This window comes from Paractinoplanes globisporus DSM 43857 (genome assembly GCF_000379645.1).
Taxonomy (GTDB): domain Bacteria; phylum Actinomycetota; class Actinomycetes; order Mycobacteriales; family Micromonosporaceae; genus Actinoplanes; species Actinoplanes globisporus.
Genome location: NZ_KB903333.1, coordinates 1 through 41663, shown reverse-complemented (window position 1 = coordinate 41663; position 41663 = coordinate 1). Strand labels below are relative to the sequence as shown.

At 70.5% G+C, this 41663-nt stretch carries 47 protein-coding genes and 1 pseudogene; 37 read left to right on the top strand and 11 right to left on the bottom strand.

Annotated elements, in window-relative coordinates; translation table 11 throughout:
- Positions 1 to 367 precede the first annotated feature (367 nt).
- The 5 genes from A3CQ_RS0140680 (at position 368) to A3CQ_RS0140660 (ending at position 4152) form a co-directional block, all read left to right on the top strand.
- A complete protein-coding gene (locus A3CQ_RS0140680; RefSeq protein WP_020516723.1) occupies positions 368 to 880 on the top strand; it encodes a YlcI/YnfO family protein in 513 nt (170 codons plus the stop codon).
- Positions 881 to 964: 84 nt separating this feature from the next.
- A complete protein-coding gene (locus A3CQ_RS0140675; protein ID WP_020516722.1) occupies positions 965 to 1777 on the top strand; it encodes a DUF4097 family beta strand repeat-containing protein in 813 nt (270 codons plus the stop codon).
- A 15-nt stretch (positions 1778 to 1792) separates the two neighbouring features.
- A complete protein-coding gene (locus A3CQ_RS0140670) occupies positions 1793 to 2743 on the top strand; it encodes an ATP-binding cassette domain-containing protein (RefSeq protein ID WP_020516721.1) in 951 nt (316 codons plus the stop codon).
- The gene (locus A3CQ_RS0140665) at positions 2740 to 3561 is read left to right on the top strand and encodes an ABC transporter permease (protein WP_020516720.1); all 822 of its coding nucleotides are present in this window, start codon (positions 2740 to 2742) and stop codon (positions 3559 to 3561) included. The genes A3CQ_RS0140670 and A3CQ_RS0140665 overlap by 4 nt, the downstream gene beginning before the upstream one ends.
- 138 nt (positions 3562 to 3699) lie before the next feature.
- The gene (locus tag A3CQ_RS0140660) at positions 3700 to 4152 is read left to right on the top strand and encodes a DUF6232 family protein (protein WP_157296918.1); all 453 of its coding nucleotides are present in this window, start codon (positions 3700 to 3702) and stop codon (positions 4150 to 4152) included.
- Here A3CQ_RS0140660 and A3CQ_RS0140655 read toward each other — a convergent pair.
- The 4 genes from A3CQ_RS0140655 to A3CQ_RS0140635 form a co-directional block, all read right to left on the bottom strand.
- A complete protein-coding gene (locus A3CQ_RS0140655; protein WP_020516718.1) occupies positions 4149 to 4337 on the bottom strand; it encodes a DUF397 domain-containing protein in 189 nt (62 codons plus the stop codon). The two genes, A3CQ_RS0140660 and A3CQ_RS0140655, sit on opposite strands and share 4 nt — an antisense overlap.
- A 13-nt stretch (positions 4338 to 4350) precedes the next feature.
- The gene (locus A3CQ_RS0140650) at positions 4351 to 5187 is read right to left on the bottom strand and encodes a helix-turn-helix domain-containing protein (RefSeq protein WP_020516717.1); all 837 of its coding nucleotides are present in this window, start codon (positions 5185 to 5187) and stop codon (positions 4351 to 4353) included.
- Positions 5188 to 6089: 902 nt separating this feature from the next.
- Complete coding sequence (locus A3CQ_RS0140640; RefSeq protein WP_020516715.1) at positions 6090 to 7034, bottom strand: helix-turn-helix domain-containing protein; 945 nt, start codon at positions 7032 to 7034, stop codon at positions 6090 to 6092.
- Between the two features lie 57 nt (positions 7035 to 7091).
- A complete protein-coding gene (locus A3CQ_RS0140635; RefSeq protein ID WP_020516714.1) occupies positions 7092 to 7445 on the bottom strand; it encodes a hypothetical protein in 354 nt (117 codons plus the stop codon).
- A 108-nt stretch (positions 7446 to 7553) separates the two neighbouring features.
- Here A3CQ_RS0140635 and A3CQ_RS0140630 point away from each other — a divergent pair, with 108 nt between their 5' ends.
- The 6 genes from A3CQ_RS0140630 to A3CQ_RS0140605 all read left to right on the top strand — a co-directional run bounded on the left by A3CQ_RS0140630 (position 7554) and on the right by A3CQ_RS0140605 (position 15113).
- Complete coding sequence (locus tag A3CQ_RS0140630; protein ID WP_020516713.1) at positions 7554 to 10421, top strand: AfsR/SARP family transcriptional regulator; 2868 nt, start codon at positions 7554 to 7556, stop codon at positions 10419 to 10421.
- A 42-nt stretch (positions 10422 to 10463) separates the two neighbouring features.
- Entirely contained in the window at positions 10464 to 10775 is a 312-nt protein-coding gene (locus A3CQ_RS0140625; RefSeq protein ID WP_020516712.1) for a hypothetical protein, read from the top strand.
- Positions 10772 to 12481 carry a RiPP maturation radical SAM C-methyltransferase gene (locus A3CQ_RS0140620; RefSeq protein ID WP_020516711.1) on the top strand — a complete coding sequence of 570 codons (1710 nt, stop codon included), beginning with the start codon at positions 10772 to 10774 and terminating at the stop codon, positions 12479 to 12481. The genes A3CQ_RS0140625 and A3CQ_RS0140620 overlap by 4 nt, the downstream gene beginning before the upstream one ends.
- Positions 12482 to 12492: 11 nt before the next feature.
- The gene (locus A3CQ_RS0140615) at positions 12493 to 13569 is read left to right on the top strand and encodes a DNA glycosylase AlkZ-like family protein (RefSeq protein ID WP_020516710.1); all 1077 of its coding nucleotides are present in this window, start codon (positions 12493 to 12495) and stop codon (positions 13567 to 13569) included.
- Between the two features lie 93 nt (positions 13570 to 13662).
- Complete coding sequence (locus A3CQ_RS0140610; RefSeq protein WP_020516709.1) at positions 13663 to 14643, top strand: pectinesterase family protein; 981 nt, start codon at positions 13663 to 13665, stop codon at positions 14641 to 14643.
- Between the two features lie 35 nt (positions 14644 to 14678).
- Positions 14679 to 15113 carry a DUF4362 domain-containing protein gene (locus tag A3CQ_RS0140605; RefSeq protein ID WP_020516708.1) on the top strand — a complete coding sequence of 145 codons (435 nt, stop codon included), beginning with the start codon at positions 14679 to 14681 and terminating at the stop codon, positions 15111 to 15113.
- Positions 15114 to 15119: 6 nt separating this feature from the next.
- Here the strand turns inward: A3CQ_RS0140605 and A3CQ_RS0140600 are convergent, their stop codons facing one another.
- Entirely contained in the window at positions 15120 to 15329 is a 210-nt protein-coding gene (locus A3CQ_RS0140600) for a DUF397 domain-containing protein (RefSeq protein ID WP_020516707.1), read from the bottom strand.
- A 6-nt stretch (positions 15330 to 15335) separates the two neighbouring features.
- Positions 15336 to 15539 carry a DUF397 domain-containing protein gene (locus tag A3CQ_RS0140595; protein WP_020516706.1) on the bottom strand — a complete coding sequence of 68 codons (204 nt, stop codon included), beginning with the start codon at positions 15537 to 15539 and terminating at the stop codon, positions 15336 to 15338.
- Between the two features lie 199 nt (positions 15540 to 15738).
- Between A3CQ_RS0140595 and A3CQ_RS55795 the strand changes: the two genes are divergently transcribed.
- The 3 genes from A3CQ_RS55795 (at position 15739) to A3CQ_RS0140580 (ending at position 18617) form a co-directional block, all read left to right on the top strand.
- The gene (locus A3CQ_RS55795) at positions 15739 to 16611 is read left to right on the top strand and encodes a helix-turn-helix domain-containing protein (protein WP_020516705.1); all 873 of its coding nucleotides are present in this window, start codon (positions 15739 to 15741) and stop codon (positions 16609 to 16611) included.
- Between the two features lie 222 nt (positions 16612 to 16833).
- A complete protein-coding gene (locus tag A3CQ_RS55790) occupies positions 16834 to 17685 on the top strand; it encodes a helix-turn-helix domain-containing protein (protein WP_020516704.1) in 852 nt (283 codons plus the stop codon).
- A gap of 74 nt (positions 17686 to 17759) precedes the next feature.
- A complete protein-coding gene (locus tag A3CQ_RS0140580) occupies positions 17760 to 18617 on the top strand; it encodes a helix-turn-helix domain-containing protein (protein ID WP_020516703.1) in 858 nt (285 codons plus the stop codon).
- Here the strand turns inward: A3CQ_RS0140580 and A3CQ_RS55785 are convergent.
- Positions 18583 to 19710 (bottom strand): type III PLP-dependent enzyme, encoded by a 1128-nt coding sequence (locus tag A3CQ_RS55785; protein WP_020516702.1) that lies wholly within the window; start codon positions 19708 to 19710, stop codon positions 18583 to 18585. The two genes, A3CQ_RS0140580 and A3CQ_RS55785, sit on opposite strands and share 35 nt — an antisense overlap.
- Positions 19710 to 20231 (bottom strand): helix-turn-helix domain-containing protein, encoded by a 522-nt coding sequence (locus A3CQ_RS0140570; RefSeq protein ID WP_020516701.1) that lies wholly within the window; start codon positions 20229 to 20231, stop codon positions 19710 to 19712. Before A3CQ_RS0140570 ends, A3CQ_RS55785 begins: the two co-directional genes overlap by 1 nt.
- Before the next feature lie 133 nt (positions 20232 to 20364).
- On the opposite strand from A3CQ_RS0140570, the gene A3CQ_RS0140565 reads away from it, so the two are divergent.
- Together A3CQ_RS0140565 and A3CQ_RS0140560 are read left to right on the top strand one after the other, a co-directional pair.
- Positions 20365 to 21351 (top strand): NADH-quinone oxidoreductase subunit B family protein, encoded by a 987-nt coding sequence (locus A3CQ_RS0140565; protein ID WP_020516700.1) that lies wholly within the window; start codon positions 20365 to 20367, stop codon positions 21349 to 21351.
- Positions 21352 to 21654: 303 nt separating this feature from the next.
- Positions 21655 to 22167 (top strand): hypothetical protein, encoded by a 513-nt coding sequence (locus tag A3CQ_RS0140560; RefSeq protein ID WP_020516699.1) that lies wholly within the window; start codon positions 21655 to 21657, stop codon positions 22165 to 22167.
- Here A3CQ_RS0140560 and hypB read toward each other — a convergent pair.
- Together hypB and A3CQ_RS0140550 are read right to left on the bottom strand one after the other, a co-directional pair.
- Positions 22160 to 22846 (bottom strand): hydrogenase nickel incorporation protein HypB, encoded by a 687-nt coding sequence (hypB, locus tag A3CQ_RS0140555; RefSeq protein WP_020516698.1) that lies wholly within the window; start codon positions 22844 to 22846, stop codon positions 22160 to 22162. The genes A3CQ_RS0140560 and hypB overlap by 8 nt on opposite strands.
- Positions 22847 to 22850: 4 nt before the next feature.
- Entirely contained in the window at positions 22851 to 23180 is a 330-nt protein-coding gene (locus A3CQ_RS0140550; RefSeq protein ID WP_020516697.1) for a hydrogenase maturation nickel metallochaperone HypA/HybF, read from the bottom strand.
- Positions 23181 to 23331: 151 nt separating this feature from the next.
- On the opposite strand from A3CQ_RS0140550, the gene A3CQ_RS0140545 reads away from it, so the two are divergent.
- From A3CQ_RS0140545 to A3CQ_RS0140480, 14 genes are read left to right on the top strand one after another with little or no spacing between them, the layout of a single operon-like run.
- Positions 23332 to 24363, top strand: a complete 1032-nt coding sequence (locus A3CQ_RS0140545) for an NADH-quinone oxidoreductase subunit B family protein (protein ID WP_020516696.1) — start codon at positions 23332 to 23334, stop codon at positions 24361 to 24363.
- Entirely contained in the window at positions 24360 to 26120 is a 1761-nt protein-coding gene (locus tag A3CQ_RS0140540; RefSeq protein ID WP_020516695.1) for a nickel-dependent hydrogenase large subunit, read from the top strand. The genes A3CQ_RS0140545 and A3CQ_RS0140540 overlap by 4 nt, the downstream gene beginning before the upstream one ends.
- 3 nt (positions 26121 to 26123) lie before the next feature.
- A complete protein-coding gene (locus tag A3CQ_RS55780; RefSeq protein WP_020516694.1) occupies positions 26124 to 26579 on the top strand; it encodes a NifU-related iron-sulfur-binding protein in 456 nt (151 codons plus the stop codon).
- On the top strand, positions 26576 to 27154 hold the full coding sequence (locus tag A3CQ_RS0140530) for a DUF5947 family protein (RefSeq protein ID WP_020516693.1): 579 nt from the start codon (positions 26576 to 26578) through the stop codon (positions 27152 to 27154). Before A3CQ_RS55780 ends, A3CQ_RS0140530 begins: the two co-directional genes overlap by 4 nt.
- Entirely contained in the window at positions 27151 to 27783 is a 633-nt protein-coding gene (locus tag A3CQ_RS0140525; protein ID WP_020516692.1) for a DUF6084 family protein, read from the top strand. The genes A3CQ_RS0140530 and A3CQ_RS0140525 overlap by 4 nt, the downstream gene beginning before the upstream one ends.
- Positions 27780 to 29042, top strand: coding sequence for a hypothetical protein (locus tag A3CQ_RS0140520; RefSeq protein WP_020516691.1), 1263 nt, complete (start codon positions 27780 to 27782; stop codon positions 29040 to 29042). The genes A3CQ_RS0140525 and A3CQ_RS0140520 overlap by 4 nt, the downstream gene beginning before the upstream one ends.
- Positions 29036 to 29158, top strand: a complete 123-nt coding sequence (locus tag A3CQ_RS63825) for a DUF6893 family small protein (RefSeq protein ID WP_020516690.1) — start codon at positions 29036 to 29038, stop codon at positions 29156 to 29158. Before A3CQ_RS0140520 ends, A3CQ_RS63825 begins: the two co-directional genes overlap by 7 nt.
- 2 nt (positions 29159 to 29160) lie before the next feature.
- Positions 29161 to 29649, top strand: a complete 489-nt coding sequence (locus A3CQ_RS0140510; RefSeq protein ID WP_040433931.1) for a hydrogenase maturation protease — start codon at positions 29161 to 29163, stop codon at positions 29647 to 29649.
- A 1-nt stretch (position 29650) separates the two neighbouring features.
- Positions 29651 to 32155: a carbamoyltransferase HypF gene (gene hypF / locus A3CQ_RS0140505; RefSeq protein WP_020516688.1), complete on the top strand. Its 2505-nt coding sequence runs from the start codon at positions 29651 to 29653 to the stop codon at positions 32153 to 32155.
- An 8-nt stretch (positions 32156 to 32163) separates the two neighbouring features.
- Positions 32164 to 32418, top strand: coding sequence for a HypC/HybG/HupF family hydrogenase formation chaperone (locus tag A3CQ_RS0140500; protein ID WP_020516687.1), 255 nt, complete (start codon positions 32164 to 32166; stop codon positions 32416 to 32418).
- Complete coding sequence (gene hypD, locus A3CQ_RS0140495) at positions 32402 to 33505, top strand: hydrogenase formation protein HypD (protein WP_020516686.1); 1104 nt, start codon at positions 32402 to 32404, stop codon at positions 33503 to 33505. The genes A3CQ_RS0140500 and hypD overlap by 17 nt, the downstream gene beginning before the upstream one ends.
- Positions 33502 to 34566, top strand: coding sequence for a hydrogenase expression/formation protein HypE (gene hypE / locus A3CQ_RS0140490; protein ID WP_020516685.1), 1065 nt, complete (start codon positions 33502 to 33504; stop codon positions 34564 to 34566). The genes hypD and hypE overlap by 4 nt, the downstream gene beginning before the upstream one ends.
- Before the next feature lie 9 nt (positions 34567 to 34575).
- Positions 34576 to 35310, top strand: a complete 735-nt coding sequence (locus tag A3CQ_RS55775; protein ID WP_020516684.1) for a DUF6390 family protein — start codon at positions 34576 to 34578, stop codon at positions 35308 to 35310.
- Positions 35307 to 35861: an isochorismatase family protein gene (locus A3CQ_RS0140480; RefSeq protein ID WP_020516683.1), complete on the top strand. Its 555-nt coding sequence runs from the start codon at positions 35307 to 35309 to the stop codon at positions 35859 to 35861. The genes A3CQ_RS55775 and A3CQ_RS0140480 overlap by 4 nt, the downstream gene beginning before the upstream one ends.
- A gap of 7 nt (positions 35862 to 35868) precedes the next feature.
- On the opposite strand, the gene A3CQ_RS0140475 is transcribed toward A3CQ_RS0140480, so the two are convergent.
- Positions 35869 to 36282 carry a cupin domain-containing protein gene (locus A3CQ_RS0140475; RefSeq protein ID WP_051115501.1) on the bottom strand — a complete coding sequence of 138 codons (414 nt, stop codon included), beginning with the start codon at positions 36280 to 36282 and terminating at the stop codon, positions 35869 to 35871.
- A gap of 35 nt (positions 36283 to 36317) precedes the next feature.
- Here A3CQ_RS0140475 and A3CQ_RS58200 point away from each other — a divergent pair, with 35 nt between their 5' ends.
- The 7 genes and pseudogenes from A3CQ_RS58200 to A3CQ_RS63820 all read left to right on the top strand — a co-directional run.
- Positions 36318 to 37463 (top strand): WXG100 family type VII secretion target, encoded by a 1146-nt coding sequence (locus A3CQ_RS58200; RefSeq protein ID WP_051115500.1) that lies wholly within the window; start codon positions 36318 to 36320, stop codon positions 37461 to 37463.
- The gene (locus A3CQ_RS0140465) at positions 37463 to 37747 is read left to right on the top strand and encodes a hypothetical protein (protein WP_020516681.1); all 285 of its coding nucleotides are present in this window, start codon (positions 37463 to 37465) and stop codon (positions 37745 to 37747) included. The genes A3CQ_RS58200 and A3CQ_RS0140465 overlap by 1 nt, the downstream gene beginning before the upstream one ends.
- A 117-nt stretch (positions 37748 to 37864) precedes the next feature.
- On the top strand, positions 37865 to 38941 hold the full coding sequence (locus A3CQ_RS0140460) for an ABC transporter substrate-binding protein (protein WP_040433930.1): 1077 nt from the start codon (positions 37865 to 37867) through the stop codon (positions 38939 to 38941).
- Positions 38942 to 38961: 20 nt separating this feature from the next.
- Entirely contained in the window at positions 38962 to 39726 is a 765-nt protein-coding gene (locus A3CQ_RS0140455) for an ABC transporter ATP-binding protein (protein WP_020516679.1), read from the top strand.
- Positions 39723 to 40463, top strand: a complete 741-nt coding sequence (locus A3CQ_RS0140450; protein ID WP_020516678.1) for an ABC transporter permease — start codon at positions 39723 to 39725, stop codon at positions 40461 to 40463. Before A3CQ_RS0140455 ends, A3CQ_RS0140450 begins: the two co-directional genes overlap by 4 nt.
- Positions 40460 to 41254, top strand: coding sequence for an ABC transporter permease (locus A3CQ_RS0140445; RefSeq protein WP_020516677.1), 795 nt, complete (start codon positions 40460 to 40462; stop codon positions 41252 to 41254). The genes A3CQ_RS0140450 and A3CQ_RS0140445 overlap by 4 nt, the downstream gene beginning before the upstream one ends.
- Before the next feature lie 62 nt (positions 41255 to 41316).
- Positions 41317 to 41663: pseudogene (locus A3CQ_RS63820) on the top strand (hypothetical protein); the annotation flags it as partial.

The window sequence follows — 41663 nt, the reverse complement described above, 5'->3', positions numbered from 1 at the left end:
CCCCCCGGCTCACCCCCGACACCCCGGCTCACCCCGACCCCTCCGGCCAACGCCGACCCCTCCGGCCCCTTCCCGCCCGCCGTGAGCCTTTCTCTCTCGCCGTGAGCCGCTCCCTCCCACCGTGAGCCGCTCCCCCACCGTGGGCTGCGGCCGTGCCTGGTTGCGCATGGAAACGCCAGCCGCCATCGAACGGCGCCGCGCGACCGCCCCTTGAGCCGAGCCGGCCGCATCACCGCCACCCCGCACAACCCGGCCGGTCGGCCGCATCACCCACGAATGCGCTGGTCAGGTGGCGTGGTGCCAAAGTGGCACCACATTTGAGCCAAGAAGGCTTGCGCGTGGTGCCATCCGGTGCCATGATGGTGCCATGGACTTGACCTCGTATGTGAACAACCTCGGACGCGAGTTCGCCACCCTCGCCGAGTCCAACGGCGACGAGGCGCGTGCGCTGGTCGAGCGCCTGACCGGGTCGCTCGAGTCGGCGATCCGGATGACCCTGCTGGAGGCGCTGTCGGGCGCGGCCGACGAGATCACCTGGGAGATGGCCCCGGGCTCGGTCGAGCTGCGACTGCGGGGCCGCGATCCGAGCTTCGTGGTGACCCTGCCGACCACCGCCGAGCCTGAGGCACCGGTCGCCGACACTGCGGGCGGTGACCTGTCCTTCGCCGAGGACGGCCCGGCCGCGCGCATCAACGTTCGCCTGCCCGAGCAGCTCAAGGCCGCGATCGAGGAAGCCGCGGCCAGGGAGGGCCGCTCGGTCAACGCCTGGCTGGTCCGGGCGGCGGCCGCCGGGCTCCAGCGGCCCGCCGGCGAGCAGCGGCCCGAGGCGCCCAACGCCGTGAAACGGGCCAAGCAGGGCTTCACCGGCTGGGTGCGCTGACCGCACCCGGCCCACCGACACCGTCACCACTTCGCGTCTCCGGCCTGCGGGGACGACCCACCAACCCATGAATCGGGGACAACCATGCCTACTTTCGAGACGCCCGAGCCCATCTCCGTCACCCTCGACCTCAGCGTCGGCTTCGTGCGGATCGCCGCGAGCGACCGCACCGACACCGTCGTCGAGGTCCGCCCGAGCGACGAGGCCGACGAGGCCGATGTGCAGGAGGCGCGGCAGATCCGGGTCGACTACGCGAACGGCACGCTCCGGGTCACCGGGCCGCGACACCGGTGGGACTTCTCCCGCAAGATCCGGTCGGTCGACGTGTCGATCGAGCTGCCGACCGGTTCCCGGGTGTCCGCGGCGGTCGTCGCGGGCGACATCCGCTGCGACGGCACGCTCGGCGAGGGCAAGCTCAAGACCTCCGCGGGCGGCGTCTGGCTCGAGCGGACGGCCGCGCTGGGCCCGGGCACGCCGGGCAACGTCGAGGCCTCCACCGGCACCGGCAAGATCCAGATCGGCGAGGTCGCGGGCAGCGCGATCGTCAAGAACTCCAACGGCGACACCACGATCGACGCGGTCGGCGGCGACGTGCGGGTACGCGCGGCCAACGGCGACATCCACGTCGGACGGGCCGGTGGCGGCGTCGACGCCAAGACCGCCAACGGCGCCATCCACCTCGGCGAGGTCGTCCGCGGCTCGGTCGTGCTCGGGAGCTCCAACGGCGACCTCGAGGTCGGCATCGCCCGCGGCACGGCCGCCTGGCTCGAGGTGAACACCGGGTTCGGGCACGTGCGCAACCAGATGGAGAGCGCGCCCGGCCCCGAGGAGTCCGCCGAGCGGGTCGAGGTCCGCGCGCACACCTCCTTCGGCGACATCACCGTCCACCACGCCTGACTCCGAGAAGAGGGAATGATGACCAGCACATCCTCCCGGCCGGCGATCGCCGTCACCGGGCTGCGCAAATCGTTCGGCGACCACGTCGTGCTCGACGGGATCGACCTGAACGTCCCGGCCGGAACGGTCTTCTCGCTGCTCGGCGCGAACGGCGCCGGCAAGACCACCACGGTCAAGATCCTGTCCACGCTGAGCCGCGCCGACGCCGGGGAGGCGCGGGTCGCCGGGTACGACGTCGCCCGCGAGCCGGACGCGGTGCGCGCCTCGATCGGCGTCACCGGCCAGTTCTCCGCGGTGGACAAGCTGTTCACCGGCGAGGAGAACCTGCGGCTGATGGCCGATCTGCACCAGCTCGGCCGGGCCGAGGGCCGGCGCCGGATCGCCCGGCTGCTCGACCAGTTCGGCCTGACCGACGCGGCCCGGAAGCCGTCGTCGGCCTACTCCGGCGGCATGATGCGGCGGCTCGACCTGGCGATGACGCTGATGGGCAGCCCGGAGGTGATCTTCCTGGACGAGCCGACCACCGGGCTCGACCCGCGCAGCCGCCGGGACATGTGGCAGATCGTCCGGGACCTGGTGGCCGACGGCGTCACCATCTTCCTGACCACGCAATACCTCGACGAGGCCGACGAGCTCGCCGACCGGATCGCGGTCCTCGACGGCGGCCGGGTGGTCGCCGAGGGCACCGCGGAGGAGCTCAAGCGCCGCATCCCCGGCGGGCACGTCCGGCTGAAGTTCGCCGGCCCGGAGGGTGTCGACGCAGCCCTGGGCGTCCTGGGCCAGGCCTCGCGCGACAACGACGCGCTCTCCCTGCGGGTGCCCAGCGACGGCAGCCTGCGCTCGCTCAAGACCCTGATCGACCGGCTCGACGAGCGGGCGATCGAGGTCGACGAGCTGTCCGTGCACACCCCCGACCTCGACGACGTCTTCCTGGCCCTCACTGACGAGAAGGTGACCGTGCGATGAGCACCCAGACCCTGGCTCCGGCCGACCTCCGCTTCCACCCGCTGCGCGACTCCGCGACGATGCTGCGCCGCAACCTCAAGCGCATGCTCCGATATCCGTCGATGACGGTGCTGCTCATCGGAATGCCGGTCGTCTTCCTGCTGCTGTTCGTCTACGTCTTCGGCGGCACGCTCGGCGCCGGGCTCGGCGGGGGCGGCGGGGGCGGCGGGCGCGACACGTACGCCAACTACGTGACGCCCGCGATCATCCTGATGACCATCGCGTCCGTGGTGCAGGGCACCGCGATCTCGATCGCCATGGACATGGCCGAGGGCATCATCACCCGGTTCCGCACGATGCACATCGCCCGGGTGTCGGTGCTGACCGGGCACGTGCTGGGCAGCGTGATCCAGGGGATGATCGCCCTGGCCGCGGTGATCGGCGTGGCCCTGCTGGTCGGCTTCCGGCCCGACGCCGGGCTGGGCGGGTGGCTGCTCACGGCCGGCTTCCTGGTGATCGTGACCTTCTCGCTGGTCTGGCTGTGCGTCGCGCTCGGCCAGGTCAGCGGGACGGTCGAGACCGCGAGCAACGCGCCGATGCCGCTCATCCTGCTGCCGTTCCTCAGCAGCGGGTTCGTCCCCACCGACTCGATGCCGGCCGGTCTGCGCTGGTTCGCCGAGCACCAGCCCTTCACCCCGATCATCGAGACCCTGCGCGGCCTGCTGATGGGCACCCCGATCGGCAACGACTGGTGGATCGCGCTCCTCTGGTGCGCCGCGATGGCCCTGGGCGGCTACCTCTGGTCGAAGAAGCTGTTCAACCGCGAGTCGGCGAGCTGACCGCCCCTCCCCGTGACATGTGCGGACTGCAAATTGCAGATAGGTTTTCGCACATAGTGATTCGCTGACGGCCGAAGGCTACCTGCAAGTAGCCTTCGGCCGTCATATTGGTCTCACGGGGTCACGAGGGGGGCACTGATGTCCACTAGCAGCGCAAGCAGGAGAAAACCGGCGTTCCGCGTGCTGTACCGGGGGCCCGGCATCACGGTCACGAGCTGGCACATCCACGTCGACGGGCTACGGATTCCCGTCCCGGAGCTGCACCACATGACCCGCTGTCTCACCTACCGCTACCCGATGGTGCGGGTCGCGGCGGTGACGGCGGGCCTGGAGCTGGCGATCGCCGTGCCGATCGCGGCGATCTTCGGCTCGGCCATGATGATCGCCGCCGGTCTCGTCTCGGCCGGCGGCATGGTGATCGGCGTCTGGGGCGACTCCCGGCGCAACCCCCGCTACCAGGAGATCCAGGCGACGCTGCACGGCCGCCGCGTCGTGGTCTTCGGCACGGGCGATCATCAGCAGTTCGGCTTCGTCTGGCGCGCCCTGATCCGCGCCACCGAGGTCAACAGCGAGCTTTATCCGTACGACTAGTGGTCGAACTCGTTCCGCTTCACGCCCGCGGTGAAGGCGCTCCACTCGTTCAGCGTGAACGAGAGGACCGGGCCCGACGTGTTCTTGCTGTCGCGCACCTGGATGGTCTCGCCCATCCGACGGGCCTCGACACACTGACCGTTGCTGCCGCTGCGCGTGCTCTTGCGCCAGTTCTGGTCGAGCATCCTGACTCCTTGGCTACTGCTCCGCATCGCGGATGTTCCGGATGATCGCGGCTGACTCGGACGGCGACAATGCCGACGATCGCAGGTCGTTGAAGACGATCGTGCATCGCTCCACGTCAGCACCCTCAGCGTAAAGGTCCCCGGTAAGACCTTCGATGTAAACCACTCCTGCGTGGTCGGGAAAACTGAGGATCGCGAACGAGGAGAGCATCGATGCGTACGCGCCCTCCCGGAACGGAATCACCTGGAGTGTGACGTTCCACAGCTCGGCGGCGTCGAGCAGGGCGGTGAGCTGATCGTTCATCACCCGAGGCCCGCCGATCTGCCGGTGCAGGACCGCCTCGTCCATGACCGCGATCAGCTTCAGCCGGCCCTGGCTGATGAGCTTCTGGCGCTCCATCCGGACCAGGACGCGCTGCTCGATCGACGACGGGGTCGGCTTGAAGGCGTCCGAGTTCGTCATGGCCCGGGCGTACGCCTCGGTCTGCAGCAGGCCCGGCACCACAATGGTCTCGAAGTTCTGCATCTGGTCGGCGGCCGACTCGAGGCCGATGTACTGCCGGTAGGCCTGCGGCAGGTCGCCGAACTTCGCCCACCAGCCGCGCCGCTTGCCCTCGCGAGCCATCGACAGCAGGGTCTCGCGCAGCTCGGCGTCGGTCACCCCGTACTCGTTGAGCAGCGCGGTCAGCGCCGGGCCCTTGATGCCGACCCGGCCCGACTCGATCCGGCGCAGCGTGCTCGCGGACACCTCGATGACGTCGGCCGCCCGCTCGGTCGGCACCTTGGCCTCGTCGCGCAGCCGGCGCAGCTGGGCGCCGAGCTGGAACCTCACGAACGTGGGACTGTCCACGGCGGCATTCTGCCCGATCGATGCCACGAGGTCACTCTTTGCGGTGACGCCGTACGGCTGCGTAATTGACCGGGTAAAAATGCGCGCGCAGACTGACGGACGTGGCGTCGGACCATGTTCCCGACCGGCCCTCGTGGCGCTGCCACCGTTGCGCAGCCCCGTGGCCTTGTGCCAGCGCGCGCGACCATCTCGCGGAGCGGATGGATCGGTTCACGCTCGCGGTGCACATGTGGGGGCAGCTCGACAACGCGGTCGGCGACCTTCCGAACGGTCCGGCGGCCGAGTTGTTCGACCGTTTCATCCACTGGACGCATTGAAGGCGGTGTCCACATCGCGCCATGGCGCTTGTGCGGCACGGCTATGGGGTGTTGGCGGGAGGCCGGGCCTCCTCAAAATTTGAACCGCTGCCCCGATGCGAAGGAGATTCAGGATGCCGCCCGGCACCTTGCCGGCCGTCGCGGGGCTACCGAAGACCCCGGCCGCACCCGCCCGCGCCACCACCCCAGCAGCGCCGGCGACAACGCTTCGCACCGACGACGTCCGTCCGCACGCCCCCGCGGCCGGCGCCGGGTGTGTGGCGCCGGTGCGGCCGGGCATCCCCGTCGCCCGGACGGATTTTCGCCGGATCAGCTTGCGGCGCACCTTTCGCCGGGCGGCCTCCCGGCGAAACTTCAGGTGCGCGTTCCACCGGCTGACGCTCCGCCGAGTCACGTTCTGCCGCCGCGGCTGAAGCCGCCGCCGAATGCCGCCGCGCCCGAAGCCGCCGAACGACGCCGCACCTGAAGCCGCCGAACGCGGCCGCACCTGAAGCCGCCGAACGCGGCCGCGCCCCAAGCGGCCGAACGCGGCCGCGCCCGAAGCCGCCGAACGACGCCGCACCTGAAGCCGCCGCCGCGGCGAAGTCAGAGCCAGCCTCGTTTGGCGGCCTGGAAGGCGAGCCCCGGCCGGCTGTCGACGCCCGCCACCGACATCAGCCGGTCGAGGCGACGTTGCACCGTCCGCTTGCTCACGCCGAGATGGGTGGCGATCGATTTGTCCGGCATGCCCGCCACGACCAGCGAAAGCAGCAGCTTGTCCGGCTCCTCGGCGCCGCCGCCGTCGATCGGCGTCGCCCGCTCCCAGTAGCTCTCGAACAGCGCGATCAACGCACCGAGCAACTCGCCCGAGCGCACCAGCGCGGCGGTCGGCTCGGCGACGCCCCATTCGGCGTCGGGCACGAGCGGGCAGATGGCCAGCGAGCCGTCCGCGACCGCGAGCCGCACCGGCAGCAGCGGAAGCGTCCGCGCCTGCTCGCCCCAGCCCACCGCCTCGGCGATCCCGGCCAGCTCGCCCGGCTTGTCCAGCAGCGCGCGCTCGTAGATCGCGCGGTACCGGACGCCGCGGGTCAGCGCGCTCTTCTCCTCGGCGTTGTCCGGCCCCTGCATGGCCAGCGGGTTGGCCCGGCAGAACCAGAGGATCTCGTCGCGCGCGGAGTCCTGCAGGTCGCGCAGCCGCTCGCGCAGCGTGTCGGCGCCCACCACGATCTCGACGAGGTGATCGGCGCTACGCCGCCGGGTGCTGCTGCGGTACTCCTCGCTGAGCGCGGCCACCAGTTGCCGCGCCGACTCGAGCGCCTCCTGCTCGCGCAGCAGGGCCTCGCCGAGCGCGACGTCGGGCGGCAGCGCGTGAAACGTGGGCCCCGGCGTAACCAGGCCCTTGCGCTGCAGCGTCTCGAGCAGCATCGTCGCCTCGCCGGACCCGATCCCGGCCCGCTCGGCGAACTCCTCCGTGCCCGCCCCGGCCATCCGCACGAGCAGCCGATAGGCGTGCTCCTCGGACGCGGGCAGGAGATCAAGGCGATCGACCACGGGCCCACTGTACGAACCGGGGGCCGCGCCGGCTAACCCGGCGCGGCCCGAAAATGATCAGATCTCGTGCTGGTACATCATGACGACGTCGGAGACGGTCAGCGAGCCGTCGCCGTCGTTGCGGGTGATGGTCAGCACGTTGTCGCTCTCCTTGAGCACACCGTCGTCGATGACCTCGTGCCAGGTGCGCGTCGGGTCGGTGCTGAACGTCGTGGTCAGCACGTCCGCGTTGTTCAGCGTCACCTTGAGCTCGGCGGTGCCGTTCGGATCGACCTTGAGCAGCAGGATCGAGCGCCCCGAGCCGAGCCCGGCCGCGCCGAACTTCGGGTAGTCGTGGTCGATGTCGCCGTTGGACTTCGGCAGCGTCACGGAGCTGTCCTGGACGACGGTGTAGTCGGTTAGGTTGGGCATGGTTCCCCCTCGTCGTACCGGCTCGCCCCCTGCGGGCCGGCTCGTAGTCCGAGCGTCGCGTGCCCCGCTGGAACGACCGCTGGAACGCGGGCTGGATCGGGAGGTCGGATGGGCTCGGCCCTGCGGTTCGAGCTGCTCGGTCCGCTGCGGGCCCGGCGCGGCGACGATCTCGTCGGGCTGGGCTCGGCGCAGCGGCAGGCGGTGCTGGCCACGCTGCTGCTGCAACCCCGCCGGCCGTTCGGCCGGGACCGATTGATCAGGGCCGTCTGGGGTGAGGAGCCGCCCGCGTACGCGGTGAACCAGCTCCAGAAACACATTTCCGCCCTCCGCGCCGTCCTGGCGCCGGACCGTCCGCTGAGCTGGACCGACCTCGGATACCTGCTGGCCGTCGAGCCGGACGCGCGGGATCTCGACGCGTTCGAGAGCCTGGTCGCGGCCGGCCGCTCGGCCCGGAATGCGGGTGACCCGGCCGGGGCCGTCGCCGCGTGGCGGACGGCGCTCGACCTGTGGCGCGGCCCGTTCTGCGACGGCCTGCCCGGCCCGTTCCTGGCGGCCGAGCGGCACCGGCTCGACGACCTGCGGTTGACCGTGGCCGCCGACCGGCTCGAGGCCGCGCTGGAGCTCGGCGAGAAGGCCCGCGGCCACCCCGGCGAGCCGGCCCGCGGCCACCCCGGCGAGCCGGCCCGCGGCCACCTCGGCGAGGCGCACGGCGGCCACCTCGGCGATACGACGGTCGCCGACGAGGCTCGCCGGCTGGTGTCCGAGCACCCGATGAACGAGCGGCTGCGCGGCCTGCTGATGCTGGCGCTCTATCGCGGCGGCCGGCGCGAGGCGGCGCTCGACGAGTTCCGCGGCCTGACCCGGCTGCTGCGCGACGAGCTCGGCGTCGAGCCGACCGCCGCCCTGCAGCGCCTGCACCGCCGGATGCTCGACGCCGATCCGGCCCTCGACCCGAGCGAGACCAGCCGGGAGACCACTCGGCAGACCGGGGTCGCGCCCGCCCAGCTCCCGGCCCGGCTGCCCGAGTTCGTCAACCGGGAGGACGAGCTCGACCGGCTCGACGCCCTGGTGGACGGGCGCGACGAGGCGCGGGTCGCGGTGCTCGCCGGCACCGCCGGGGTGGGCAAGACCAGCCTGGCCGTGCGCTGGGCCCACGGCGCCCGGGCCCGTTTCCCGGACGGCCAGCTCTACGCCGATCTGCGCGGCTTCGACCCGGACGGCGAGCCGGCCGACCCGGGCGAGGTGGTGCGGGACTTCCTCATCGCGCTGGCCGTGCCGGCGCACGCGGTCCCGCCGGCGCTGGCCGGGCAGACCGCCCTGTACCGCAGCCTGCTCAACGGCCGGCGGGTGCTCGTGCTGCTCGACAACGCGCGCAGCAGCGAGCAGGTGCGCCCGCTGCTGCCCGGCACCCCCGGCTGCCTCACGGTGGTGACCAGCCGCAACGACCTGACCGGGCTGGTCGTGGCCGAGGGCGCCCGGCCGGTCACGCTCGACGTGCCCGGGTTCGCGGCGTCCCGGCAGCTGCTGCGCGCCCGGCTCGGCGCCGAGCGGGTCGCGGCCGAGCCGGCCGCGGTGACCACGCTGATCGGCGCGTGCGCCCGGCTGCCGCTGGCGCTGGCCGTGGTGGCGGCCCGCGCGGTGACCCGGCCGCGCCTCTCGCTGGCGACGGTGGCCGAGGAGGTGCGGCGGGGCTTCGACGCGCCGGCCGAGGACCGGTCGGTCGACGTGCGGGCCGCGTTCGACTGGTCCTACCGGCAGCTCAGCCCGCCGGCCGCGCGGCTGTTCCGGCTGCTCGGGCCGCACCCGGGACCGGGGTTCGGCGTCGAGGCGGCGGCCAGCCTCGCCGGCGAGCCGGTGGCGGACGCCCGGCGGGGGCTGGCCGAGCTGGCCGGGGCGCATCTGATCGGCGAGCGCGCCCACGGACGCTTCGAGCTGCACGACCTGCTCCGCGCGTACGCGATCGGGCGTCATCGCGACGAGGACCCGGCGGCGGACCGGCACGCCGCGACCACCCGCCTGCTCGATCATTATCTGCACTCCGCGCATCGCGCGGACGTGCTGCTCAAGCCGCATCGCGACGACCGGGTGACGCCGGACCCGCCGGCGGCCGGCGTGACGATGGCCGATTTCGCCGACCGGCGGGAGGCGGCGGCGTGGCTGGCCGGCGAGCGGCCGGTGCTGCTCGCGCTGACCCGGCGGGAGAAGGGCTTCGAGGCGACGGTGGTGCGGCTGGCCTGGACGATGGTGTCCTTTCTCGACTACGCCGGGCACTGGCAGGACAAGGTCGACGTGCTCGGGGCGGCGCTGGCGGCGGCGGGCCGGCTCGCCGATCCGGCGTCGCGGGCCGAGACCCATCGGATGCTCGGCTCGGCCCTGGTGCGGCTCGGGCGGTTCGCCGAGGCGGCGGCCGAGCTCGACGCGGCGCTCGCCGAGTACGCGCGGGTCGGCGATCCGGGTGGACGGGCCCGGGTGCACCGGACGGCGGCCTGGGTTCTCGAACGGCAGGGCCGCGACCGGGAGGCGCTCGACCGGGCCCGGCTCGCGCTCGCCTCGCACCTCGCCGCCGGGAACGACGCCGGGGTCGGGCGGGCGCTCAACGCGGTCGGCTGGTTCCACGCGCGGCTCGGCGACCATCGGCGGGCGCTGACCCGGTGCCAGGCGGCGCTCGACCGGCAGCGGCGGATCGGCGACCGGTTCGGCGAGGCGGAGACCCTGGACAGCCTCGGCTTCATCCACCGGAGCCTGGGCGCGTACCCGGCGGCCGAGGTGCACTACCGGCGGGCGGCCGGGCTCTACCGCGAGTTCGGCGACCGGTACAACGAGGCGGACACGCTGGTCTCGCTGGGCGACACCTGCCGCGAGGCCGGCCGGCCCGACGCCGCACGGGACTGCTGGCGGGAGGCGCTGGAGATCTTCGAGACCCTGGAACACCCGGAGACCGCGGCGGTGCGTGACCGATTGCTGACCGCGCCTTGACCACCGCGCGGGCCGCGCCCAGCATGGTTCGCGGAGGTCACCATGACGACCACGAAGATCACCCGACAGGACCTGGACTCCCTCGCCGAGAAGATCGCGACCCTGAGCCTGACCGAGCACGAGCAGACGGTGCTGCTGGCCCTCTTCGCGATCGCCGCCGACTCCCTGGGCCGCACGCTGCCCGACACCGCGGTCACCCGTAGCACCCCCGGGGTCAGCGTCACCACGAGCGGCACCCTCCCCGACCTCGCCACCATCTTCGACCAGGCGTTCGCGCCCACGCTGACCGCGTCCGGCGGCGGCGACGGGTCGGACGACGTGGTCAAGGTCCAGCTGGGGAAGATCGGGCGGTGACCGTGGCCGGCGCGCCGCCGGTGGCCCTGGTCTCGATGCCGTTCGCCGACTGCGACCGGCCCTCCCTCCAGCTCGGATTGCTCGCGCCGGCGGTGGCTTCCGCCGGTTTTCCGGTACGCGTGATGCACGCCGGCCTGGACTTCGCGGCGCTGATCGGGGTGTCGGCGTACCGCGAGCTCGCGACGCATCGGGGGCGGCAGTTCGGCGACTGGCTGTTCTCGGTGGCAGCCTTCGGGCCGGCGGCTCCCGATCCGGACGGCGCGCTCGTGACGGACTTCTGCCCGCCGGTTGACTTGCTCGCCTTGCGCGACCGGATGGTGCCCGAGTTTCTCGACGCTCTGGCCGCCGATCCGCTGTGGCGGGAAATCCGATTTGTTGGATTTACCTCGACATTTCAGCAGAACACCGCGTCGTTCGCGCTCGCCCGGCGGCTCAAGGAGCGCTATCCCGCGCTGGTCACCATCTTCGGCGGGGCGAACTTCGAGGGCGCGATGGGCGAGGAGTACGCGCGGGCCATCGACGTCGTCGACCATGTGATCTCCGGTCCCGGGGAGGAGGCTCTTCCCGCCCTGCTGTCCAAACTGTCCGGCTTCGCGGCCGAATCGGCGGGCCCTCCGTCCGGCATTCCCGACTTCGACGAGTACTTCGCCCGGGCCGAGCGGCTCGGCCTGCTCGACCGGGACACCGTGCTGCTCCCGTTCGAGTCGAGCCGAGGCTGCTGGTGGGGCGCCAAGCACCACTGCACCTTCTGCGGCCTCAACGGCGAGACGATGGCCTACCGCAGCAAGCCGCCGGCGCAGGTCCTCGCCGAGCTGGAGACCCTGTCCCGCCGCTACCGCACCTTCCGGTTCGAGGCGGTCGACAACATCCTCGACCCGCGTTACCTCACGACCGTGATCCCGGCGCTCACGACGTCCGGATACGACCTGTTCTACGAGGTCAAGGCCAACCTCTCGCGGGACGATCTACGCCTGCTCGCGCGGGCCGGGGTCCGGCGGCTGCAACCCGGGCTCGAGTCGCTCAGCTCGCGCGTGCTGGGCCTCATGGACAAGGGCGTACGCGCGGCACAGAACGTCTGCCTGTTGAAGTGGGCGCGGTACTACGACATCGACGTGGCCTGGAACCTGTTGTGGGGCTTCCCCGGCGAGACGCCCGACGATTACGCCGCGCAGGCCGCCGCCATTCCGCACCTCGTACACCTGCAGCCGCCGGACTCGGCCGACCGGATCTGGCTGGAGCGTTTCAGCCCGCTGTTCAACGCCGGTTCCTACGAGCCCGAGCCGAGCTATCGATACGTCTATCCGCCCTCGGTCGATCTGTCCCGGGCCGCGTACTTCTTCGAGTGGCCGGAGCAGCTCGACGACGCCGTCTACGCCGGGGTGCGGGACGAGGTCGAGCGGTGGAAGGCGCTCTGGTCGTCGAGCGAGCGGCCGGAGCTGACCTATCGCGCCATTCCCGGCCTGCTCCAGATCCGGGACCGCCGCCCCACCTTCGCGGCCGGGACCTACACGTTCCCCGATCCGGTCGCCGCCATCTACCTGGCCTGCGACGATCGGCCCCGCTCGGTCGCCGCTGTCGCCGGTGCGCTGGATATCGCGTACGACATGGTGGAAAAGGTCTTTGAAGAGCTCGCCGCGCGCGGCCTGATGTTCCTCGACGGCGATCGCGCCATCGGTCTGGCCCTTCCGGCCATCCCCGGGCGATAGATTTTCTTCCCATGCACAAGCTCTCCCGGGCGGAGGCGCGACGCATCGCGGTGCGGGCCCAGCTGCTCGACGCGGCGCGCCCCGACAATCTGCTCGACATGGTGCACGGGCTGACGCTGCTGCAGGCCGATCCGACCGCGGCGGTAGCACCCAGCGCGCACCTGGTCTCCTGGAGCCGCATCGGCTCGGGCTACTCCCCCGCCGATCTCACCGATGCGCTGGCCGGCCGGCAGTTGCTGGAGCTGCGCGGCATGATCCGCCCGGCCGAGGACATCGCGCTCTACCGCGCCGAGATGGCCGCCTGGCCCGGTACCGGCAAGCTCGTCCGCTGGCAAGAGCAAATCAGGGATTGGGTACGCGCCAACGACGCGTGCCGCCGAGACGTGCTGGCCCGGCTGGACGCGGACGGACCGCTGACGATCCGGGAGCTGCCGGACACGTGTGCGGTGCCGTGGCGGTCGAGCGGCTGGAACAACAACCGCAACCTCGACCGGCTGCTCGACCTGATGGTGCAGCGCGGCGAGGTGGCGCTGGCCGGCCGCCGCCGCGGCGACCGGCTCTGGGACCTGGCCGAGCGCGTCTACCCGGACGACCCGGTGGTGCCGCTCGAGGAGGCGCTGCGCCGGCGGGACGAGCGGGAGCTGACCTCGCTCGGCCTGGTGCGCGGCCGGTCCGCCCAGGTCGAGCCGTTCGTCGGGGAACCGGCGGTGGTCGAGGGCGTCCGCGGCCGGTGGCGGGTCGATCCCGCCCAGCTGGACCAGCCGTTCGAGGGCCGGGTCGCGCTGCTGTCCCCGCTCGACCGGCTCGTCTTCGATCGCAAGCGGATGACCGGCCTGTTCGGCTTCGACTACCAGCTGGAGATGTACAAGCCGGCCTCGAAGCGCAGGTGGGGGTACTGGGCGCTGCCGATCCTGGCCGGCGACGAGCTGGTCGGAAAGGTCGACGCCACCGCCGACCGGAAGGCGGGCGTGCTGCGGGTGGACGCGATCCACGAGGACGTCGCCCTCGACGAGGCCGCGGTGACGGCGGAGATCAAGGAGCTGGCGGACTGGCTCGGGCTGGAGCCGGTGGGCTCGATCGCCACCTGATTGCATCGATCTCTGTCAATGGTTATCGTGCGCTGTGAACGATAACAACGATCACCGGGGTGGCGTGGGACACGCCGGTGGAGGAGGTCCCCCATGCGTCGTCCCACGATCGCGCTGCTCGCCGCCGCGCTCATTCTCGCCTCGGCCTCGCCCGCCCGGGCCGCGACCACCTGGGTGGTGGCCGCCGACGGGTCCGGCAACTACACCACCATCCAGGCCGCGCTCGCCGTAGCCAAGTCCGGCGACACCATCTCGGTGAAGGCCGGCACGTACCGCGGCCAGGTGTCGATCCCCGCGTCGAAGTCGGGCGTCACCATCAAGGGCGCCACCGGCACCGCCACCGACATCGTGATCACCGGCAACACGCCGCAGGGGTCCGGCGGCGCGTCCGGTAGCGCCACCGTGCTCAACCTGGCCGCCAACACCACGATCACCGGCGTGACCATTGCCAACACGTACGGCTCGGGAATTCAGGCCTTGGCTCTCTATGCCGGCGGCGACCGGCAGGTCTACCGCAACGTCCGGCTGCTCGGGTACCAGGACACGTTCCTCTCCTGGGGCGGCACCGGCAGCAAGCAGGTCCGGCAGTACGTCTACAAGAGCTACATCGAGGGCGCGGTCGACTTCATCTACGGCAACGGCGCGCTGGTCATCGACAGCTCGACGATCCGCTCGCTCGACCGCGGCAGCAGCAACAACGGCTACATCACGGCCGCCGCGACCAACGCGTCCAACCCGTACGGAATCTTGATCACCCGCTCGACCCTGTCCTCGCCCGCCGCCGCCCAGACCGTCGCACTCGGCCGCTGCTGGCACGCCGGCGGCGCCACCGACGCGATCGGCCAGGTGCTGGTGCGCGACTCGGCGCTGGGCGGCCACATCCGGCAGGCCGGCGCCTGGCAGGACATGAGCGGCTTCTCCTGGAAGACGTGCCGCTTCACCGAGTACAACAACTCCGGCGCCGGCGCCACGCAGGGCACCTCCGACCGCCCCCAGATGAGCGCCTCCACCGCCGCGAACTACACCTCCCAGAAGTACCTGGCCGGCGCCGACGGCTGGAACCCGGTGCAGTAACGGAACGCGCGGACCGGGCGGCGCGTCGGATCCCCGTGCACGCCACGCGAATCCTCACCGCCGCCCTGGCCGCGTCCGCCCTGGGCATGATGGCGGCCTGCGCGAACGATGCCAGCGAAAAGACGGCCGATGCCAGAGAAACCGCCGATGCCGGACAAAAAGGCGCGCCGGGCCCCGTCGACTGCGGCACGTTCGTCCTGGGCCAGGGCGAGAAACTGCCCGCCGGCACGACCTCATGCCTGCTCGACGCCGCCCGCGCCGGGCGCCCGGCCCAGCTCCGCGTGACCCGCCCGACCACCGAGGGCGACCCGATCCCCTTCACCTACACGGTCCGCACCGACGGCAAGATCGAGCTGGTCACCGACACCCGACAGGACAAATTCGGCCCGCAGAGGATCACCCGCGACATCTGCACGGGCCCGGCCGCGACGCCCTACGGCATCGAGTTCGCGTCGTGCGTGCCGGAGTGACGCGGGTCAGAGGTCGAACTCGCCGTCCTTGGCACCGCCGACGAAGGCCTCCCACTCGCGCAGTGTGAAGACCAGGGCAGGCCCGGCGGGGTTACGGGAATCGCGGACGGCGACGATGCCGGGCAGGTTGTCGGCGACCTCGACATAGTCGTGGTCGCCGGTCGACCGGCTGCTGCGGCGCCATACCGCGCCGGACAGGTCCGTTGCTGAGGTCATCGCGAGTCAGTTACGAAGGTCGAACTCGCCGTGTGTCACGCCGTCGATGAACGCGGCGAAAACGGCGCGATCGAAGGCGAGGATCGGGCCGTGCCGGTCCTTCGAGTCGCGGACCAGGATGGTGTCGCGTTGCGGAGCCACCTCGACACAGGCACCGCCGCTGCTGCGGGTGCTCGTGCGCCAGCGTGGCGTGTCCTCACGACCGTCCACGGTCTGTTCACCACCTATCTAGACCGGCCGGAAGCGCCGTTGCACACGGCCGGGAAGCAGTATATGACCAAATTCGTCCGCTTTTTTGTGGAACTCAAGGGCCGAACCTCAGCGAGCATAGTCCCATGGCGGCAAATTCCCAACTGCACTTTGCAGGTCATGGGTTAGGGTTGTACAACGATCACCGGAGGGAGGACCCATGACCGACGGCGTCGGACCCGCGCTCGCCCGCATGCGGCTCTCCAACCAGCTGCGTGAGCTGCGCGACGAGCGGCCCGCGGCCGAGGTCGCCCGGGCCATGCACTGGTCGCTCTCCAAGCTCAACCGCATCGAGAACAACAAGGTGACCATCCAGCCGATCGAGGTCGAGGCGCTCGCCCACCACTACGGCGTGAGCGATCCGGTTGAGGTCCAGCGGCTGGTGCGGCTCTCGGTGGCCTCCCGCCGGCGCATGTGGTGGCGGGACGAGCACGAGCACCTCGACGAGGACTTCCTCAACTTCATCGCGTTCGAGAACGACGCCTCGCACCTCAACGGATATCAGGCCACCTTCGTCCCGCCCGCGCTCCAGACGCCCGAGTACGCGATCGCGCTGACCTCGTCGATCCTGCGCAAGCCGCCGCGCCACCCGGAGGTCCGCAAGATCGTGGACGTGCGGCTCAAGCGGCAGGAGACGCTGCGCGAGCGCCTCGCCGGCGACACCCCGCCACGGATCAGCCAGGTGATCGACGAGGGCGTGCTGCTCCGCCCGGTCGGAGGCGACAAGGTGATGGCGGCCCAGCTCGACCACCTCGTCGAGGTCGGCGCCCAGCCCGACATCGAGATCGTCGTGCTGCCGTTCCGACTCGGCGTCCACCCCGGACTCGGCGGCTCGTTCGAGCTGCTGACCTTCTCCGAGGACGACGACCTCGACGTGGTTTTCATCGAGACGCCGGCCATCGAGTTCCTCCTCACCGACGCGGAGGAAACGGCACCGTTCCGTGAGATCATGAAGGAGTTGCTGGCCACCGACGCGGCCGGCGACAGCCTCGATCGCGCCGTTGCCAACGCGGTCAGGGCCTTACGCCAGTGAGCGGTCCGAATTCACGGATCATGTAACCGGTCATGGTCCATTTCCGACCAGGACAGTCGCACTTCTCTTCACGATCGAAACGTTGTCGGTATCGTGGTTGTCACTCACGACCTTAACGAACGATCAGTCGCCTCAGCTCTTGTGAGAGGAGCCCCTCTCCCTCCATAACCCCACCTCAGGACGACGCCGTAGTCGGACCTCCGCACGCAGAGAGGCCTCGTCATGCCAGACATCATCGGACCGGCGATCGCCCGCGACCGGCTCCGCGCACACCTGCGCGAGCTTCGCGAATCCCGCGGCCTCTCCCACGACGAGGTGGACCAGCCGCACATCAACGAGGTGGAGTCCGGCCTGCGCCTGCTCCCGCCGCTCGAGGTGGCGGCGCTGCTGGCCCGCTACGAGGTGGACGACGCCGAGGCCGAGCGCCTGCTGCTGCTCGCCCAGATCGCCTGGTCGCGGCCGTGGTGGGCGCGGCACGGGCTGACCGACGAGTACCAGGACTACGTGGCTTACGAGGCCGAGGCGACCCGGATCAGCATCTACGAGCCGCTGCACGTGCCCGGTCCACTCCAGACGCCCCGGTACGCCCGGGCGGCGACCGCCGTCATCCTGCGGCTGCCCGAGACCGACCCGGCGGTGGTGGCCCGGGCCCAGGTGCGCGCCGAGCGGCAGGGCCGGATCGCCGCGCGGGCGGCCGCCGGGGACGCCCCCGATTTCGTCGCGATCGTCGACGAGGTCGTCCTGCGCCGCGCGATGGGTGGCGCCGAGGTGATGGCCGAGCAGCTCGACCGGCTGGCCGCGGCGGCCGAGAGCGGCCAGGTCATGCTCGTGGTCCTGCCGACGCGGCTGGGCGGGCACTCCGGGCTGGGCGGCGTGTTCGAGCTGCTCGAGTTCGGCGACGACGCGAGCCTGACGACGGTCCTGCTGGAGTCGGCGATCCGCGACCACATCGTGCGCGGCGCCCACGTGCGGGCTCTCTACCGGCCGATCGTTGACGATCTGATCGGCATCGGCCTGCGCGGGGCCGACGCCGTCGCGCTGGTGCGGGAGATCCGCCAGGAGATCGAAAGTTAACACTCGGGCTGGAAACGGCGGGGTAACGTGGAGGGAACCGGGAGCGTCGCGCGGGCGAGACGGGGGCGGGCAGTATGCCGGATCAGGTCGGCCAGGCGATCGCTCGGGAACGGCTTCGGTCACGCCTCGTCGAGCTGCGCCGGCTCAGCGGCCTTAGCCCCGACGCGGTCACCGCGCGCACCCACTGGTCACTGTCCAAGCTGAACCGGATCGAGACGGGCACCGTCACCGTTCAGCCGCTCGACGCGCAGGCGCTGCTGCAGATCTACGGCATCGACGACCCGGGCGAGGTCGCGACGATCACCGAGCTCGCGGTCACCGCGCGCCGCCGTCAGTGGTGGAGCGGATTCCAGCTGGAGCCCGAGGTCCGCGACTTCGTCGCCTACGAGAGCACCGCCGCGCGCATCACCGCTTACCAGGCGCTCCACATCCCCGATCTCGTGCAGACCGAGGCGTACGCCCGGATGGCGCTCACCGCCGCGGCCGGCAAGAAACCGGACGACCCGGGAGTGCAGAGCGCCCTTGAGTTGGTCCTGCGGCGCCAGGTCGAGTTCGACAAGCGAGGGGGGTCGGTTCAGCTGACCGCCGTGCTCGACGGTGCCGTGCTGGAGCGCCGGATCGGTGGCGGGGCGGTGATGCGGGTGCAACTCGACCGGCTGATCCAGGTGATCGCCGACCAGCGGGTACGGCTGGTCGTGGTTCCGCTCAAGCACGGCATGATGCCCGGTGCGGGCGGCGGTTTCGAGCTGCTCGAGTTCCCCGGCGCCGAGGACCCGGACGTGGTCTTCGTCGAGTCGCCGCTACGCAACCTGCTGGTCCGCGACAAGGACGCGATCGCCGGTTACCACGACGCCGCCGACGCGCTGATCGATTCCGGCCTCACCCGGGACGCGGCGATCAAGGAGATTCGCCGGGTGCTGGCCGATCTGTGAACGGCAGCACGACCGTGCGGAGCGGGGGAAAACCGTTGAAACCGACCGAGGCGTACGTGGCGGTGTAGGCGCCGGTGCCGTGGATCCGCACGAGGTCGCCGGGGCGCAGCGCCATCGGCAGCTCGTACGTCGTGTGCTGGTAGAGGATGTCGACGCTGTCGCAGGTCGGGCCGGCGAGGATCACCGGGGCGGTGCGGGCGCCGTCGTGCGGGGTGGTCAGGCGGTACAGGATCGCCTCGTCCTCGGTCTCGGCGAGCCCGCCGAAGCGGCCGACGTCCAGGTAGACCCAGCGCGGTTCGTCGGCATAGGACTTGCGGGAGACCAGGACGACCTCGGTGTGCAGGACCCCGCAGGGCGCCGCGATGTACCGGCCGGGCTCGATCATCAGGCGGGGACGGTGCGTGGGGAAGTGCCGGTCGACGGCGGTGGCGATCACCGAGGCGTACGTCTCGATGGACAGCGCCGCCGCGAGATAGTCCACCGGAAAGCCGCCGCCGCAGTTGAGCAGTCGCAGGGCGATGCCCTCGGCCCGGAGCAGCGAGTAGAGCGCGGCCGCCTCGGCGATGCTCGGCTCCCACCGGCCCGGATCGAGCTGTTGCGAGCCGACGTGGAAGCACACCCCGGCCGGGTCGAGCCCGTTCCGCGCCGCCCACCGGATGAGGTCGGCGGCCATCTCGGGTGCGCAGCCGAACTTGCGGCTCAGCGGCCAGCGGGCGCCCTTGCTCGACGCGAGCACCCGGCAGATCACGGTGGATCCGGGGGCGTGCTCGGCGAGCTTCTGCACTTCGCCGAGACTGTCGAAGGCAAAAGTCCGCACACCCTTCCCGTACGCGTACGCGATGTCCTCGGCCTTTTTGATGGTGTTGCCGAACGACAGCACGGAGGGATCGGCGCCCGCCGACAGACAGAGATCCACCTCGTTGCGGCTGGCCACGTCGAAGTGACACCCGGCCGCGACCAGCTCGCGCACCAGCAGCGGCTCGGGGTTGGCCTTGACCGCGTAGTAGACGGGCACCTCGGGGAAGGCGGCGGAGATGCGGCGGTACTGCTCGACCGCGACCCCGATGTCGATCAGCAGGTAGGGGGTGTCCATCAGGGCAGGGGCTCGCCGAAGGTCTCCCGGATGCGGTACAGATCGCGCAGCCGGGGTTCGGTGCTGCCGGCCACCCACCGGCTGATCGTCTTGGTGGAGACGTCGAGCCGGCGGGCCGCGGCCTCCATGGTCAGGCCCTCCTCGTGCAGCCGGCCGGCCAGCCATTTGGCGAACGTCGTGCGCTCGACCGGCGCCGGGGAGATCGGCGCGACGGCGGGACGCTGCGCCGGCACGGGCGGCCGGGGGATCCGCACGGGGGCGACGTCGGGCGCGAACAGCACGTCGACCTCGGCGGCGTCCGGGAAGATCCGTAGCGACACCTGGATGGTCCCCGCCTCGCCGGCGCCGTCCAGCAGCACCTCGGCGACCCGCTCGCAGAGGATCCGGATGTCGTCGTCGGACACCGGAGTGCCGGTCAGCTGGCGGCGCACGAAGTCGCGCACGTCGGGCAGCGCGGCCGGGCGCGCGGGGAACGCCTGCTCCACCACCTCGATGGGCAGGATCTCGATGTTCTCGACCATCAGCCCTCCGTCGCAGATTCCCTGTGGCGAGCTTACGGTGATGGGACGCACTCGATCGAGTGATGACGGGCTTTCGCGTTCCGCGCAAGTTGCATAACATCGCCCTCGATCTCGGATCGGATGGTGAAGGCCGGTGGACACCCCGCCCGCGGACGAGAATGAGCAGGTTCTGCACATTCTCTGGATGAACGGCGGCCTCAGCTGCGACGGCGAGTCGGTGGCGCTGACCGCCGCGACCCAGCCCAGCATCGAGGAGATCGTGGCCGGCGCCCTGCCCGGGTTGCCACCGATCGCCATGCACTGGCCGTACTTCGACTTCGACAGCGGGCCCGACGGGGGCGGCGGCAGCTTCATCGAGTGGTGGCACCGGGCCGACCGGGGCGAGCTCGACCCGTTCATCCTGATCGTCGAGGGATCGGTGCCCGACGAGACCAACAAGGCCGAAGGCTACTGGAGCGGGTTCGGCAACGACCCCGAGACCGGGCAGCCGATCACGGCCGGCGAGTGGCTGAACCGTCTGGCGCCGAAGGCCACGGCCGTGATGGCGGTGGGGACCTGCGCGGCGTACGGCGGCGTGCACGCGATGGCCGGGAACCCGACCGGCGCCATGGGCGTGCCCGACTACCTGGGCTGGGACTGGACGTCAAAGGCCGGGCTGCCGATCGTGTGCGTGCCGGGCTGCCCCACCCAGCCGGACAATCTCGCCGAGACGATCTTGCAACTTCTCTACCAGCTCGGCGGCCAGGCGCCGGAGATGGCGCTGGACGAGTCGCTGCGGCCGCGCTGGCTGTTCGAGTCGACCGTCCACTCCGGCTGCGACCGGGCGTCCTTCTACGACCAGAGCGACTTCGCGACCGGGTACGGCTCGACGAACTGCCTGGTCAAGGTCGGCTGCTGGGGTCAGGTCGTGCGCTGCAACGTGGCCAAGCGCGGCTGGATCAACGGCGTGGGCGGCTGCCCGAACGTGGGCGGCATCTGCATCGCGTGCACGATGCCCGGCTTCCCGGACAAGTTCATGCCGTTCATGGAATCGACCGCGCCCGAGACCGCTCCGGCCGCCGGATATGCCCCATTGATTCGCACGCTTCGCGGTTTCACGCTGCGGGTCGCCGCGCACTGACGGTTGCTCCGTGACATCCCCCGGGAGCACGAAGCGCCTCCGAACCTGGTGGACACAACTGTCCGATGAGGCCGCTGACCAGGCGCTTCGCATGATCGTGCGGTAGGGGATCCGAACCACATCTGGGCGGACAGCAGTGGGTCTGGTGCCCGTGACCTGCCGTCGTGCAGCCTGGTGACCGTGCCGGATACCACCGGCTACATGGCGTGACGACCCGGCGCGCCGCCCAGCGACGACTCAAGAGGTGGGACTGCCTTGATCTGGCATCGATTCACAGCGCGACGGGCGCTGACGGCGATACCGATGGAATGCGCCCGCGGCACCTCGACCCGCTCACACGTCCCCATGGTGATCCGCGAGCCGGAGGCCGGCTGGTGGGAGGCGCAGGCCCGCGCGACCGTGACGGTGGCCGAGGTCCGGGAGAGCGACGCCGCCTGGCATCCCGAGATGGTGATGTCCCACCTCGCCGCGCTCGCCGTCGACGACGAACTCCTGGTCGTCTTCGGCTCCCACGTCCGATCGGTGCAGCACGCCATGGTCGCCGACCTGCGTTCCCGTCTTCCCCGGCACGAGGTCGTCGCGATGCGGGTGCGGCACCGGCACGGCGACCTGCTGCGGGACGCGGCGACCGTGGAACGGCTGCTCGACGCGGGCAGCCTTCCGGTGGTGGTCACGCCGATCGCGGCCATGCACGACGTCACCGCCGAGATCGCCAGTTACCTGCGGGCCGATCGGGTGCTGCGGGTGCTGCGCACGCTGGAGGGCGCCGAGCTCTGCCCGGTGTGGGAACGCCACCCGGAACCGAGCGTCAATTAGCCCCGAGCCACTGATACCAGGTTTCGATGTTGTCCCCCCGGGTCGCGGACAGCGCCAGGACCTCCGCCTTCGGGTTGACCGAGGCGACGTGCGCACGGCAGGCGCCGAGGTCGAAGTCGACGTACGGCAAGAGATCCACCTTGTTCACCACAACCAGATCGGCAGCAGCGAATATGTATGGATACTTCAACGGTTTGTCGGTCCCCTCGGTCACCGAGATGATGACAACCCTCCCCCGCTCCCCCAAGTCGAACAACGCCGGACAGACCAGGTTCCCCACGTTCTCCACGAACAGCAGTGCCCGCCGTTCCGGCCTGAGGCGGTCGATGGCGTCGCGCAACATGGCCGCGTCCAGGTGGCAGCCGGCACCGGTGTTCACCTGCACGACCGGGCAGCCGGTCCTGCTGATGCGCTCGGCGTCGAGCCGGGTCTCCTGATCGCCCTCGACCACCGCGACCGGCCGTGCGGCAGCGGCCAGGTCGCGGATGGTCCGTTCCAGCAGCGTCGTCTTGCCGGAGCCGGGTGAGCTCATCAGGTTCACGGCCGTTATCTCGCGGCTCTCGAGAAAGGCTCGATTTGTCGCGGCCAGCTCGTCGTTCTTGGCCAGGACCTTCTGCTCCAGCGTGATCTCTTCATGATGATGATCGTGAGTGTGTCCGCAGCCGCAGGTCGCGCACATCGGGTCAACCCACCTCCATCGAGACGATCTGGAGCTCGCGCCCGGCCGTGACGGCCAGATCGGCGCTCCCGCAGGGGCAGAGCAGGATCGGGTCGGGCAGCTCCACCTCGGCCCCGCACTCGTGGCACAGCGCCGCGCCGGCCCGCTCCTCGATCTCGAGCCGGGCGCCGTCCGCGACCGTCCCCTCGACCGCCAGGTCGAAGCAGAAACGCATGGCCGCGGGCACCACGGCGGTCAGCTTTCCAATTCGGACGGTCACGCGTCGCACACGGCGTCCGTCGGCGCGGTCGCATATTGCGTTCACTATGTCTTCCGCGATCGCGAGCTCGTGCATTTCGTTCGCCTCGGACAGGTGGGTATCGACGGAGCGGATTGACATTGTCACACACCGCAGGACTACTGTGTTACCTGCCTCACACGTACGGGCCGAGCGTCGACCCCACTGCCGCAGGGGTCATGGATGACCCCGGAAAGATGGGTCCTTCATGCCGGACGATCCCCTCATCCATGTCCTGTGGATCAATGCGGGCCTCAGCTGCGACGGAGACTCGGTCGCGTTGACCGCTGCCACCCAGCCCAGCGTCGAGGAGATCGCCCTCGGCGCCCTGCCCGGCCTGCCGCGGGTCGCCGTGCACTGGCCGCTGATCGACTTCGAGAACGGTCCGGTCGGTGGGGCCGACGACTTCCTCGAGTGGTTCTTCAAGGCCGACCGCGGCGAGCTCGAGCCGTTCGTGCTGGTGGTCGAGGGGTCGATCCCCAACGAGCTGCTGCACGAGGAGGGCTACTGGTGCGGCTTCGGCAACGACCCGGCGACCGACCAGCCGATGACCACGAGTGAGTGGCTCGACCGGCTCACGCCGAAGGCCACCGCCGTCGTCGCCGTCGGCACCTGCGCGACGTACGGCGGCATCCACGCGATGGCCGGGAACCCGACCGGCGCCATGGGCGTGCCCGATTACCTCGGCTGGGAGTGGAAGTCCAAGGCCGGCATCCCGATCGTCTGCGTGCCGGGCTGCCCGATCCAGCCGGACAACCTCGCCGAGACGCTGACCTACCTGCTCTACCAGGCGACCGGCCAGGCCCCGATGATCCCGCTCGACGAGGCGCTGCGCCCGGCCTGGCTGTTCGGCAGCACCGTGCACGAGGGCTGCGACCGGGCCGGGTACTACGAGCAGGCCGACTTCGCCACCGAGTACGGCTCGCCCAAGTGCATCGTGAAACTCGGCTGCTGGGGCCCGGTCGTCAAGTGCAACGTGCCCAAGCGCGGCTGGATCAACGGCGTCGGCGGCTGCCCGAACGTGGGCGGCATCTGCATCGGCTGCACCATGCCCGGCTTCCCCGACAAGTTCATGCCGTTCATGGACGAGCCGCCGGGCGGCCGCCTGTCCACCACGGCTATCGGCTGGTACGGCGCCGCGATCAAGCGGTTGCGGGCCATCACGACGCACACGCTGGACCAGGAACCCAAGTGGCGCCGGCCGGGCAAGCAGCTGCTGAGCGGGGGGAACAACCGATGACCACGACCGATCCCGAACTCGTCGAGATGGCCTGGGACCCGATCACCCGGATCGTCGGCAGCCTCGGCATCTACACCAAAATCGACTTCGCGAACAAGGTCGTGGCCGAGTGCCACAGCACCAGCTCGATCTTCCGCGGCTACTCCATCTTCATGAAGGGCAAGGACCCGCGGGACGCCCACTTCATCACGAGCCGCATCTGCGGCATCTGCGGCGACAACCACGCAACCTGCTCCTGTTACGCGCAGAACATGGCGTACGGCGTGAAGCCCCCGCACCTCGGTGAGTGGATCGTGAACCTCGGCGAGGCGGCCGAGTACATGTTCGACCACAACATCTTCCAGGAGAACCTGGTCGGGGTCGACTACTGCGAGAAGATGGTCAGCGAGACCAACCCGGGCGTGCTCGATCAGGCCAACCGCACCGAGGCGCCCCAGGCCGGCATGCACGGCTACCGCACCATCGGCGACATCATGCGCTCGCTGAACCCGTTCACCGGCGAGTTCTACCGCGAGGCGCTGCAGGTCAGCCGCATGACGCGGGAGATGTTCTGCCTCATGGAGGGCCGGCACGTCCACCCCTCGACGCTGTACCCGGGCGGGGTCGGCACGGTCGCCACGATCCAGCTGATGACCGACTACCTGACCCGGCTCATGCGCTACGTCGAGTTCATGAAGAAGGTCGTGCCGATGCACGACGACCTGTTCGACTTCTTCTACGAGGCGCTGCCCGGTTACGAGCAGGTCGGCAACCGGCGCATCCTGCTCGGCTGCTGGGGCTCCTTCCAGGACCCGGAGCACTGCAATTTCAAGTACGCCGACATGACCGACTGGGGTCGCAAGATGTACGTGACCCCGGGCATCGTCGTGGACGGCCAGCTGATCACCACCGACCTCGTCGAGATCAACCTGGGCATCCGCATCCTGCTCGGCTCCTCCTACTACGAGGACTGGACCGACCAGGAGATGTTCGTGACCCGCGACCCGCTGGGCAACCCGGTCGACCGCCGGCACCCGTGGAACCAGCACACGAACCCGCGCCCGCAGAAGCGCGACCTCGACGGCAAGTACAGCTGGGTGATGTCGCCGCGCTGGTACGACGGCCAGAACTACCTGGCCCTGGACACCGGCGGCGGCCCGCTGGCCCGGCTCTGGTCGACCGCGCTGGCCGGCCTGGTCGACATCGGCTACGTCCAGTCCACCGGCAGCAGCGTGAAGATCAACCTGCCGAAGACGGCACTCAAGCCCGCGGTCGAGTTCGAGTGGAAGATCCCGCGGTGGAGCAACACCATCGAGCGCAACCGGGCCAGGACCTACTTCCAGGCGTACGCGGCGGGATGTGCTCTTCATTTCGCGGAGAAAGCGCTCGCCGAGATCCGGGCCGGGCGCACCAAGACGTGGGAGCCGTTCGAGGTGCCCGACGAGGGCATCGGCTGCGGTTTCACCGAGGCGGTCCGCGGCGTGCTGTCGCACCACATGGTCATCCGGGACGGGAAGATCGCGAACTACCACCCGTACCCGCCGACGCCGTGGAACGCGAACCCGCGCGACAGTTACGGCACGCCGGGGCCGTACGAGGATGCCGTCCAGGGCCAGCCGATCTTCGAGGAGAACGACCGGGAGCATTTCAAGGGCATCGACATCATGCGTACGGTGCGCAGCTTCGATCCCTGCCTGCCGTGCGGCGTGCACATGTACCTCGGCGGCGGCAAGAAACTCGAGCTCCTGCACTCGCCGACCCAGTCCGCCGGGGCGTAGTGCGTGGCCGTCAAGGACTGGCGGGAGTACGCCTCCCGCATCGACGTGCTCCTGGCCACCGCGGGCAACGACGGCGAGGAGCTGGTGCGCACGGTCGCCGACCTCTACGGCGCCGGGCTGGAGCGGATGCTCGAGCTGCTGCACGAGCGGGGCGCGCTCACCGACGAGGTGCTCGACGCGCTGGCCGGCGACGACCTGGTCGCCGGCCTCCTGCTCGTGCACGGCCTGCACCCGCACGACGCGCCGACCCGGATCGGCCTCGCCATCCGGGGCACCGGGGTCGAGCTGATCGAGGTCACCGCCGACGGGGTGTGCCGGCTGCGGGCCGCGCACGGGCACCGGCCGCACGGCATCGAGCAGCTCATCGACGCGGTGGCGCCCGAGATCACCGCGGTCGAGATCGAGACGCCGAAACCTCTGATCCCGGTCTCCGCGCTCTTCTCGAGGCCCACCTCATGACCGACTCGCTGGCCACCCTGCGGCGGATAGCCCGTAACCGCCCCGCGCAGCCGCGCCCGGAACGCTGCGAGATGTGCGCCGTCGAGATCGTGCCCGACCACGCGCACGTGGTCGACCTGCAGTCCCGCCAGCTGCTCTGCGCCTGCCGGCCCTGCTATCTGCTGTTCACCGACGAGCGTGCGCACCTGCGCTACCGGGCCGTCCCCGACCGCTACCTCGCCCTGCGGCGCGAGGTGATCGACGAGCGGGCGTGGGACGAACTGCAGATCCCGGTCGGCCTGGCCTTCCTGTTCCACAACTCGGCGCTGGGCCGGTTGGTCGCCTTCTATCCCGGGCCGGGCGGCGCCACGGAGTCCGAGCTCGACCTCTCCGCGTGGCAGGTCGAGCCCGAACCGCGGCCCGACGTCGAGGCGCTTCTCCTGCGCCGCGGCAAGGACGGCTATCTGGTGCCGATCGACGTCTGCTACGAGCTGGTCGGCCGGCTGCGCACGCTGTGGCGGGGCTTCGACGGCGGCCAGGAGGCGCACGCGGCGGTCGAGGAGATCTTCGAGCGGGTCGGGGCGAGGGCGAGATGAGCGCGTACGTCTTCACTGTGCTGGACGTGACCGCCGAGCCGTACGCGGCGTCCCCGCAGCTCACCTGCCGGCTGCGGATCGAGGAGACGACGGGCCGCCGGGTGCACGCGATCGCGCTGCGCTGCCAGGTGCGCATCGAGCCGCAGCGCCGCCGCTACGACGCCGCCGAGCACGAGGCGCTGCGGGGGCTGTTCGGCGAGCGGGAACGCTGGGGCGACACGCTCAAGCCGTTCCAGTGGATGCAGGCCAACGCCACCGTGCAGGGCTTCGCCGGAGAGACCGAGACCGAGCTCGCGCTGCCCTGCACCTACGACCTCGAGGTGATCGGCTCGCGGTACCTGCACGCGCTCGACGCCGGCGACGTGCCGCTCAACCTGCTGTTCTCCGGCACGATCTTCACGAAGGGCGCGACCGGCTTCGAGGTCGAGCAGGTGCCGTGGTCGTGCGAGGCGCGCTGGGCGCTGCCGGTCTCGGTCTGGCGCGACATGATCGACGCCTTCTTCCCGAACAGCGGCTACGTGCGGGTCAGCGCCGACACGCTCAAGGAGCTCACCGCGTACCGCGCCCGGCACGACCTGATCAGCTGGGACGAGACCATCCAGCGGCTGCTCTCCGCGGAGGAGCCGTGACCGTCGAGGCGGCCCGGGCGGTCGCGGACGCCGTGCTCTACGAGGGATACCTGCTCTATCCCTATCGGGCGAGCGCGGCCAAGAACCGGTCGCGCTGGCAGTTCGGCGTGCTCGGACCGCCTTCGGCGGCCTGGCCGGCCTTCGCCGAGGACCCACGCATGGCGATGCGGTGCCTGCTTCTTCCGCGCGTACGCCCCGGGAGCGTCACCATCCATCTCCGGTTCCTGCAGCTTCAGTCCCGCCAGGTCGTCGACGCGCAGGGTCTCTCGGTCCCGTCCTTGCGGTGGGCCGATGAGACCGTGCTGAGCTGGGACGAGGCGGTGGAGCACGAGATCACCGTGGACAGCCTGCCCCTCCTCGGCAAATCGGATATTCCGGTTTTCGTCGCCGGGGGCACCGAGGAGGAACCGGTCGGTTCGGTGGGCCAGGTCGTGCGCCGTCGGTGGCCGCTGACCGCCCGTCTCCGGGCCTCTTCCGAACCGGATGGCGATCTGACCCGCCTCACCGTCTCGGTGACCAACGAGCACCCGGTTGCGGTGGGCGACAAGGAGGAGGCGATCCGGCACTCGCTGCTCGGAGCCCACCTGCTGATCGAGGCGCACGACGCGACCTTCGTCTCCATGCAGGACCCGCCGCCGGCCGCGGCCACCGCCGCCGCCCGCTGTCAGCAGGAGCGCTGCTGGCCGGTGCTGGCCGGCTCGGACACCGTGCTGCTCGGGGCGCCGATCATCCTGTACGACCACCCGGCCGTCGCCGAGCAGAGCCCGGGCGCTCTGTTCGACGCCACCGAGATCGACGAGATCCTCACGCTGCGGGTCATGACGATGACCGACGAGGAGAAGGCCGAGGCGCGCGCCACCGACCCGCGCGCCGCCGCGATCGTCGACCGATGCGACACCCTCACCCCGGCCGAGCTGCAGAGCCTGCACGGCACCCGCCTCGACGACACACCGTGGTGGGACCCGGCGACCGACGAGCCCGGGCCCGACTGGGTGCTGGTCGACGGCGTACGCGTGGAAAAGGGAAGTCTCGTGCGGGTGCACCCGAATCGGCGGGCGGACGCGCAGGACCTGTTCTTCGCCGGCCAGGTGGCCCGGGTGACCAATGTCGTCTCCGATGTGGACGGCGACACGCACGTGGCCCTGGTCCTGGTCGACGATCCGGCCGCCGACCTGCACGACTGGTACGGCCGGTACTTCTATTTCGCGCCCGACGAACTCGAGCCGCTGCCGGCCTCGGGAGAGGAGCACGCATGCTGAAACTGATCGGCGCCTTGACCACGATCGCGGCCGCCGCGGCGGCCGCCTACGCCGCGTCGCTCCTGGTCGAGTCGCTGCCCGACATCCAGCGGTACCTCAAGATCAGGTCGATGTGACGATGCCGGGACCTGGCATTCTGGTCGCCGGCATCGGCAACATCTTCCTCGGCGACGACGGCTTCGGGCCGGAGGTGATCAAGCGGCTGCTGGCCGAGGGAGAGCCACCGCCCGGGGTGCGCATTGTCGACTACGGCATCAAGGGCGTCTTCCTCTCGTACGACATGTACGGCTCCGACCGGCTGATCCTGGTTGACGCGCTGCCGGGCAAGGGCCGGCCGGGCGAGGTCGTCGTGCTCGAGATCGGCCCGGAGGACATCGAGCCGGTTCCGTTCGACGCGCACGCGATGAGCCCCGGCGCGATCCTCGCCACGCTCCAGCGGATCGGCGAGCCGCTGCCGCCTACGTACCTGGTGGGCTGCCGGATCGACACGACGTTCGAGGACATCGGGCTGACCCCGCGGGTGGAGGCCGCGGTTCCCGTGGCGATGGAGGCGATACGCACGCTGATCGACCGGTGCCTGGCCGAGCGGTCCGTCGGGCGGTCCTGACATGTGCCTCGGCATCCCGGGTCAGGTCGTCGAGATCGTCGACGGCTTCGCGGGGCAGCTCGCGCTCGTCGACGTCGAGGGGGCCACCCGCAAGGTCAATATCGGCATGCTCGACGAGGCGCCCGACCCGGGAGCGTGGGTGCTCATCCACCTCGGCTTCGCCGTCGAGCTCATCGACGCTCAGGAGGCGTCGCGGGCGATGAGCGGGCTCGAGCTCGTCGGCCAGGCTCGCCGGCTGCGCCGGCGTTACACCGTGTCCGGGCTGGTCCAGGGGGTCGGTTTCCGGCCTTTCGCGTACGCCTCGGCGTCCGCGCTGGCACTGTCCGGGTCGGTGGCGAACACGGCCGACGGCGTGGTGGTCGAGGTGGAGGGCGAGGCGGACGCGGTCCACGAGTACGGCCGCCGGCTGCGGGACGACGCGCCGCCGCTCGCCATGGTGCTCGACGTGCGGGCCGAGGAACTGCCGCTCCTGGGCGGCACGGGCTTCACGATCGAGGCCTCCCGGGACGGCGGCCCGGCCCGCACCCTGGCCTCGCCGGACGTGGCGATCTGCGCCGACTGCCTGCGCGAGCTGCGCGACCCGGCCGACCGGCGCTACCGGCACCCGTTCATCACCTGCACGAACTGCGGGCCGCGCTTCACGATCATCACGTCGCTCCCGTACGACCGGGCCGCCACGACGATGGCCGGCTTCCCGATGTGCCCGGCCTGCACGGCGGAGTACTCGGATCCGGCGAACCGCCGCTTCCACGCGCAGCCGATCGCCTGCCCCTCGTGCGGCCCATCTTTGGAATTGTGGCCGGGCGGCTCGGACGATCCACTTGCCGCGAGCCGGCGGCTGCTCGCCGAGGGACGGATCATCGCGGTCAAGGGGCTCGGCGGCTATCACCTCGCCTGCGATGCCCGGAACGCCGCGGCCGTCGCCGAGCTGCGGCGGCGCAAGCGGCGCGGCGGCAAGCCGTTCGCGGTCATGGTCGCCGGCCTCGAGACTGCCCGCGCGCTGGCAATGCTGACCGACGACGACGAGCGGTTGCTGGACGACATCCGGCGGCCGATCGTGCTGGTCCCCCGCCGGGCCGGGAGCGGGATCGCGAACGAGGTCGCGCCGGACAACCCCGACCTCGGGATCATGCTGCCCTACACGCCGCTGCATGTGCTGCTGTTCGGCCTGCCCGGCGACTCGGCCGGTCCGGATGCCCTGGTCATGACCTCGGGGAACCTCTCCGGCGAGCCGATCGTCACCGATGACGACGAGGCGCTGACCCGGCTCGCGTCGCTGGCCGACGCGTGGCTGCGGCACGACCGGGCGATCCGGGTGCCCTGCGACGACTCGGTGAGCCGGCACGTCGCGGGGGCCGAGCTGCCGATCCGCCGGTCCCGGGGGTACGCGCCGCTGCCGCTGGCGCTGCCGTTCGAGGTGCCGCCGATGCTCGCCGCCGGCGCCGACCTCAAGAACACGTGCGCGGTGGCGAGTGGCCGGTACGCCTGGCTCAGCCAGCACATCGGGGACATGGACGACCTGTCCACGATCGAGGCGCTCACCCGCACCGAGCGGCACCTCGAGGAGCTGACCGGGGTCGCGCCCGAGATCGTGGTGGCCGACCTGCATCCCGGTTACCGGTCCACCGACTGGGCGCGGCGGCACGCGGCGGGCCGGCCGGTTCGTCGCGTGCAGCATCACCACGCGCACGTCGCGTCGGTGATGGCCGAGCACGGGCTCGGGCCGGACGAGAAGGTCATCGGGATCGCGTTCGACGGCACCGGGTACGGGCCGGACGGCGCGGTGTGGGGCGGCGAGATGCTGATCGCCGGGTACAAGGACTACCGGCGGGCGGCCCGGCTCGGGTACGTGCCGCTGGCCGGGGGCGACGCGAGCGTGCTCCGGCCGTACCGGATGGCATTGGCCCACCTCCACGCGGCCGGGGTGCCCTGGCATCCGGATCTTCCGGCGGTGGAGGCCTGCCCGCCGGCCGAGCGCGACCTGCTGGCCCGGCAGTTCGGCAGCGGCGCCGACTGTGTGCCGACCTCCAGCATGGGCCGGCTGTTCGACGCGGTGTCGTCGCTGGCCGGGGTGCGCCACACGGTCGAATACGAGGCGGAGGCCGCCATTGTCCTCGAGGGACAGGCGCGCACGGCATCGGCGGGACTCAGTCATCCGTACGCCCTCGAATTGTGCGTGAGCCAGGACGGCCCGGACGTCGCCGACGCCGGACCGGTGATCCGCCAGATCGCGCGGAATGTGCTCGACGGCGTGCCGCCGGCAATGGTGGCGGCCCGGTTCCACGCCACGGTGGCCGCACTGATCGTGCAACTCGCCGAAAGGGGGCGGGAAACGACCGGGCTCGACGTGGTCGCGCTCGGTGGAGGCGTGTTCCAGAACGCGCTGCTGATGGCGGCGGCGGTGCGTGACCTGGGCGAACGTGGTTTCACGGTGCTGCGGCCGCGGCTGCTGCCGCCGAACGACGGAGGCATCGCGCTGGGACAGCTCGTGATCGGATCCCTTTAGGAGGTCATATGTGTCTGGCTGTTCCCGGACGCATTCTCAGCATCGCCGAGGCCGACGGCGTGCCGATGGCCGAGGTCGATTTCGGCGGTGTGCGCAAAAGCGTCTGCCTGCAGTACGTGCCGGACGCGACGGTCGGTGAATACGTCGTCGTGCACGTCGGCTTCGCCATTCAGCTGCTCGACGAGGAATCTGCGCGGCAGACCCTCGACAACTTCGCAAAGATGGGCATTCTCGAGGAGGAGTTCGGTGAAATACCTCGATGAGTTCGGCAATCCGGTGCTCGCCCGGCGGCTCGTCGAGCAGATCCACGCGGTGACCACCCGGTCCTGGGCGATGATGGAGGTCTGTGGCGGGCAGACCCACTCGATCATCCGGCACGGTATCGACCAGCTGCTGCCGGACGGTGTCGAGATGATTCACGGACCGGGCTGCCCGGTCTGCGTGACGCCGCTCGAGATCATCGACAAGGCGCTCGCGATCGCGGCGCAGCCGGGCGTCATTTTCTGCTCGTTCGGCGACATGCTGCGAGTGCCCGGCAGCGGGCAGGATCTGTTCGGCGTGAAAAGCGCGGGTGGGGACGTGCGGGTGGTGTATTCGCCGCTGGACGCCCTGAAGATCGCGCGGGAGAACCCATCGCGCCAGGTGGTGTTCTTCGGGATCGGCTTCGAGACCACGGCCCCGGCCAATGCGATGACCGTCTATCAGGCGAAGCGGCTGGGGGTCACGAACTTCTCGCTGCTGGTGTCGCACGTGCTGGTGCCGCCGGCGATCGCGGCCATCATGGAGTCGCCGGTCTGCCGGGTGCAGGCGTTTCTCGCGGCCGGGCACGTGTGCAGCGTGATGGGCACCCGGGAGTATCCGCCTATCGCCGAGAAATACCGGGTGCCGATCGTGGTGACCGGGTTCGAGCCGCTCGACATTCTCGAGGGGATCCGGCGGACGGTCGTCCAGCTCGAATCGGGGCGGCACGAGGTGGAGAACGCCTATCCGCGGGCCGTGCGGGACGAGGGAAATCCGGCGGCCATGGAGATGCTGCGGGATGTCTTCGAGGTGACCGATCGGACGTGGCGCGGGATCGGAATGATTCCGAACAGCGGGTGGCGACTCTCGCCGAAGTACCGCGAGTTCGACGCCGAGCATCGGTTCGCCGTGACCGACATCCATACCTCGGAATCGCCGCTGTGCCGGTCGGGTGAGGTATTGCAAGGGCTGATCAAGCCCCATCAGTGTTCGGCTTTCGGGAAACAGTGCACGCCGCGCAACCCGTTGGGGGCGACGATGGTGTCGTCCGAGGGCGCGTGCGCGGCCTATTACGCGTACCGGCGGCTCGACCTGGTGCAGCTCTCATGACCTCGGAGCGGTCGAGCGCGATCGATTTCGAGAACTGGAGCTGCCCGGTGCCGCTGCGGGACACGCCGCAGGTGGTGATGGGGCACGGCGGCGGCGGGGCGATGTCGGCCGAGCTGGTCGAGCATCTTTTCCTGCCGGCGTACGGGTCGTCGGTCTCGCCCGGCGACAGCGCGGTGGTGCCGCTGCTCGGCGGGCGGATCGCGATCTCCACCGACTCGTACGTGGTCAAGCCGATGTTCTTTCCCGGCGGCTCGATCGGGGACCTCGCGGTCAACGGGACGATCAACGACCTCGCCATGTCGGGGGCCACGCCGCTGTACCTGTCGATCGCCTTCATCCTGCAGGAGGGGACGCCGCTGGCCACGGTCGGCCGGATCGCCTCGGCGGTGGGGGCGGCGGCCGCGGCGGCGGGGGTCTCCGTGGTCACCGGGGACACGAAGGTGGTGGACAACGGGAGCGGGGACGGGGTCTACCTGAACACGGCCGGGGTAGGGGTGGTGCCGGAAGGGGTGACGATCGAGCCCGCGCGGGCCGCCGCCGGCGACGTCGTGATCATCAGCGGGGACATCGGGGTGCACGGGATCGCGGTGATGAGCGTACGAGAAGGGCTGGAGTTCGAGACCTCCGTCAGCAGCGATACCGCGGCGCTGCACTCGCTGGTGGCGGCGATGCTCGGGGCCGGGGCGGACGTGCACGTGCTGCGGGATCCGACCCGGGGCGGGGTGGCGGCCTCGCTCAACGAGATCGCCCGGTCGGCCAAGGTCGGGATCTCGCTGGACGAGCCGTCGTTGCCGATCCCGGCGTCGGTCGCGGACGCGTGCAGCCTGCTCGGGCTTGATGCGCTGCAGGTGGCGAACGAGGGGAAACTGCTGGCGTTCGTGCCCGCGGAGTCTGCGCCCTTGGCCCTGGAGGCGATGCGGGGGCATCCGCTGGGGGCGGGGGCGACGGTGATCGGAGCCTGCGTTGAGGAGCATCCGGGGATGGTGGTGGCTCGGACCGCGTTGGGGGGCACGCGGGTCGTGAACATGCCCATCGGCGAGCAACTGCCGCGGATCTGCTGAGGGGCTCCCATGTCGGACTCGGGGGCGTTGCTGTTCGCCCGGTATGCGTATCCGCCCAATGAGCTGGGGTATTGCGGGCCGGCGGGGGCTTCGGCCCTGTTGCGGTCGGACCTGCCGGGGGAGATCGCGCGGCGGGCTCGGGGGTTTGAGGGGGCTTGGGCGTATCTCTCCTATCTGAGTGGGCCGTTGGGAGACCCGCTCTCTCCGGCCGTGGTTTCGGCGTACTGGATCGGGTCTTTGGACACTCCGTCCGATTTTCCGGATTTATTGGGATTTCTGCGGGCGCGGTTTCCCGGGCAGCAGGGTGGGACGTGGCAGTCCGCCGCCGGGCGGGCTATTCCGCACCACAGCTTCCACGTCTTCGAGGTCTATCCGTGGGCGGTGCTGCTGCGGCGGACCGGTAACCCGACGGCCGTCTCGGTGCTGGACCGGTGCCGGATCCGTACGGGAATCGTGCGTGACGTGCGCGGCTCGTCGGCCACGGTCACCTGCCGGCCGCTGGTCTGGGACGGGTCGGTGCTCGCGCCGGGGCCCGCGCGGGACGAGGAGGTGGCCTGGTCGGCGGGCGGGCTGTCGCTGCTGCCGGGCCTCTCCCCCGGCGACCGGGTGGCGTTGCACTGGGACTGGGTCTGCGACGTGATCACCGCGGAGCAGGCCGCGACGATCGAGGCTCTCGAGGAGAGGCAGCTGCGCGCCTCGTTCCCCGAAAAATGTCGTACCCCCGGTCTAGCGTCGGCCCCATGACAACCCTTACCGACCGCGACCGGTCCGCCCTCATCGTCATCGACGTCCAAAACTCCGTGGTCAGCGGGGCGCACGAGCGCGACCGGGTCGTCGCCACCATCGGCGAGCTGATCGACAAGGCCCGCGCGGCCGGCGCCGAGGTCGTCTGGGTGCAGCACAGCGACGACCACACGCCGTTCGGCAGCGAGGGGTGGCAGTTCGTCCCCGAGCTCTCCCGCGCCGACGACGAGCCGCTGATCCACAAGAAATACGGCGACTCGTTCGAGGCCACCGACCTCGAGTCCGTCCTGGCCGACCGGCACGTGGGCCACCTGTTCGTCGCGGGCGCCCAGTCCGACGCGTGCATCCGCTCCACGCTGCACGGCGCCTTCACCCGCGGCTACGACACCACCCTGGTCTCCGACGCCCACACCACCGAAGACCTGACGGCGTACGGCGCACCCACCCCCGACAAGGTGATCGCCCACACCAACCTCTACTGGCAGTACCACGCCGCCCCCGGCCGCACCGCCGGCATCGTCACCACCGCCGACATCGACTTCAAGCCCTGACCGCTCGCTACCCGAACGGACAGCCCGGGTTGGGCGCGTCCTCGGCAAAGGGGCTGCCGGCCGGGAGCACGTAAAGGACATCGAGCACCACCTCGGTCGAGCCGAGGTTCCGCCCGATGTGCACGTGGCCCGACCCGCTGGGCTCGTCGAGGAGGTGCCCGGCGGGATAGACGCCGTCCGCGGCGCAGGTCGCGTCGAAATGGCTCAGCGTCCCGCTCCTGACCCAGGCGTAAAGCGGGCCGTCGTGATAGTGCCAGCCCGTGTCGGTGCCCGGCGGGAGGTGTATCTCGCGCAGCGTCAGGTCCTTGCCGCCGACGGTGCGCTGCCACAGCACCTTGCCCTCGACTCCCGGGTCCGGCGGCGTCGCCCGAGCCGCCGTCCCGACTGAACCCGTTCCCCGTTGCCGTCGTGTGAGGTTCACACCCGCGAATCTCAGGCGAAGGGCAAGGGCCCGCCATGACCAACCCGCTCGTGGCACCGACCGTGGACTCCCCGGTCAGCCCCTGGGCGGGCATCTGGCTGGCCGACGACGTCGAGACGATCCTCGACGGCGTCAAAAGCCGCAGCTGGGTGGAGGTCTCGATCGGCGGCACGTCGGCCGGTCTGGACGTGCTCGCCTTCGTCACCGACCCGATCGGCTCGCTGCTGCAGTACGGCATCGCCTGGATGATCGAGCACGTCCGGCCCCTCTCCGAGGCCCTCGACTGGCTGGCCGGCAACCCCGACGAGATCACCGCCCAGTCCCAGACCTGGCGCAACATCGGCGCCGCCATGCGCGACAACTGCGACGACCTGATCCGAGCCGTCCGCTGGGACACCACCGAATGGGAGGGCGAGGCCGGCGACGCCTACCGCGCCTGGTCCACCAACCAGCAGAACACCATCAAGGCCCTCGCCCAGGCCGCCGACGCCATGGCCGTGATGACCGAGGCCGCCGCCACTCTGATTGCCGGCGTACGCCAAATGGTCCGCGACGCCATCGCCGTGCTGGTCTCCCGCCTGGTCGACTACGCCCTCGAGGAGCTCTTCTCCCTGGGCACCGCCACCGGCCTGGTCCTCAACCAGGTAACCACCCTCTGCGCCGCCTGGTCCGACCGAATCTCCCACTGGCTCCGCGACCTGCTCTCCAGCCTCCGCAACCTCTCGGCCCTGGGCGATCGGCTCAAGGAGGCTCTCGAGTCCATCAAGAACCTCCTCCGCCGCCTGAGCAGCGGGCCCGCGGAGACAGTCCTGAGCCGAGTCAAGAAACGCGGCGCCGGCAACGCCCAGTTCTTCAAGCTCGAGACCGTCCGATCCGTCGCCGAGAAGTACGGCATCGACCTGGCCGGGCTGACGATCTCGCTGGCCGACGCGGCGAAACGTGGCCGCTGCGCGTGTACCTACCCGGACGGCTCCATCGTTCTGTTCTCGCCCGCGTTCCGCAGCGAGGAGGACCTGGCCCGCACGCTCGTTCACGAGAAGTTCCACAGCGACGAGCTCGCGGCCGGCTCCGAGTTCCCGCGCACCGAGGCGGACCGGGACAAGTGGGAGGATCGGGCTTACGCCTACGAGGACGAATGGTGGAACAATCAACCGGTTCGACCGGAACCGAGGGACAACTGATGGCGACCTTTGACGACTGGATGGACACCTACGAAGAGGTCTACGCCGCCCTTCCCGGCGACGCCGGCGCCGCCTGCCCCAACTGCGGGCAGCGCACGCTGCGGCTGGTCTTCACCGGCGACCTCGATCGGGACACCGGCTACGGCTCGTTCTGGTGCGACAGCTGCCTCACCGGAGTCGGTATCAGCCGCGCGCTCATTCCGGACGGCGCGATCGTGCGGGACATCCATTTGCCCAGCGAGGAACGGCAGCCCGAAATCCCCGACTTCCGCCTCGTGAACTGAGCGGGGCCGCTGTTCCGGTCGCCCGCGAAAAGCGGCTACAAGCTGGCTATACAGCGAAACTCCGGTGAAACACGCCCTGGTTAGCGTCGGGCCCTCTCCAGGGAAAGTGAGTCTCGCGTGACTTCTTACATAGATCGGCGTTCCCTGCTTCGTGGTGGTGCCGGGCTCGGGTTGCTCGGTGCCACGGCTGCGGTCCTGGCCGCGTGTGGTGACAGCTCGGGCGACTCCGGCGGTGACACGACGTCGGGGGCGGCGAAGAGCTTTGGTGCGCTCAACTATCAACTGTCCTGGGTCAAGAACGTGGAGTTCGCGGGGGCGTACATCGCGGATTCCAAGGGCTATTACACCGGCGCGGGGTTCGGCAGCGTCAACCTCATGGCGGGCGGGCCCAACGTCAGCCAGGACGCGGTGGTCGCCTCCGGGAAGGCGCTGCTCGGGATCTCGTCGCCGGACATCACGGCGGCGGCGATTCTCAAGGGTGCTGACCTGGTCATCGTGGGTGCGCAGTATCAGAAGAACCCGTTCGCGATCATGAGTCTGGGCAGTGCGCCGATCAATTCGCCGCAGGAGATGGTCGGCAAGAAGATCGGCGTGCAGGCCACGAACGAGCCGGTCTGGAACGCGTTCCTCAAGGCCAACAACATCGACCCGAGCAAGGTCACCAAGGTGCCGGCGCAGTTCGACCCGTCGCCCCTGGTCTCCAAGGAGGTGGATGGGTGGTTCTCCTTCTTCACGAACGAGCCGAACCTGCTCAAGACCAAGGGCGTGGACACCGCGGTGATGCTGCTCAACGATCACGGCTACCCGATGGTCTCCGAGACGTACGCGGTCAAGAAAAGCACGCTGACCGGTGACCGGGACAAGCTCAAGGCCGCTCTGATCGGGGACATCAAGGGCTGGACCGACTCGATCGCCGACCCGAAGCTCGGCGCCAACCTGGCCGCCACGAAATACGGCAAGGACCTCGGCCTCGACGAGGCCGAGCAGGTGCTCGAGTCGACCGCGCAGAACACGGTGGTGTCCACCGGCGACACCAAGGCGAACGGGCTGTTCACGATCACCGATGAGCTGATCGACGAGACCATCAAAACATTGGCCCTGGGCGGTACGACCATCACCAAGGACAAACTCTTCGACCTTTCAATCCTTTCCGAGGTGTACGCCGAGAACCCCGCCCTCAAGGGGGCAGCCTGACCACGGAGGGCCGGGGGATCGTGCTGCGCGGGCTGACCAAGCAGTTCACGATCCGCCGGTCCACCGTCACCGCGCTCGACCGCGTCGACCTGGACACCCCGGCCGGCGCTTTCGTCGCGCTGCTCGGCCCGTCCGGGTGCGGCAAGTCGACGATCCTGCGCATCCTCGCCGACCTCGAAAAACCAACCTCAGGCGAGGCGTACGTCCATGGTGAGGAACCCGCGGCCACCCGGCGCAACCATCATCTCGGCATCGCGTTCCAGGACGCGGCGCTGCTGCCGTGGCGCTCGGTGACCGCCAACATCCGCCTCCCGCTCGAGGTCAGCGGCGTCCGGGTGGACGACGCGACGATCGCCGACCTGATCCGCCTGGTCGGCCTCGAGGGCTTCGAGCAGGCCCGCCCGGCGCAGCTGTCCGGCGGCATGCGGCAGCGCGTCGCGATCGCCCGCGCACTGGTCGTGGAGCCGCGGATCCTGCTGCTCGACGAGCCGTTCGGCGCGCTCGACGAGATGACCCGGCAGCGGCTCAACCTCGAGTTGCAGCGCGTCTGGACCGAGCGGGCCACCACCACGCTGCTGGTCACCCACTCGATCGCCGAGGCGGTGTTCCTCGCCGACACGGTCGCGGTGATGAGCCCGCGCCCGGGCCGGATCGTCGCCCAGGTGGAGATCGACCTGCCTCGGCCGCGCACGCCGGAGATGATGCGCACGGCCCGCTTCCACGAGCTCGAGGACCAGCTCAGCGATCTTCTCTTCGGCGGCAACACCCGGGAGACCGTCGCGTGAAACGGGGAGCGATCGGCATACTCGCCCTGCTGGTGATCTGGGAGGTTCTCGGTCGCACGGTCTTCGCCGGCAGCCGGGCCGTCCCGCCGCCGACCGCGATCCTCACCCAGCTCAGGACCGATGGTCTGGCCTTCTATTGGCCGAACATCCGCACCACGCTGCGCGAGGCCGGCGAGGGCTGGCTGTGGGGCAACGGCATCGCGATCGTGCTGGCCCTCGTCCTGACCCTGTTCCCGCTGATCGAGCGGGCCGGCATGCGGCTGGCCCTGGTCAGCTACTGCCTGCCGGTGATCGCGATCGGCCCGGTGCTGGCCGTGCTGTTTAGTGGCGACACGTCCAAGGTGATCCTGGCCGCGATCTCGGTCATCTTCACGACGCTGGTGGGCGCGCTGGTCGGTCTCCGCAGCGCCGACCGCACCAGCCTCGACGTCGTACGCGCGTACGGCGGCGGGAAATGGACCCAACTATGGACAGTCCGTTTGCGCTTCAGCCTCCCCAGCCTTTTCGCCGGCCTGCGCATTGCCGCCCCCGCCGCCATGCTCGGCGCGATCATCGGCGAGTACCTGGGCGCCGAGTCCGGCCTCGGAGTGGCCATGATCAATTCACAGCAGAGCCTCGCGGTCGAGCGCACCTGGGGGATCGCGCTGGTCGCCACCGCCATCTCGGGGCTCGCGTACGGGCTGACCGCCGTGGTCGGCCGTGCGCTGACCCCCTGGGCTCCGCGGGTGTCCCGGTGAGGGCCACGTGGCGCCTGCTCAGGGGCGTCGGCGGCGCCCTGCTCTCGGTCGCCGTCATCTGCGGCGTGTGGCAGCTGCTGGTCAAGGGCTTCCACCTGGACCCGTTCCTGACCCGAGGACCGCTGGACGTCTGGAACTATCTGACCGATCCGAGCCACGACGACGAGCGCGCCCTCCTCTGGGACGCGAGCGGGACGACGGCCCTGGACGCCGCGATCGGCCTCCTCGGCGGCACGGTGGCCGCGCTGGTCACGGCCCTCTCGTTCGCCCTGTGGCGCGGCGTCGAGCAGACCTTCCTACCGATCGCCATGGCCCTGCGCGCCGTCCCGCTGGTCGCGATGACCCCGCTGATCGCCCTGATCTTCGGCCGTGGACTGCTCGCGGTGACGGTCATCGCCGGCATCGTCACGTTCTTCCCGGTGCTGGTGAACGTCTCGCTGGCCCTGCGCGCCGTGCCCCGCTCCTCGATGGACCTGATGCGGGCCTACGGCGCCTCCCCCTATGCCACCCTCCGCCGCGTCCAGTTCCCCGGCGCGCTGCCGGCTCTCTTCGCCGCGATGCGCGTGGCCGCGCCGCTGGCGCTGGTCGGCGCGCTGCTGGCCGAGTGGCTCGCCACCGGCAAGGGCCTCGGCTACCTGATGCTCGCCTCCGTCACGACCTTCGAACTGGACCGCATGTGGGCCGGCGTCACCATCGTCACGGTCGCGTCGATCCTGCTCTACACCCTGATCAGCTTCCTGGAACAGCTGACCCTGTCCCGATTCGCCCCCGACCAGGCCCGTCCGCTGTAAAACCATTTGCCATTGGTCAAGGGCGCTTGACGCCGCGACGCCGGACGCATCAGCATGTATCGATGCGCTTCAACAAGGTAAGGGCTTTCCTGACGGCCGGAATTCTGGCGGTCACGCTCGCGGCGGGCGCGCCCGCGGCGGCAGCACCCGCGGGCTCGGTTCTCGCGTCACCGCCCGACGGCCCAGCCCTCGCGCCGCCGAGAGAGGCGGGCCTGGCAAAGGCGGGCGCGGCAGACGCGGGCGCGGGCACGACAGGCGCGGGCACGACAGGCGCGGACGCGGACGCGGACGGGGCAGACGCGGGCCTGGCAAAGGCGGGCGCGGCCAACGCGGGCACGGTAGACGCGGGTCTGGCAAAGGCGGGCGTCACAGACGCGGGCGCGGCAGACGCGGGCGCGGCAGACGCGGG

Coding starts and splice junctions, on each gene's coding strand:
- A3CQ_RS0140680 (WP_020516723.1), top strand. CDS start 368: ATGGACTTGACCTCGTATGTGAACAACCTCGGACGCGAGTTCGCCACC.
- A3CQ_RS0140675 (WP_020516722.1), top strand. CDS start 965: ATGCCTACTTTCGAGACGCCCGAGCCCATCTCCGTCACCCTCGACCTC.
- A3CQ_RS0140670 (WP_020516721.1), top strand. CDS start 1,793: ATGATGACCAGCACATCCTCCCGGCCGGCGATCGCCGTCACCGGGCTG.
- A3CQ_RS0140665 (WP_020516720.1), top strand. CDS start 2,740: ATGAGCACCCAGACCCTGGCTCCGGCCGACCTCCGCTTCCACCCGCTG.
- A3CQ_RS0140660 (WP_157296918.1), top strand. CDS start 3,700: ATGTCCACTAGCAGCGCAAGCAGGAGAAAACCGGCGTTCCGCGTGCTG.
- A3CQ_RS0140655 (WP_020516718.1), bottom strand. CDS start 4,337: ATGCTCGACCAGAACTGGCGCAAGAGCACGCGCAGCGGCAGCAACGGT.
- A3CQ_RS0140635 (WP_020516714.1), bottom strand. CDS start 7,445: ATGCCCAACCTAACCGACTACACCGTCGTCCAGGACAGCTCCGTGACG.
- A3CQ_RS0140630 (WP_020516713.1), top strand. CDS start 7,554: ATGGGCTCGGCCCTGCGGTTCGAGCTGCTCGGTCCGCTGCGGGCCCGG.
- A3CQ_RS0140625 (WP_020516712.1), top strand. CDS start 10,464: ATGACGACCACGAAGATCACCCGACAGGACCTGGACTCCCTCGCCGAG.
- A3CQ_RS0140615 (WP_020516710.1), top strand. CDS start 12,493: ATGCACAAGCTCTCCCGGGCGGAGGCGCGACGCATCGCGGTGCGGGCC.
- A3CQ_RS0140610 (WP_020516709.1), top strand. CDS start 13,663: ATGCGTCGTCCCACGATCGCGCTGCTCGCCGCCGCGCTCATTCTCGCC.
- A3CQ_RS0140600 (WP_020516707.1), bottom strand. CDS start 15,329: ATGACCTCAGCAACGGACCTGTCCGGCGCGGTATGGCGCCGCAGCAGC.
- A3CQ_RS55795 (WP_020516705.1), top strand. CDS start 15,739: ATGACCGACGGCGTCGGACCCGCGCTCGCCCGCATGCGGCTCTCCAAC.
- A3CQ_RS55790 (WP_020516704.1), top strand. CDS start 16,834: ATGCCAGACATCATCGGACCGGCGATCGCCCGCGACCGGCTCCGCGCA.
- A3CQ_RS0140580 (WP_020516703.1), top strand. CDS start 17,760: ATGCCGGATCAGGTCGGCCAGGCGATCGCTCGGGAACGGCTTCGGTCA.
- A3CQ_RS55785 (WP_020516702.1), bottom strand. CDS start 19,710: ATGGACACCCCCTACCTGCTGATCGACATCGGGGTCGCGGTCGAGCAG.
- A3CQ_RS0140570 (WP_020516701.1), bottom strand. CDS start 20,231: ATGGTCGAGAACATCGAGATCCTGCCCATCGAGGTGGTGGAGCAGGCG.
- A3CQ_RS0140560 (WP_020516699.1), top strand. CDS start 21,655: ATGGAATGCGCCCGCGGCACCTCGACCCGCTCACACGTCCCCATGGTG.
- hypB (WP_020516698.1), bottom strand. CDS start 22,846: ATGTGCGCGACCTGCGGCTGCGGACACACTCACGATCATCATCATGAA.
- A3CQ_RS0140550 (WP_020516697.1), bottom strand. CDS start 23,180: ATGCACGAGCTCGCGATCGCGGAAGACATAGTGAACGCAATATGCGAC.
- A3CQ_RS0140545 (WP_020516696.1), top strand. CDS start 23,332: ATGCCGGACGATCCCCTCATCCATGTCCTGTGGATCAATGCGGGCCTC.
- A3CQ_RS0140540 (WP_020516695.1), top strand. CDS start 24,360: ATGACCACGACCGATCCCGAACTCGTCGAGATGGCCTGGGACCCGATC.
- A3CQ_RS0140530 (WP_020516693.1), top strand. CDS start 26,576: ATGACCGACTCGCTGGCCACCCTGCGGCGGATAGCCCGTAACCGCCCC.
- A3CQ_RS0140525 (WP_020516692.1), top strand. CDS start 27,151: ATGAGCGCGTACGTCTTCACTGTGCTGGACGTGACCGCCGAGCCGTAC.
- A3CQ_RS63825 (WP_020516690.1), top strand. CDS start 29,036: ATGCTGAAACTGATCGGCGCCTTGACCACGATCGCGGCCGCCGCGGCG.
- A3CQ_RS0140510 (WP_040433931.1), top strand. CDS start 29,161: ATGCCGGGACCTGGCATTCTGGTCGCCGGCATCGGCAACATCTTCCTC.
- hypF (WP_020516688.1), top strand. CDS start 29,651: ATGTGCCTCGGCATCCCGGGTCAGGTCGTCGAGATCGTCGACGGCTTC.
- A3CQ_RS0140500 (WP_020516687.1), top strand. CDS start 32,164: ATGTGTCTGGCTGTTCCCGGACGCATTCTCAGCATCGCCGAGGCCGAC.
- hypE (WP_020516685.1), top strand. CDS start 33,502: ATGACCTCGGAGCGGTCGAGCGCGATCGATTTCGAGAACTGGAGCTGC.
- A3CQ_RS55775 (WP_020516684.1), top strand. CDS start 34,576: ATGTCGGACTCGGGGGCGTTGCTGTTCGCCCGGTATGCGTATCCGCCC.
- A3CQ_RS0140480 (WP_020516683.1), top strand. CDS start 35,307: ATGACAACCCTTACCGACCGCGACCGGTCCGCCCTCATCGTCATCGAC.
- A3CQ_RS58200 (WP_051115500.1), top strand. CDS start 36,318: ATGACCAACCCGCTCGTGGCACCGACCGTGGACTCCCCGGTCAGCCCC.
- A3CQ_RS0140465 (WP_020516681.1), top strand. CDS start 37,463: ATGGCGACCTTTGACGACTGGATGGACACCTACGAAGAGGTCTACGCC.